The 57,025-nt window shown below is 67.6% G+C and carries 47 protein-coding genes and 2 tRNA genes (1 of these 49 cut by a window edge); 24 read left to right on the forward strand and 25 right to left on the reverse strand.

Going from position 1 to position 57,025, the window contains the following annotated elements:
* Positions 1-114: 114 nt before the first annotated feature.
* Both AC6LJ9_RS06430 and AC6LJ9_RS06435 read right to left on the reverse strand, forming a co-directional pair.
* Positions 115-1,638, reverse strand: a complete 1,524-nt coding sequence (locus tag AC6LJ9_RS06430; protein WP_498146910.1) for a fumarate hydratase — start codon at positions 1,636-1,638, stop codon at positions 115-117.
* Between the two features lie 160 nt (positions 1,639-1,798).
* Positions 1,799-2,566 carry a crotonase/enoyl-CoA hydratase family protein gene (locus AC6LJ9_RS06435; RefSeq protein WP_498146911.1) on the reverse strand — a complete coding sequence of 256 codons (768 nt, stop codon included), beginning with the start codon at positions 2,564-2,566 and terminating at the stop codon, positions 1,799-1,801.
* Positions 2,567-2,839: 273 nt separating this feature from the next.
* On the opposite strand from AC6LJ9_RS06435, the gene glyQ reads away from it, so the two are divergent.
* From glyQ to def, 8 genes are read left to right on the forward strand one after another with little or no spacing between them, the layout of a single operon-like run.
* On the forward strand, positions 2,840-3,751 hold the full coding sequence (glyQ, locus tag AC6LJ9_RS06440; RefSeq protein ID WP_103272554.1) for a glycine--tRNA ligase subunit alpha: 912 nt from the start codon (positions 2,840-2,842) through the stop codon (positions 3,749-3,751).
* Positions 3,752-5,890 carry a glycine--tRNA ligase subunit beta gene (gene glyS / locus AC6LJ9_RS06445; protein ID WP_498146912.1) on the forward strand — a complete coding sequence of 713 codons (2,139 nt, stop codon included), beginning with the start codon at positions 3,752-3,754 and terminating at the stop codon, positions 5,888-5,890.
* Positions 5,887-6,432 carry a D-glycero-beta-D-manno-heptose 1,7-bisphosphate 7-phosphatase gene (gene gmhB / locus AC6LJ9_RS06450; protein WP_212312243.1) on the forward strand — a complete coding sequence of 182 codons (546 nt, stop codon included), beginning with the start codon at positions 5,887-5,889 and terminating at the stop codon, positions 6,430-6,432. Before glyS ends, gmhB begins: the two co-directional genes overlap by 4 nt.
* Positions 6,433-6,436: 4 nt before the next feature.
* Positions 6,437-7,159 (forward strand): lysophospholipid acyltransferase family protein, encoded by a 723-nt coding sequence (locus AC6LJ9_RS06455; protein WP_212312244.1) that lies wholly within the window; start codon positions 6,437-6,439, stop codon positions 7,157-7,159.
* The gene (locus AC6LJ9_RS06460; RefSeq protein WP_498146913.1) at positions 7,152-8,135 is read left to right on the forward strand and encodes a M48 family metallopeptidase; all 984 of its coding nucleotides are present in this window, start codon (positions 7,152-7,154) and stop codon (positions 8,133-8,135) included. Before AC6LJ9_RS06455 ends, AC6LJ9_RS06460 begins: the two co-directional genes overlap by 8 nt.
* Before the next feature lie 20 nt (positions 8,136-8,155).
* Positions 8,156-9,298 (forward strand): 2-aminoethylphosphonate--pyruvate transaminase, encoded by a 1,143-nt coding sequence (locus AC6LJ9_RS06465; protein WP_498146914.1) that lies wholly within the window; start codon positions 8,156-8,158, stop codon positions 9,296-9,298.
* An 11-nt stretch (positions 9,299-9,309) separates the two neighbouring features.
* Entirely contained in the window at positions 9,310-9,705 is a 396-nt protein-coding gene (gloA, locus tag AC6LJ9_RS06470) for a lactoylglutathione lyase (RefSeq protein WP_103272548.1), read from the forward strand.
* 5 nt (positions 9,706-9,710) lie between these two features.
* Positions 9,711-10,244, forward strand: a complete 534-nt coding sequence (def, locus tag AC6LJ9_RS06475; RefSeq protein WP_498146915.1) for a peptide deformylase — start codon at positions 9,711-9,713, stop codon at positions 10,242-10,244.
* Positions 10,245-10,265: 21 nt separating this feature from the next.
* Here def and AC6LJ9_RS06480 read toward each other — a convergent pair whose 3' ends face one another.
* Positions 10,266-12,509: an acyl-CoA dehydrogenase gene (locus AC6LJ9_RS06480; RefSeq protein ID WP_498146916.1), complete on the reverse strand. Its 2,244-nt coding sequence runs from the start codon at positions 12,507-12,509 to the stop codon at positions 10,266-10,268.
* 203 nt (positions 12,510-12,712) lie between these two features.
* Between AC6LJ9_RS06480 and AC6LJ9_RS06485 the strand changes: the two genes are divergently transcribed.
* A complete protein-coding gene (locus AC6LJ9_RS06485) occupies positions 12,713-13,942 on the forward strand; it encodes a nucleoside recognition domain-containing protein (RefSeq protein WP_498146917.1) in 1,230 nt (409 codons plus the stop codon).
* A gap of 106 nt (positions 13,943-14,048) precedes the next feature.
* Here the strand turns inward: AC6LJ9_RS06485 and pyk are convergent, their stop codons facing one another.
* Entirely contained in the window at positions 14,049-15,491 is a 1,443-nt protein-coding gene (gene pyk, locus AC6LJ9_RS06490) for a pyruvate kinase (RefSeq protein WP_212312255.1), read from the reverse strand.
* 104 nt (positions 15,492-15,595) lie between these two features.
* Between pyk and AC6LJ9_RS06495 the strand changes: the two genes are divergently transcribed.
* Positions 15,596-16,738, forward strand: a complete 1,143-nt coding sequence (locus tag AC6LJ9_RS06495; protein ID WP_498146918.1) for a glycerate kinase — start codon at positions 15,596-15,598, stop codon at positions 16,736-16,738.
* 73 nt (positions 16,739-16,811) lie between these two features.
* Here the strand turns inward: AC6LJ9_RS06495 and rsmA are convergent, their stop codons facing one another.
* The 3 genes from rsmA to AC6LJ9_RS06510 are packed head-to-tail and all read right to left on the reverse strand — an operon-like array spanning position 16,812 to position 21,554.
* On the reverse strand, positions 16,812-17,603 hold the full coding sequence (gene rsmA, locus AC6LJ9_RS06500) for a 16S rRNA (adenine(1518)-N(6)/adenine(1519)-N(6))-dimethyltransferase RsmA (protein WP_498146919.1): 792 nt from the start codon (positions 17,601-17,603) through the stop codon (positions 16,812-16,814).
* Positions 17,604-17,610: 7 nt separating this feature from the next.
* A complete protein-coding gene (locus AC6LJ9_RS06505; protein ID WP_498146920.1) occupies positions 17,611-19,185 on the reverse strand; it encodes a peptidylprolyl isomerase in 1,575 nt (524 codons plus the stop codon).
* Complete coding sequence (locus tag AC6LJ9_RS06510; RefSeq protein WP_498146921.1) at positions 19,182-21,554, reverse strand: LPS-assembly protein LptD; 2,373 nt, start codon at positions 21,552-21,554, stop codon at positions 19,182-19,184. Before AC6LJ9_RS06510 ends, AC6LJ9_RS06505 begins: the two co-directional genes overlap by 4 nt.
* A 168-nt stretch (positions 21,555-21,722) precedes the next feature.
* Here AC6LJ9_RS06510 and AC6LJ9_RS06515 point away from each other — a divergent pair, with 168 nt between their 5' ends.
* The 3 genes from AC6LJ9_RS06515 (at position 21,723) to AC6LJ9_RS06525 (ending at position 24,294) form a co-directional block, all read left to right on the forward strand.
* Entirely contained in the window at positions 21,723-22,763 is a 1,041-nt protein-coding gene (locus AC6LJ9_RS06515) for an aminoglycoside phosphotransferase family protein (protein WP_249204740.1), read from the forward strand.
* The gene (gene murU, locus AC6LJ9_RS06520; RefSeq protein WP_498146922.1) at positions 22,763-23,449 is read left to right on the forward strand and encodes an N-acetylmuramate alpha-1-phosphate uridylyltransferase MurU; all 687 of its coding nucleotides are present in this window, start codon (positions 22,763-22,765) and stop codon (positions 23,447-23,449) included. Before AC6LJ9_RS06515 ends, murU begins: the two co-directional genes overlap by 1 nt.
* 146 nt (positions 23,450-23,595) lie before the next feature.
* Complete coding sequence (locus AC6LJ9_RS06525) at positions 23,596-24,294, forward strand: DUF6776 family protein (RefSeq protein WP_212312264.1); 699 nt, start codon at positions 23,596-23,598, stop codon at positions 24,292-24,294.
* 72 nt (positions 24,295-24,366) lie between these two features.
* Here AC6LJ9_RS06525 and AC6LJ9_RS06530 read toward each other — a convergent pair whose 3' ends face one another.
* From AC6LJ9_RS06530 to AC6LJ9_RS06540, 3 genes are all read right to left on the reverse strand, one after another.
* Complete coding sequence (locus AC6LJ9_RS06530; RefSeq protein ID WP_103272536.1) at positions 24,367-24,690, reverse strand: 4a-hydroxytetrahydrobiopterin dehydratase; 324 nt, start codon at positions 24,688-24,690, stop codon at positions 24,367-24,369.
* 79 nt (positions 24,691-24,769) lie between these two features.
* Positions 24,770-25,417, reverse strand: coding sequence for a YiaD family glycine zipper/OmpA-like lipoprotein (locus AC6LJ9_RS06535; protein ID WP_498146923.1), 648 nt, complete (start codon positions 25,415-25,417; stop codon positions 24,770-24,772).
* A gap of 149 nt (positions 25,418-25,566) precedes the next feature.
* Positions 25,567-26,253, reverse strand: coding sequence for an HAD family hydrolase (locus AC6LJ9_RS06540; protein WP_498146924.1), 687 nt, complete (start codon positions 26,251-26,253; stop codon positions 25,567-25,569).
* 214 nt (positions 26,254-26,467) lie between these two features.
* On the opposite strand from AC6LJ9_RS06540, the gene AC6LJ9_RS06545 reads away from it, so the two are divergent.
* Positions 26,468-27,496, forward strand: a complete 1,029-nt coding sequence (locus AC6LJ9_RS06545; protein WP_498146925.1) for an isocitrate/isopropylmalate dehydrogenase family protein — start codon at positions 26,468-26,470, stop codon at positions 27,494-27,496.
* A gap of 7 nt (positions 27,497-27,503) precedes the next feature.
* Here AC6LJ9_RS06545 and AC6LJ9_RS06550 read toward each other — a convergent pair whose 3' ends face one another.
* Both AC6LJ9_RS06550 and ppk2 read right to left on the reverse strand, forming a co-directional pair.
* Positions 27,504-28,529 carry a transporter gene (locus AC6LJ9_RS06550; RefSeq protein ID WP_212312270.1) on the reverse strand — a complete coding sequence of 342 codons (1,026 nt, stop codon included), beginning with the start codon at positions 28,527-28,529 and terminating at the stop codon, positions 27,504-27,506.
* Between the two features lie 102 nt (positions 28,530-28,631).
* Positions 28,632-29,555: a polyphosphate kinase 2 gene (gene ppk2, locus AC6LJ9_RS06555; RefSeq protein ID WP_212312271.1), complete on the reverse strand. Its 924-nt coding sequence runs from the start codon at positions 29,553-29,555 to the stop codon at positions 28,632-28,634.
* Positions 29,556-29,812: 257 nt separating this feature from the next.
* Here ppk2 and AC6LJ9_RS06560 point away from each other — a divergent pair, with 257 nt between their 5' ends.
* A complete protein-coding gene (locus AC6LJ9_RS06560; RefSeq protein WP_498146926.1) occupies positions 29,813-31,840 on the forward strand; it encodes an alkaline phosphatase D family protein in 2,028 nt (675 codons plus the stop codon).
* Positions 31,841-31,895: 55 nt separating this feature from the next.
* Here the strand turns inward: AC6LJ9_RS06560 and AC6LJ9_RS06565 are convergent, their stop codons facing one another.
* The 3 genes from AC6LJ9_RS06565 to AC6LJ9_RS06575 form a co-directional block, all read right to left on the reverse strand.
* Positions 31,896-35,441, reverse strand: a complete 3,546-nt coding sequence (locus tag AC6LJ9_RS06565) for a UvrD-helicase domain-containing protein (protein ID WP_498146927.1) — start codon at positions 35,439-35,441, stop codon at positions 31,896-31,898.
* A 357-nt stretch (positions 35,442-35,798) separates the two neighbouring features.
* Positions 35,799-35,874, reverse strand: a tRNA-Lys gene (locus AC6LJ9_RS06570).
* A 131-nt stretch (positions 35,875-36,005) separates the two neighbouring features.
* A complete protein-coding gene (locus AC6LJ9_RS06575; protein WP_498146928.1) occupies positions 36,006-36,752 on the reverse strand; it encodes a 3-oxoacyl-ACP reductase family protein in 747 nt (248 codons plus the stop codon).
* 116 nt (positions 36,753-36,868) lie between these two features.
* Between AC6LJ9_RS06575 and AC6LJ9_RS06580 the strand changes: the two genes are divergently transcribed.
* The gene (locus AC6LJ9_RS06580; RefSeq protein ID WP_212312274.1) at positions 36,869-37,498 is read left to right on the forward strand and encodes a TetR/AcrR family transcriptional regulator; all 630 of its coding nucleotides are present in this window, start codon (positions 36,869-36,871) and stop codon (positions 37,496-37,498) included.
* An 11-nt stretch (positions 37,499-37,509) separates the two neighbouring features.
* On the forward strand, positions 37,510-39,102 hold the full coding sequence (locus tag AC6LJ9_RS06585; protein WP_498146929.1) for a sensor domain-containing diguanylate cyclase: 1,593 nt from the start codon (positions 37,510-37,512) through the stop codon (positions 39,100-39,102).
* 19 nt (positions 39,103-39,121) lie between these two features.
* Here the strand turns inward: AC6LJ9_RS06585 and AC6LJ9_RS06590 are convergent, their stop codons facing one another.
* Entirely contained in the window at positions 39,122-41,260 is a 2,139-nt protein-coding gene (locus AC6LJ9_RS06590) for an AsmA family protein (RefSeq protein WP_498146930.1), read from the reverse strand.
* A gap of 328 nt (positions 41,261-41,588) precedes the next feature.
* Between AC6LJ9_RS06590 and AC6LJ9_RS06595 the strand changes: the two genes are divergently transcribed.
* Positions 41,589-43,493 carry an LTA synthase family protein gene (locus AC6LJ9_RS06595; protein WP_498146931.1) on the forward strand — a complete coding sequence of 635 codons (1,905 nt, stop codon included), beginning with the start codon at positions 41,589-41,591 and terminating at the stop codon, positions 43,491-43,493.
* Here AC6LJ9_RS06595 and AC6LJ9_RS06600 read toward each other — a convergent pair whose 3' ends face one another.
* Entirely contained in the window at positions 43,494-44,108 is a 615-nt protein-coding gene (locus AC6LJ9_RS06600; protein ID WP_498146932.1) for a DNA-3-methyladenine glycosylase I, read from the reverse strand.
* A 293-nt stretch (positions 44,109-44,401) separates the two neighbouring features.
* Here AC6LJ9_RS06600 and AC6LJ9_RS06605 point away from each other — a divergent pair, with 293 nt between their 5' ends.
* Positions 44,402-44,869, forward strand: coding sequence for a YkgJ family cysteine cluster protein (locus AC6LJ9_RS06605; RefSeq protein WP_392410728.1), 468 nt, complete (start codon positions 44,402-44,404; stop codon positions 44,867-44,869).
* 9 nt (positions 44,870-44,878) lie between these two features.
* Here the strand turns inward: AC6LJ9_RS06605 and AC6LJ9_RS06610 are convergent, their stop codons facing one another.
* A complete protein-coding gene (locus AC6LJ9_RS06610) occupies positions 44,879-45,070 on the reverse strand; it encodes a hypothetical protein (RefSeq protein ID WP_498146933.1) in 192 nt (63 codons plus the stop codon).
* Positions 45,071-45,240: 170 nt separating this feature from the next.
* Positions 45,241-46,020, reverse strand: coding sequence for a helix-turn-helix transcriptional regulator (locus tag AC6LJ9_RS06615; RefSeq protein WP_212312282.1), 780 nt, complete (start codon positions 46,018-46,020; stop codon positions 45,241-45,243).
* Between the two features lie 370 nt (positions 46,021-46,390).
* Between AC6LJ9_RS06615 and AC6LJ9_RS06620 the strand changes: the two genes are divergently transcribed.
* The 5 genes from AC6LJ9_RS06620 to AC6LJ9_RS06640 all read left to right on the forward strand — a co-directional run bounded on the left by AC6LJ9_RS06620 (position 46,391) and on the right by AC6LJ9_RS06640 (position 50,738).
* The gene (locus AC6LJ9_RS06620) at positions 46,391-46,831 is read left to right on the forward strand and encodes a Fur family transcriptional regulator (protein WP_212312283.1); all 441 of its coding nucleotides are present in this window, start codon (positions 46,391-46,393) and stop codon (positions 46,829-46,831) included.
* Positions 46,828-47,247 carry a hypothetical protein gene (locus tag AC6LJ9_RS06625; RefSeq protein WP_212312284.1) on the forward strand — a complete coding sequence of 140 codons (420 nt, stop codon included), beginning with the start codon at positions 46,828-46,830 and terminating at the stop codon, positions 47,245-47,247. Before AC6LJ9_RS06620 ends, AC6LJ9_RS06625 begins: the two co-directional genes overlap by 4 nt.
* Positions 47,248-47,602: 355 nt before the next feature.
* A complete protein-coding gene (locus tag AC6LJ9_RS06630) occupies positions 47,603-48,580 on the forward strand; it encodes a LysR family transcriptional regulator (protein WP_498146934.1) in 978 nt (325 codons plus the stop codon).
* 94 nt (positions 48,581-48,674) lie between these two features.
* Complete coding sequence (locus AC6LJ9_RS06635) at positions 48,675-50,288, forward strand: methyl-accepting chemotaxis protein (RefSeq protein ID WP_498146935.1); 1,614 nt, start codon at positions 48,675-48,677, stop codon at positions 50,286-50,288.
* A gap of 159 nt (positions 50,289-50,447) precedes the next feature.
* Positions 50,448-50,738, forward strand: a complete 291-nt coding sequence (locus AC6LJ9_RS06640; RefSeq protein WP_103272521.1) for an MSHA biogenesis protein MshH — start codon at positions 50,448-50,450, stop codon at positions 50,736-50,738.
* Between the two features lie 175 nt (positions 50,739-50,913).
* On the opposite strand, the gene AC6LJ9_RS06645 is transcribed toward AC6LJ9_RS06640, so the two are convergent.
* The 6 genes from AC6LJ9_RS06645 to mnmC all read right to left on the reverse strand — a co-directional run.
* Positions 50,914-50,989: transfer RNA gene (locus AC6LJ9_RS06645), tRNA-Lys, on the reverse strand.
* Positions 50,990-51,198: 209 nt separating this feature from the next.
* The gene (locus tag AC6LJ9_RS06650) at positions 51,199-51,996 is read right to left on the reverse strand and encodes a MetQ/NlpA family ABC transporter substrate-binding protein (RefSeq protein WP_212312291.1); all 798 of its coding nucleotides are present in this window, start codon (positions 51,994-51,996) and stop codon (positions 51,199-51,201) included.
* Positions 51,997-52,037: 41 nt separating this feature from the next.
* On the reverse strand, positions 52,038-52,691 hold the full coding sequence (locus AC6LJ9_RS06655) for a methionine ABC transporter permease (RefSeq protein ID WP_103272519.1): 654 nt from the start codon (positions 52,689-52,691) through the stop codon (positions 52,038-52,040).
* Positions 52,648-53,736 (reverse strand): methionine ABC transporter ATP-binding protein, encoded by a 1,089-nt coding sequence (locus AC6LJ9_RS06660; RefSeq protein ID WP_498146936.1) that lies wholly within the window; start codon positions 53,734-53,736, stop codon positions 52,648-52,650. The genes AC6LJ9_RS06655 and AC6LJ9_RS06660 overlap by 44 nt, the downstream gene beginning before the upstream one ends.
* 234 nt (positions 53,737-53,970) lie before the next feature.
* Positions 53,971-56,196: a glycoside hydrolase family 31 protein gene (locus AC6LJ9_RS06665; RefSeq protein ID WP_212312293.1), complete on the reverse strand. Its 2,226-nt coding sequence runs from the start codon at positions 56,194-56,196 to the stop codon at positions 53,971-53,973.
* A 281-nt stretch (positions 56,197-56,477) separates the two neighbouring features.
* A protein-coding gene (gene mnmC, locus AC6LJ9_RS06670; protein WP_498146937.1) for a bifunctional tRNA (5-methylaminomethyl-2-thiouridine)(34)-methyltransferase MnmC2/FAD-dependent 5-carboxymethylaminomethyl-2-thiouridine(34) oxidoreductase MnmC1 crosses the window boundary here: on the reverse strand, positions 56,478-57,025 show its 3' end. 1,333 nt of this gene lie beyond the right edge of the window; 548 of the gene's 1,881 nt are visible here — the last part of the coding sequence; its start codon lies beyond the right edge, outside the window; the stop codon is at positions 56,478-56,480.

Genomic DNA, 57,025 nt, shown 5'->3' on the forward strand with positions numbered 1-57,025 from the left:
GGCCAGTTCATTCCCTGGCCGGGGCCTTGTCGTTCCGGAGCCGCCCGCGCCTCGTCAGGCGCGCCGCGAGCGAGGGCGAACCCTCACGCTTGCGGCTTCACGCGAAACCGCCGGTCAAGCCACCGCGACCGGGATCTTGCCGATCTTGGCCTGCCATTCCTTCGGTCCGGTGTTGTGGACCGAGATGCCCTGGGCGTCCACCGCCACGGTCACCGGCATGTCCTTCACGTCGAACTCGTAGATGGCTTCCATGCCCAGGTCCTCGAAGGCCAGCACGCGGGCTTCGCGGATCGCCTTGGACACCAGATAGGCCGCGCCGCCCACCGCCATGAGGTAGGCCGAGCCGTGCTTGCGGATCGCCTCGATGGCGACCGGGCCGCGCTCGGACTTGCCGATCATGGAGATCAGGCCGGTCTGCGCCAGCATCATCTCGGTGAACTTGTCCATGCGGGTGGCGGTGGTGGGACCGGCCGGGCCGACCACTTCGTCGCGCACCGGATCGACCGGGCCCACGTAGTAGATGACGCGGTTGGTGAAGTCCACCGGCAGCGGCTCGCCCTTGGCCAGCATGTCCTGGATGCGCTTGTGCGCGGCGTCGCGGCCGGTGAGCATCTTGCCTGACAGCAGCAGGGTCTGGCCCGGCTTCCAGCTGGCGACTTCTTCCCTGGTCAGCGAGTTCAGGTCCACCTGCTTGGACTTGTTGTAGTCCGGCGCCCAGTGCACTTCCGGCCACTCGGACAGCGAGGGCGGATCCAGGCGCGCCGGGCCCGAGCCGTCCAGCACGAAGTGGGCGTGGCGGGTGGCGGCGCAGTTCGGGATCATGGCCACGGGCTTGGAGGCGGCGTGGGTCGGGAAGGTGTTGATCTTGACGTCCAGCACCGTGGTCAGGCCGCCCAGGCCCTGGGCGCCGATGCCCAGCGCGTTGACCTTCTCGTACAGCTCGATGCGCAGCTCTTCCAGCTTGTTCTGCGGGCCGCGCGCCAGCAGCTCGTACATGTCGATGTCTTCCATCAGCGACTGCTTGGCCATCAGCATGGCTTTTTCAGCGGTGCCGCCGACGCCGATACCCAGCATGCCGGGCGGGCACCAGCCCGCGCCCATGGTCGGCACGGTCTTGAGCACCCAGTCCACCAGCGAGTCGCTGGGGTTGAGCATGACGAACTTGGTCTTGTTCTCGGAACCGCCGCCCTTCGACGCGATCTGCACGTCGACCTTGTCACCAGGGACCAGGTCGACGTGCAGGATACAGGGCGTGTTATCGCGGGTGTTCTTGCGGGCGAACAGCGGATCGTCCAGCACCGAGGCGCGCAGCGGATTGTCCGGGTTCAGGTAGCCGCGGCGCACGCCTTCGTCACAGAGCTCCTGCAGGCTGCGCTTGGTGTCGAAGCGCACGTCCATGCCGACCTTCAGGAACACGTTGACGATGCCGGTGTCCTGGCACAGCGGACGCTTGCCTTCGGCGCACATGCGCGAGTTGGTCAGGATCTGCGCCATCGCGTCGCGCGCGGCGGGGCTTTCCTCGCGCTCGTAGGCGCGGGCCAGGTGGCGGATGTAGTCCACCGGATGGTAGTAGCTGATGAACTGGATCCCGTCGGCGATCGACTGGACCAGGTCTTCTTCCTTGATGATGATGGACATGGCGAATTTGCTGTCTAGAGGGAAAACGTGAAAACGCGGCCGGGGCGACCGGCTGCACGGAAAGGGAAAAGCACTATTTTTGCCGCTGGGCCGCCCCGAGGCAAAAAGCCCCCTCGGGGGGCAGCAAGCTCGCGTAGCGAGTGCGGCGTGGGGGCATGTCCTATTTACCTTGCCAAACCGGCTTGCGCTTCTCGGCGAAGGCGGTGGCGCCTTCCTTGGCGTCGGCCGAGGTGAAGATATGCGCGGTCAGCGGACGCTGGCGGTCGAACATCTCGTCCTGCGACCAGTCGCCCGATTGGGACACGATGCTCTTGGCGGTCTGCACCGACAGCGGGCCGTTCTCGACGATGGCGCGGGCCAGCTCCAGCGCGCCGGCCAGGGCGCCGCCAGGCTCGGTCAGGCGGTTGACCAGGCCGAAGGCATGGGCGCGCTCGGCGGGCAGCATGTCGCCGGTCAGGATCACTTCCATGGCGATGTGGTAGGGCAGGCGGCGCGGCAGGCGCAGCATGCCGCCAGCGCCAGCCACCAGGCCGCGCTTGACCTCGGGCAGGCCGAACTTGGCGTTGTTGGCGGCCACGATCAGGTCGGACGCCAGCGCCATTTCGCAGCCGCCAGCCAGGGCGTAGCCTTCCACGGCCGCGATCAGCGGCTTCTTGGGCGGGCGCTCGGTCAGGCCGGCGAAGCCGCGGCCCTCGACGTAGGGACGCTGGCCGGACTTGGCGAAGGCCTTGAGGTCCATGCCCGACGAGAAGGTGCCGCCGCCGCCCGTCAGGATGCCGATGCGCACGTCGTCGCGGCTGTCGAGCTGATCCAGCGCCGCCGCCATGGCCTGCGCCGTTTCCAGGTTGATGGCGTTCTTGGCCTCGGGACGATTGATCGTGATGATCTGGATGCCGTCGGTGACTTCCACCGTGATCAGGTCGGACATGGGACAACTCCTTTTTTCGGGTCTACCGGAATCGAGTTCCAGTTTTATATAAGACTTGGGTACAACCTGGAATCATACGACCATTGGTTTGCCGGCGCAGGCGCGCCCGGCCGGGATGTCCGCCAGGCGCGCGCCGGCCCCGGCGGTCAGCCGGCGACGCCTGATCCGGCCCCATTCCCGCCCGTACGCCCGGCCCCGCCCCGGGCCAGTTAAAATGCCCGGTTTGCCACGCCATGGGCAGTCCCTGCCCCGCGGCCGATTTCCAAGAATCCTATGCTCACTTTTCAGCAAATCATCCTTACGCTCCAGGAATACTGGGACAAGCAGGGTTGCGCCCTGCTGCAACCCTACGACATGGAAGTCGGCGCCGGCACCTCGCACACCGCCACCTTCCTGCGCGCCATCGGCCCGGAACCCTGGCGCGCCGCCTATGTGCAACCCTCGCGCCGCCCCAAGGACGGCCGCTACGGCGAGAACCCCAACCGCCTGCAGCACTACTACCAATACCAGGTGGTGCTCAAGCCCGCCCCCCCGGAAATCCTGGACCTGTACATCGGCTCGCTGAAGGCGCTGGGCATCGACCCGGCCGAGCACGACATCCGCTTCGTCGAGGACGACTGGGAAAACCCCACGCTGGGCGCCTGGGGCCTGGGCTGGGAAGTCTGGCTCAACGGCATGGAAGTGACCCAGTTCACCTATTTCCAGCAGGTGGGCGGCCTGGATTGCACGCCGACCACGGGCGAGATCACCTACGGCCTGGAACGCCTGGCCATGTACCTGCAGGACGTGCAAAGCGTGTACGACCTGGTCTGGACCGAAGGCGCCAACGGCCGCCGCGTGCTGTACCGCGACGTGTTCCACCAGAATGAAGTGGAGCAGTCCACCTACAACTTCGAGCATTCCTCGGCCCAGATGCTGTTCGCGCATTTCAACGACTACGAAGCCGAGGCCAAGCGCCTGATGGACGTGCCGCTGGCCCTGCCGGCCTATGAAGCCACGCTGAAGGCCGCGCACACCTTCAACATGCTGGACGCGCGCGGCGCGATCAGCGTGACCGAACGCGCCGCCTATATCGGCCGCATCCGCAACCTGTCGCGCGCCGTCGCCCAGGCCTACTACGACTCCCGCGAGCGGCTGGGCTTTCCCATGCTGGACCGCGACCAGGCCGCCGGGGAGACTGCATAAATGACGACGAACATCCGCCCCCTGCTGGTCGAGCTGCTGACCGAAGAACTCCCCCCCAAGGCCCTGCAGAAGCTGGGCCAGGCTTACGCCGAAGGCGTGCGCGCCACGCTGGCGCGCCACGGCCTGCTGGCCGAAGGCTGCTCGGCAGAGGCCTATGCCACGCCGCGCCGCCTGGCGGTGCGCCTGTCGGCCGTGCTGGCCCAGGCCCCTGACCAGGCCTACGCCGAGAAGCTGATGCCGGTGAAGATCGGCCTGACCGAGGACGGCCAGGCCACGCCCGCGCTGCAAAAGAAGCTGGCCGCCAAGGGCCTGGAAAATATTGACCTGGCCACGCTGGAACGCGAATCCGACGGCAAGCAGGACTACCTGGTCGCCCGCGGCACCGCCCCCGGCGCCGCGCTGGCCACGGGCCTGCAGGAAGGCATCGCCGCCGCCATCGACGGCCTGCCCATTCCCAAGGTCATGCGCTACCAGCTGGCCGACGGCGTGACCACCGTCAAGTTCGTGCGTCCGGCCCACGGCCTGATCGCGCTGCACGGCGCCGACGTGGTGCCCGTGACCGCGCTGGGCCTGGCCGCCGGCCGCGAAACGCTGGGCCACCGCTTCATGAGCAACGGCCCGGTGGCGATAGCCGACGCCGACGCCTATGCCGCCACGCTGGCCGACAAGGGCCGCGTCATGGCCTCGTTCGAAGGCCGCCGCGCCGACATCGAGCGCCAACTGCTGGACCACGCCGGCCGCCTGTCGGCCACGCTGGGCGACGACCCGGAAGTCGCCGCGCTGCTGGACGAAGTCACCGCGCTGGTCGAGCATCCCACCGTCTACGTGGGTGAGTTCGAGGAGCAATTCCTGCAAGTGCCGCAGGAATGCCTGATCCTGACGATGCGCCTGAACCAGAAGTACTTCCCGCTGTTCGACCCGGCCAGCGGCCGCCTGACGCACCGTTTCCTGATCGTGAGCAACATGCACACGGCCAATCCGGTGAACATCGTCGAAGGCAACCAGCGCGTGGTGCGCCCGCGCCTGGCCGACGCGCAGTTCTTCTTCAACACCGACCGCAAGACGCCGCTGGCCGCGCGCGTCGAGCAGCTGGGCGCTATCGTCTACCACAACAAGCTGGGCACCCAGCTCGAGCGCGTCGAGCGCGTGCGCGCCATCGCCCGGGGCGTGGCGCAGCAGCTGGGCGGCGACGTCTCGGCCGCCGACCGCGCCGCCCTGCTGGCCAAAGCCGACCTGGGCTCGAACATGGTGGGCGAGTTCCCCGAGCTGCAAGGCATCATGGGCGCGTACTACGCGGCCGGCGATGGCGAACCGGCCAGCGTGGTCGAGGCGCTGCGCACCCAGTACCGCAACCGCTGCGACGCCCCGGTCAACGCCGACACGCTGACCGCCGCCACGCTGTTCATCGCCGAGCGCGCCGAAACCCTGGTCGGCATCTGGGCCATCGGCCTGGCGCCCACCGGCGAGCGCGATCCCTTCGGCCTGCGCCGCGCCGCGCTGGGCCTGATCAGCGCCTTCGAGCAGCTGGCCGCCGGCGGCTGGCTGAAGATCAACCAGGACGGCCCGCTGTCGCTGGACGGCCTGCTCGACCTGGCCGCCGGCACCTTCCCGGCCGGCAAGATCCCCGCCGACACGCTGGCCGAGGTGCGCGCCTTCATCTATGAGCGCTACCGCAACCAGCTGATCGCCGATTCCGACCGCAACGCGGTCGAAGCCGTGATCGCGCTGACGCCGCCGCTGCACCAGGTGGGCGAGCGCGTGCGCGCCGTGGCCGCCTTCGCGCAGATGCCCGAGGCCGCCAGCCTGGCCGCCGCCAACAAGCGCATCGGCAACCTGCTCAAGAAGGCCGAGGGCGAGATCGGCCAGGTGAACGACGCCGCGCTGGTCGAGCCCGCTGAAAAGGCGCTGGCCGCCTCGGTCGCGACGCTGCGCCCGCAAGCCGAGGCGCAGTTCGCGACCGGCGACTTCGCCGCCAGCCTGCGCACGCTGGCCCAGGCGCGCGAGCCGGTGGACGCCTTCTTCGCCGACGTCATGGTCATGGCCGAGGACCCGGCCGTGCGCGCCAACCGGCTGGCCCTGCTGGGCCAGCTGCATGGCCTGATGAACCAGGTCGCCGACATTTCCAGGCTGGCACAGTGAAACTGATCATCCTCGACCGCGACGGCGTCATCAACCAGGACAGCGACGCCTTCGTCAAAAGTCCCGACGAATGGATCGCCCTGCCCGGCAGCCTGCAGGCCATCGCCCGCCTGACCCAGGCCGGCTGGAAGGTGGTGGTCGCCACCAACCAGTCGGGCCTGGCGCGCGGCCTGTTCGACATGGACACGCTCAACGCCATCCACGCCAAGATGCGGCGCGAGCTGGCCGCCGCCGGCGGCAGCATCGACGCCGTCTTCCTGTGCCCTCACGGGCCGGACGACAACTGCGTCTGCCGCAAGCCGCTGCCCGGCATGTTCGAGCAGATCGGCGCGCGCTACGACGTCGACCTGAACGCGGTGCCGGCGGTGGGCGATTCGCTGCGCGACCTGCAGGCGTCCTCGGCCGCCGGCTGCGCGCCCTGGCTGGTGCTGACCGGCAACGGCGCGAAGACGCAGGCCAAGGGCGGCCTGCCGCCCGGCACGCGCATCTGCGACGACCTGACGGCCGTGGTCGACCTGCTGTTGCAAGACAAAGAGGCCTGACCCGATGGCCCGGCTCCGTTCACTGCTTTACGCCATTTTCCTGATCGTCACGGTCATTCCCTACGCCTTCGCCTGCGTGCTGTGGGCGCCGCTGCCGCTGCACCTGCGCTACAAGCTCACCGTGGGCTGGCCGCGCCTGGCCATCTGGGGCGCGCGCGTGATATGCGGCATCCGCTGGCAGGTGAAGGGCTGGGAAAACCTGCCCGAGGGCCCGGCCGTGATCCTGTCCAAGCACCAGTCCGCCTGGGAAACGCTGTTCTTTCCCGCATACATGCCGCGCGAAGTCTGCTTCGTCTACAAGAAGGAACTGCACATGGTGCCGTTCTTCGGCTGGGGCCTGGCGCTGCTGCGCATGATCGCCATTGACCGCAGCAAGGGCCGCGACGCCTTCGAACAGGTCGTCGCCCAGGGTCGCAAGCGCATGGACGAGGGCCGCTGGCCGCTGCTTTTCCCGGAAGGCACGCGCGTGCCGCCGGGCCAGGCCGGCCGCTTCAAGATGGGCGGCGCGCTGCTGGCCTCGCGCACCGGCGCCAAGGTCATCCCGGTGGCGCACAACGCCGGCGAATGCTGGCGCCGCAACGCCTTCGTGAAGCGTCCGGGACTGGTTACGCTGTCCATCGGACCCGCGATAGAATCCCAGGGACTCACCCCCGAGGAACTGAACCAGAAGGTCCAGGGCTGGATCGAAGGGGAAATGCGGCGTCTCAACCCTGAAAGGTATGTCTAGCAGCGCTCAGCTCGAACTCCTGTTCGACTCGCGGGAAACCGGCGCGCCGGAAGGCGTGCCGCCGGCGGACGCCGCGCCGCGCGCGACGCCCGGACCGCGCCCCGCGCCAGACGCGCCGTCCCCGGCGCGCCTTGCAGATCCGTCCCCCGCCCACTCGGGCGAACCGCTGCTGACGCTGTCCCCGAATGCCTCGGCCCGCGTGCCGACGCCCTGCCCCGATCCGCTGCCGCCCGGCGCCCGCTGGCGCGAGGTGAACACCGACGAACAGCCCATCGGCTTCGTGCTGCTGCGCTCGCGCCGCCGCAGCATCGGCTTCGTCATCACCGACGACGGCCTGCGCGTCACCGCGCCCAACTGGGTCACGCTGGGCCAGATCGACGACGCGGTGCGCGAGAAAGCCCGCTGGATCCTGAACAAGCTGCGCGAATGGCACGCCCGCAAGCAGCAGTTGGCCATGGCGCACACGCGCTGGCAGGCCGGCGGCGAGCTGCCCTACCTGGGCCGGCGCATCGTCATCGGCGTGGGCGGCGACAGCCGCCAGGCCGCGCTCTCGGGCGACGCCGACGCCCCGCGGGACGGCGACACGCTGTGGCTGGCCCTGCCCGCCAACGCCGACCAGGGCCGCATCCGCGACGCCGCCCAGGCCTGGCTGCAACAGCGCGCCGGCGCCTGGTTCGGCGCGCGCCTCGCGCATTTCCTGCAGATCAGCGGCCTGAAGATCCGCCGCTGGCGGCTGTCTTCCGCCGCGACCCGCTGGGGCTCGTGCACCAGCGACGGCAACATCATGCTGAACTGGCGCCTGATCCACTTCGCGCCAGCCATCATCGACTACGTGATCGCGCACGAGCTGGCCCACCTGCGCGAAATGAACCACAGCCAGGACTTCTGGCGCGAAGTGGGCCAGATCCTGCCCGATTTCGAGGACGCCAAGAACATCCTGCGGCGCCACGATCCGGCATCCCTGCCTCAATTCTGAGGCGCCTTGGAGACACGACGATGCTGCTGCTGATTCCCGGCCCGGTGACCACCGACGCGCGGGTGAGGGCCGCCGCGGCGCAGGACTATGCGCCCTGGGACAACGATTTCCGCGAACTCTACCGCCAGGTCTGCGCCGGCGTGCTGCGCGCCGCCTGCGCGCGGCCCGAAGAACATGCCGCGCTGGCCCTGCCCGGCTGCGGCCACTTCGCCGTCGAGGCCGCGATCCGCACGCTGATGCCGCCGGGCGGACGCCTGCTGGTGCCGTCCACCGGCGCCTATGCCAGCCGCCTGCAGCGGCTCGCCGCCGAGGCCGGCCGCGTGGCCGTGCCGCTGTACGTGGGCGTGCGCGACCGCATCGATCCGCAGGCCGTGGCCCAGGCCCTGGAACAGGACCCCACGATCAGCCACGTGGCCCTGGTCTACAGCGAAACCAGCAGCGGCATCTGCCACGATGCGCCCGCCATCGCCCGCGTCGCGCAGGCGCTGGGACGGCGCGTCATCATCGACGCCGTTTCGGCCTTCGGCGCGCTGCCGCTGGATCTGTCGGACCTGCCGGCCGTGGACGCGGTGGCGCTGACCGCCAACAAGTGCCTGGAGGGCCTGCCCGGCGCCGCCTTCGTGGTGGCGCGGCGCGACAGCCTGGAAGCCGCGCAGGGCCGCGCCGGCAGCTGGTCGCTGGACCTGGCCGACATCTATCAGCAAAGCCTGCAGCCCAACGCCGGGCCGCGCTTCACCCCGCCCGCGCCCACGCTGGCCGCCTTCGCCGTCGCGCTGGCGCGCTATCATGAGGAAGGCCGCGAGGCCCGCCTGGCGCGCTACACGGCCAATATGCGCGCGCTGTACGAGGGCGTGGGCGAGATCGGCCTGACGCCCTGGCTGCCGCCTGCGCTGCAGGGCCCCATCGTCGTCAATGTGCTGGCCCCGGACACGCCGGCCTGGGACCTGCAGGCCTTCGTCGACGCGCTCAAGCGCCGCGGCTACGTGCTCAGCAACTTCAAGAACACAGAACAGCCTTCGTTCCGTGTCGGATGCATCGGCGCCTTCTCGGCCGACCAGATGCGGCAAGCCGTCCAGGCCATGGGCGAGGCGCTGTCCGAACTCGGCATCCGCGGGACCGCCGCCGGCCAGAAGCCGGCGCTCCCTTCCACCCTGACCGCATAGGAAACACCAACATGCGCCTGCTACACACCATGCTGCGAGTCGGCAACCTCGACAAGTCCATCGACTTCTACACCAACGTGCTCGGCATGCGCGTCCTGCGCCGCAACGACTACCCGGACGGCAAGTTCACGCTGGCCTTCGTCGGCTACCAGGACGAAGCCGAAGGCGCCGTCATCGAGCTGACCCACAACTGGGACACCGACAAGTACGACCTGGGCAGCGGCTACGGCCACATCGCCCTGGAAGTCGACAATGCCTACGAAGCCTGTGACAAGGTCAAGGAACGCGGCGGCAAGGTCACCCGCGAAGCCGGCCCGATGAAGCACGGCACGACGGTCATCGCCTTCGTCGAAGACCCCGACGGCTACAAAATTGAATTCATCCAGAAAAAAGGCCGAGTGGACTGACACCCATGATCCACACCATCCTGAAGATGGGCGACCCTCGGCTGCTGCGCGTGGCCGCGCCCGTGGCGCATTTCGGCACGCCCGAGCTGCGCGCGCTGGTCGCGGACATGTTCGAGACCATGGCCGCCGCCCAGGGCGTGGGACTGGCCGCGCCGCAGATTGGCGTGGACCTGCAGCTGGTGATCTTCGGCTTCGACCGCAACGAGCGCTATCCCGACGCGCCGGCGGTGCCGCAGACCATCCTGTGCAATCCGGTCATCACGCCGCTGTCCGACGAGATGGAAGACGGCTGGGAAGGCTGCCTGTCGGTGCCCGGCCTGCGCGGCCTGGTGCCGCGCTACCGCCATATCCGCTACACCGGCCTGGATCCGCAGGGCCAGCCGATCGAGCGCGAGGCCGAGGGCTTTCACGCCCGCGTGGTGCAGCATGAATGCGACCACCTGATCGGGCGCCTGTATCCTTCCCGCATCCAGGACTTCAGCAAGTTCGGCTACACCGAGATCCTGTTCCCCGGCATGGACCCGAACAAGGACGATTGAGGACGCCGCGACAAGGCGGCCTCAATCGCCGCTGGGCTGCGCATTGTCGCGTCCCGCGCCGGGCGACAATTCCTCCGGCGCGAAATCATCCACTTGCAGCACCTCGGCCGCCGATGCCTCGGCGGCCTCCAGCTGCGCCGCCTGCGCATCGGTGATGGCGCCCTGCCGATGGGCTTCGCGCCAGTCGCGCAGGCCTGACTGGCGCAGCCGGTCGCGCAGCGGCTGCACCGCTTCCGCCAACGCGAACGCGCGCGTCAGCTGACCCAGCGGATCCGGCCCAGGCTCGCGCTGCAATTCCGCCGCCAGGCGGTCATGCGTGGGCGAGGGCTTGAGCAACAGCTCGGCGCATTCGCGCGTCAAGGCGTCGTCCGGCCCCTTGGCAAGCCGCAGCGGCAGGATGGCAGCGCGCAGGCCCCAGGCCAGCACCCGGCCCGGCAGGTTGGACAGCACCTGATCCATTGCCGTCTCGATACGCGCCGCGCCCTGCTCCATGCACCAGCGCACCAGCGGCAGGTCGTCGTGCTTGCGGCCTTCGTCTTCCCAGCGCTTGAGCACGGCCGACAACAGATACAGCTCGGACAGGATGTCGCCCAGCCGGGCGGAGATCAGCTCGCGGCGCTTGAGCGCGCCGCCCAGGCTGGCCAGCGCGGCGTCGGCCAGCAGCGCGAACCCCGCGGCGTAGCGGCCCAGCCTGCGGTAGTGGCGGGCCGTGGGCCCCGCCGTGGGCGTGGGCGCCAGCATGCCGCCGGTCCAGGCCCGCCCGATGGCGCGCAAGGTCGTCATGCCCGCGTGCCGCAGATGACGCCAGAACACGTCGTGGAAGACCTCCATGCCGCGCTCTTCGTCCGGATTGCCCAACGCCAGCATCTCGGGCATCAGGTAGGGATGCGCGCGGATGGCGCCCTGGCCGAAGATGATCAGGTTGCGCGTCAGGATGTTGGCGCCCTCGACCGTGATGGCGATGGGCACGGCGCGGTATAGCGAACCCAGGTAGTTGCGCGGCCCGTCGATCACGCCCCGGCCCGCGTGCACGTCCATGGCGTCGTTGACCGACTGGCGCATGCGCTCGGTCGCGTGATACTTCATGATGCCGGACACCACGGCCGGCTTGACGCCCTGGTTCAGCGCCGCGCAGGTCAGGCGGCGCGCGGCCTCGACCAGGTAAGCGTTGCCGGCCAGGTTGGCCAGCTTTTCCTGCACGCCCTCGAAGCGTCCCACCGGCAGGCCGAACTGCTCGCGCACGCGCGCGTACATGCCGGTGGCGTGAGCCCCCAGCGCGGCCGCCGCCGCCGACAGCGATGGCAGCGAAATGCCGCGCCCGGCCGCCAGCGCGCTCATCAGCATCTGCCAGCCGTGGCCGGCGCGCTCCTCGCCGCCGATCAGCGCGTCCAGCGGCACGAACACGTCGCGGCCGCGATTGGGGCCGTTCTGAAAGGCCTGCATGGCGGGCAGATGGCGCCGGCCGATTTCCACGCCCGGCGCATCAACCGGCACCAGCGCCACCGAGATGCCGATGTCGCGCGGCTCGCCCAGGATGCCGTCGGGATCGGACAGCTTGAAGGCCAGCCCCAGCACCGTGGCCACCGGCCCCAGCGTGATGTAGCGCTTGTGCCAGTTCAGCCGGATGCCGATCAGCTCGCGCCCGTCCACCACCTGGCGGCAGACCACGCCGGTGTCGGTCATGGACGCGGCGTCCGAGCCGGCCTCGGGGCTGGTCAGGCCGAAGCAGGGAATCTCGCGCCCGTCGGCCAGGCGCGGCAGCCAGTAGTCGCGCTGCGCCGGCGTGCCGAACTGCATCAGCAGCTCGCCCGGTCCGAGCGAGTTGGGCACCATCGCGGTGACGCCGGCCGTGACCGAGCAGGCGGAGATGCGGCGCACCACCTCGGAATGCGCGTAGGGCGAGAAGCCCAGGCCGCCGTAGCGGCGCGGGATGATCATGCCGAAGAAGCGCTGCGACTTCAGGAAGGCCCAGACCTCGGGCGGCAGGTCGCGGCGGTTCCAGCTGATGTCCCATTCGTCCAGCATGGCGCACAGCTGCGCCACGGGGCCGTCGATGAACTTCTGCTCTTCCGGCGTCAGCGTGGCGGCCGGCACGTCCAGCAGCTTGCGCCAGTCTGGATTGCCGCTGAAGAGATCGGCCTCCCACCAGGTGTCGCCGGCCTCGATGGCCTCGCGCTCGGTCGCGGACATGGGCGGCAGCGCGCGCCGCGCCCAACGGTAGGCAGGTTCGGAAACGCGGCGCCGGCGCCAGGCGTTGAAATCCATGGGATCCCCTTTTGCTGTCGTCGTCCCGGGGCCGCTGGCCCAGGGGCGCATCGGGTCAAAGTACCAGAATTGCGGGCGCGCGACCACGCGTGGGCCGTCCGACTCTGCGACAATGCCCGGGCGCCCAGTCGAGCCGCGCCCTGCGCCCAGGCGTGCAGGGCCGACGCCGCGCGGCCCATTTTTTGTACCATCAGGCCCAAGACATGCTGAACAAACTCTGGCTGAGTTTCTTTCTCGCCGCCGCGGCGGCCGCGTTCTACCGCTGGCTCGCCATCGGCGACGCCGAGGTCTTCCGCGCCATGATCGCCAGCCTGTTCGACATGGCCCGAGTCTCGGTGGAGGTGATGGTGCTGCTGTTCGGCACGCTGACGCTATGGCTGGGTTTCCTGCGCATCGCCGAAGGCGCGGGCCTGGTGGAACGGCTGGCGCGGCTGCTCGGCCCGCTGTTCGCGCGCCTGATGCCCGAGGTGCCGCGCAACCATCCCGCCATCGGCCTGATCACGCTGAACTTCGCCGCCAACGGCCTGGGGCTGGACAACGCGGCCACGCCGATCGGCCTGCGCGCCATGCGCGAGCTGCAGTCGCTCAATCCCAAGCCCGACACCGCCAGCAACGCGCAGATCCTGTTCCTGGTGCTCAATGCCTCGTCGCTGACGCTCTTGCCGGTGTCGCTGTTCATGTTCCGCGCGCAGCAGGGCGCGGCCGATCCGACGCTGGTGTTCCTGCCCATCCTGCTGGCCACCTGCGCCTCCACGCTGGCCGGCTTCCTGGCGGTGGCGTTCTGCCAGCGCCTGAAACTGACGGATCCGGTGGTGCTGGCCTGGCTGGGCGGCGGCGCGCTGGCGCTGGGCGGCTTCATGGCGCTGCTGGCCAGCATGACGGCCACCGCCATCGCCGCGCTGTCCTCGTTGCTGGGCAACCTGACGCTGTTCTGCATCCTGCTGCTGTTCCTGCTGGCCGGCGCCTGGAAGAAGGTGCCGGTATACGAGGCCTTCGTCGAGGGCGCCAAGGAAGGCTTCGACATCGCCAAGAACCTGCTGCCCTACCTGGTGGCCATGCTGTGCGCGGTGGGCATGCTGCGGGCCTCGGGCGCGCTCGACTTCCTGCTCGACGGCATCCGCTGGCTGGCCGCCCAGGCGGGCTGGGACGCGCGCTTCGTGGACGCCCTGCCCTCCGCCCTGGTCAAGCCCTTTTCCGGCAGCGCGGCGCGCGCGCTGATGCTGGAGACCATGACGCACTTCGGCGTCGATAGTTTCCCCGCGCTGCTGGCCACCGTGGTGCAGGGCAGCACCGAGACCACCTTCTACGTGCTGGCGGTGTACTTCGGCTCGGTGGGCATCCTGCGCGCGCGCCACGCCGTGGCCTGCGCGCTGGTGGCCGACGCGGCCGGCGTGCTGGCCGCGATCGGCGTGTGCTACTGGTTCTTCGGTTGAACGACGCGCCGGCAGGGCGGCGATGGCACTGTCGAGCCAGGCGCGGCCTGGCCCTGCTTGACCGAGACTGACGCGGCCCGGCCTGGCGGGGCCAGACCCACCCGCATCAATCCACCAGCAGGATCTTCATGCCGTTGGTGCCGCCGCTGTCGCGGTAGAAATCGCCCTTGGTCAGAATGACCCAATCGCCGCTCTGCACCAGATTGCGCTTGCGCAGTTCGTCGATGGCCGCATTGCTCAGGTCGGCGGGCTCGTACTCGGACGGCGCGAACGGAATCGTGTAGACCCCGCGGAACATCGTCACGCGGTTCTGCGTGACGCTGTGCGGGCTGTAGCAATAGATCGGCACGCCTGAACGGATGCGCGACATGATCAGCGGCGTGTGGCCGCTTTCGGTCAACGCGATAATGGCCTTGACGCCGGGAAAGTGGTTGGCCGCGTACATGGCGGCCAGCGCGATGGTCTCGTCGCAGCGCGTGAAGGTCTCGCCCAGGCGATGGTGCGACTGGGTCGAGGTCGGGTGCTTTTCCGCGCCCAGGCAGACGCGCGCCATGGCCTGCACCGTCTCGACCGGATACTGGCCCGAGGCGCTCTCGGCCGACAGCATCACGGCGTCGGTGTAGTCGAGCACGGCGTTGGCCACGTCCGAGACTTCGGCGCGCGTGGGCATGGGACTGGAGATCATGGACTCCATCATCTGCGTGGCGGTGATCACGACCTTGTTCAGCGTGCGCGCGTGCTGGATGATGCGCTTCTGGATGCCCACCAGCTCGGCGTCGCCCACTTCCACGCCCAGGTCGCCACGCGCCACCATGACGCCGTCGCTGGCGCGGATCAGCGCGTCCAGCGCTTCGTCGTCGGCCACGGCCTCGGCGCGCTCGATCTTGGCGATGATCCAGGCATCGCTGCCGGCCGCGTGCAGCAGGGTCCGCGCCTCGTCAATGTCGCTGCCATAGCGCGGAAACGAGACCGCCACGTAGTCCAGTTCCATCTCGGCGGCGAGCTTGATATCCACGCGATCCTTGTCGGTCAGACTGGGCGCCGACAGGCCGCCGCCGCGACGGTTGATGCCCTTGTTGTTGGACAGCGGGCCGCCCACCGTAACGGTGGTGTGGACCTCATCGCCCTCGACGCTGTCCACCACCAGCACCACGCGGCCGTCGTCGAGCAGCAGCTCGTCGCCCACGCGGCAGTCCTGCACCAGTTCCGGGTAGTCGATGCCGACGATGCTGGCCGTGCCCGCTTCCTTGGGATGGACGCGCGACAGCGTGAAGGGCTGGCCCACCTGCAGCTGCACCAGCTTGTCGGTGAAGCGCGCGATGCGGATCTTCGGTCCTTGCAGATCGCCCATGATCGCGACGTAGCGGCCCTGCCGCGCCGCGATCTCGCGCACCAGACGCGCGCGTTCGCGGTGATCGTCGGCGCTGCCGTGCGAGAAGTTCAGTCGAGCCACGTCCAGCCCGGCCCGAATCAGGGCCTCGATGCGCTCGGGCGTCGACGTCGACGGACCCAGGGTGGCGACAATTTTGGTGCGGCGCAGTACGGGCATGGGAATCCTATCTCGCAAGAAACAACGGAAACGCTATGGTACGACGCGATGCGACAGCGCGGGTATCATGAACGCCACCTATCCTGACCAGGCCTGTCCGCATCGTGAAAATCGTCATCGCCCCCGACTCGTTCAAGGAAAGCATTTCCGCGCCGGCCGCGGCCGAGGCCATCGCGCGCGGCGTGAAAGCCGCCTTTCCTGGCGCGCAGACCGTATGCGTGCCCATGGCCGATGGCGGCGAGGGCACGGTCGAGGCGGTGCTCGCCGCCGCCTCGGGCGAGGCGCGCATGCAGACCGTGAACGATGCGCTGGGCCACAAGGTCGACGCGGCCTGGGGCATGCTGGCCGACGGCACGGCCGTCATCGAAATGGCCGCCGCTTCCGGCCTGGAACTGATCGCGCCGACTCGCCGCGACCCGATGCGCGCCAGCAGCCACGGCGTGGGCGAGCTGATCCTGGCCGCGCTCGACGCTGGAGCGCGCCATATCATCCTGGGGCTGGGCGGCTCCGCCACCAACGACGCCGGCGCCGGCATGCTGACCGCGCTGGGCGCGCGGCTGCTGGATGCCGAAGGACACAGCCTGCCGCCCGGCGGCGGCGCGCTGGCGCGGATCGCCGCCATAGATATCCGCGGACTCGACCCCAGGCTGTCCGGCGCGCGCATCGACGTGGCCAGCGACGTGGACAATCCGCTCTGCGGCCCGCAAGGCGCATCACACGTGTTCGGTCCGCAAAAAGGCGCGACGCCCGAACAGGTGCGGGAGCTGGACCAGGCGCTGGAACGCTTTGCCGACATCTGCGCGCGCAGCCTGGGGGTCGACCATCGCGATGCGCCCGGCGCGGGCGCCGCCGGCGGCCTGGGTTTCGCGGCCAAGGCATTCCTGGACGCACGCTTTCGCCCCGGCGTGGAGATCGTGGCCGAGCTGGGCGGACTGGCGCAAGCCGTGGAAGGCGCCACGCTGGTGTTCACCGGCGAAGGCCGGATGGATGCGCAGACGCTGCGGGGCAAGACGCCGGCCGGCGTCGCCCGGATCGCCCGGCAGGCAGGCGTGCCCGTGGTGGCATTGGCCGGCTCGCTGGGCGAAGGCTACGAGGCCCTGCACGCCTGCGGCATCAGCGCGGCGTTCAGTCTCGCGCCCGGCCCCATCACGCTGCAGCAGGCCCTCAACGACGCCGAACGCCTGCTGCACGATCGCGCGCGCGACGTGATGCAGCTATGGATGGCCGCGCAAAAGCGCATGCTGTAGCACACGGCGCCAGCCTGCCGCGCCAGCGGCAGGCGAGCCTTCGGGAAGTGGCCGCGAAGAAACGGCCTGGCGCTCAGCCGGCCTGCAGCACGCCCGCCGCGACCAGCGCATCGGACAGGCGGATGTACCGGTCCACCGACACGTCCTCGGCGCGCGCCGTGGGCGCGATGTCCAGCGCTTCCCAGGGCACCTGCGGCGCCCAGTCCGCCAGCACGCGGCGCAGCATCTTGCGGCGCTGGGAAAACGCCCGCGCCACCACCGTCTCGAACGCCTTGGCGCTGACGGGACGCAAGCGATCCCCGGGCAGGGGCATCATGCGCACGACCGCCGACACCACCTTGGGCGGCGGGTCGAAGGCCTCGGGCGGTACGTCGAACAGCTTGTGCATGCGGTAGCGCGATTGCAGCATCACCGACAGGCGGCTGTAGTCGCTGGAGCCGGGCTCGGCCACCATGCGGTCGATCACTTCCCGCTGCAGCATGAAATGCTGGTCGCGGATATGGTCGGCCGAGGCCATGAGGTGGAACAGCAGCGGGCTGGAGATGTTGTACGGCAGATTGCCGACCACGCGCAGTCCAGGGCCGAACTGCGCGAAATCCACGGTCAGCGCGTCGGCCTCGACCACCGTCAGGCGGTCGGCCTCGAACTGCTTGCGCAGCCGCGCGGCCAGATCGCGATCGATCTCGACCACGGTGAGACGATCCAGCCGCTCCAGCAGCGGCCGGGTGAGCGCGGACAGGCCGGGCCCGATTTCAACCACCGCATCGCCACGGGCGGGCGCGACCGCCCGGACGATGGACTCGACGACGCTGTCGTCGGTCAGGAAGTTCTGGCCAAAGCGCTTGCGCGCCTGGTGTTGAGACATGAGCGGCCTAGCGGTTGTTCTGTTGGATGCGTTGTTGCTTTTCCAGGCGGTTATCCACGTAGGCCTGGGCGCGCAACTGGTCCAGCCAATCCTCGAAGGCGGGCTGGGCGCGACGCTCGAACAGGATCTGGCGGGCCTTCATGCGCGCCATTTCGTCGGTCGCGTCATGCTGGCGTCGCTCTTCGACCTGGATCAGGTGCCAGCCGAACGGCGATTGCACCGGCTGGCTGAGCTCGCCGGGCTGCAGCGCGTTCATCGCAGCCTCGAAAGGCGGCACGGTTTCGCCGGGATTCAGCCAACCCAGCTCGCCGCCCTGCGGCGCGGTCGAGTCCTGCGAATATTGACGCGCCATGTCCTCGAACTTGGCATCGCCCGCCACCAGGCGCTGGCGCACCTGCTCCAGGCGCTGACGCGCCAGCTGGTCGCTCATGACCGTGGACGTCTTGATCAGGATGTGGCGCGCGCGGGTCTGCGTGACCTGCATGGACGCCGGCTGCTGCGCGTGCTGCGGCTGGGGCTTGGGCTGCGGCGCCTGGGCCGGCGCGGGCGCGCGGGCGGTGCGGGCCGGGGCCGGCTGCGCCGTGCCGCGGTCCAGCACCTTGATGATGTGGAAACCGTTGCCGCTCTGGATCAGGGCGCTGACCTGGCCCTTCTGCAGATTGCCGACCGCCTTGACGAACAGGTCGGGCCAGCCGTCCAGCGGACGCACGCCCATGACGCCGCCCTGCAGCGCCTCGGGACCGTCGGAGGACGCGGCCGCGAGGCTGGCGAAATCGTCGCCGCGCTTGGCGCGGGCCAGCAGGCCCTCGGCCTTCTTGCGCAACGCGGTCAGCTGCTCAGGCGACGAGCCTTCAGGCACGCGCACCAGGATCTGCGCGAGCGCGTACAGCATCGGCCCGCTGGGCGCCGCCGCCTGCTCGGGCGCGGGTTCCGGCTGCGCCTGCGGCTGAGGCTGAGGCTCGGCCTGCGTCTGCGCGGCGAACGCCGGGTTGCGGCGTTGATCGCGCAGGAAGGCATCGACTTCCGCGTCCGAAATCACGATGGTGGAATCGACGGCACGCTGGCGCAGGCGGTCCATGCGGATCTCGTCGCGCAGGGACTTGCGGTAGCTGTCCCAGGACACGCCCGATTTTTCGATTTCCTTGCGCAGCTGGTCCACGCCGATCTTGTTGCGCGCCGCGATGGCCTGGGTGGCCTGATCCACCTGCGCGTCATCCACGCGGATGCCCATGCGATCGGCCTCGTGGCGCTGCACGCGTTCCATGATGAGGCGCTGCAGCACCTGGTGCTGCAAGGTCTGGCCGTCAGGCACCTGGATGCCGCGCGCCTTCAGGTCGCCGGCGATGCGCAGCGACGCATCATGCAGTTCGCGCAGCGTGATCACGTCCTTGTCGACCACGGCGGCAATGCCGTCGACGAACTGCTCGGACTGCGCGGGCGCCGCGCTTTTTTGCGCGGCGGCGGGCTTGCCGCCGCCCTTGCCGGCGGGCTCCGCCGCATGAGCGGCCGGCAAGCCGGCGCAAAGGGCCAACAGCAGAGCGCTGCCGGACAGGCGGCGCAAGGAGTGCAACCTACGCATCATTCATACCTTTCAAATGTGGTCCCGTTCGGCACAGGCGGGGTAACGCGGCTGTAGCCGGGGATACTTCTGTTCAGCAGGGTCATCGGGTCGGTTCCGAGGGAACCCAGGCCGGTCAGCTCCAGCTGGAAGAACACGGCGGAGTTGGCGTCCTTGGCCGACACCGCGTAACGCTGGTAGACCACGCGGCCCACCCAGCAGCAATCACCCTTGTATTCCAGGCCGGCGATGGCCTGGGTGACGCGGGGGGAGTCGTTCAGGTTCGCCACGGTCGAACTCGGCCCGGAGCGCAGGGAATAATCGACGCGGCCCACGCCATACCAGCGCTTCGTGAACGGCCACTGCACAGCCAGGCTGACCTGGTTCTGGCCCTGCGGCTGGTAATAGACCCCGGGCTGCGGGTCGCGCTGGTAACGATAGGACAGCGCGACCGTCGTCAGCCTCTGAGGCGACCAGCGCGCGCTCACCAAGGCGCGCGACCAGCGGTTGTCATAGGGATTGTATTGAGCGGCCACGTCGGTGTTCAACGTGTCGGTCAGGGCAGCGCTGGCGGCCACCAGGAAGTCCGACCGCACGTTGTTGCGCGGCGTCTCGTTGGGCAGCGTGACTTTCTGGTTCTCGAAGTAGATGCGTTGAGCCGCCGACAGGGACAGGCGCTCGAACCCGGTGTTCGCATCCAGCCAGCGCGTCGTCAATGCCGCCGTCACCTGATCGGCGTTCGCGATGCGATCCCAGCCGCCGGTGTACGTGTTCTCTTCGAACGCCTGCGAGAAGCTGAAATCGGCCAGCGATGTGTCGAACACCGGCAAGCGGCTTTGATCCCGATACGGCACCCTGAGATAGTACAGCCGCGGCTCCAGCGTCTGGATGGACGATTTGCCGAACAAAGTGGTTTCACGGTCGAACACCAGACCGGCATCCACCGAGAAGATCGGCACCGTACGCGACGCGCCGCGCGGGAAATTCGACGACCCGGGCATGCCGGGCCAGTCGGTGCGATACCAGTTCGTCTGGTACTGCGTGAAATTCACGCCAGCCTTGGGCACGATGAACCAGCCCGGCCGGACGATCGGATAGGAAATCGTGGGATAGGACTGCAGGCGATCTCCATCCGGGCCATAGCGCACCGAGCTGACCAGGGGCTGGCGGAAACGCACGGCGGTGGACGTCCAGTCGACGTCAAAACCGCCCCAGTCGTAGCGTGCGCCGCGCAGATAGAGTTCAGGCACCTTGTCGTAGGGCGGGATCAGCGGCGCATCCGGATCCTGCAAGGTCTGATACTTGTAGACCTGGACGTAGGTGCTCCAGTAATTCGAACTCCAGCCTACCCGGCCGCGCTGCGGCAGATAGGTCGTGGAAGCCTGGTTCAAGCCCAGTTGGGAAATATCGCGGAAGTAGTTGTTGTCCGATACCTTGGCGTAATCCCAATCGGTATAGAAGCCATTGCCCAATACCTGCTGGTGCGTCCAACGGAACATCCAGCGATCCCGGTCGCGGATCTGGTCGTTCGGCAGATAGGTACCGACCAGCGTGCCGTTATAGGCCCACCCCATATAGCGGAACTCGCCGCCCAGCTGCGTGCCACGCTTGGAAAAATACCGCGGCTGCAAGGTCAGGTCGTAGTTCGGCGCCAGGTTGAAGTAATACGGAATCGAGATGTCCAGGCCACCCTGGCTGGTCGTCCCGTATGTCGGCACCAGGAAGCCCGACTTGCGTTCCTTCTTGACCGGGAAGGTCATGTAGGGCGACGCCAGGATCGGCACGTCCTTGAAATACAGCACGCCGTTGCGCGCCACGCCTTCGTTCTCGTCGAAGTCGACGTCGACCGTGGTGGCCTTGATGTACCACGACGGCTTCTCGCAGTTGCAGCCGCTGTAGGTCACGGTGTGCAGCCGCATCTGCGACTTGCTGAAGATGTCCGCGTGCTCGGCGACGGCGAAGCCGCCGGTGGCGCCCATCCAGAAATTCGGCTTCTCGATCTCGCCCGTGTACTTGTCGACGTTGAACTTGGCCCGCGGACCGGTCACCAGGGTGCCGTCGCGCATCATGCGCGCGCTGCCCTCGACGTCGACCTCGCCGCTGTCCTTGCGATAGTTGATGCGGTCGCCCTTGATGACGCCGTCGATGCGGCGCACCTGCGCATTGCCGGTCAGGGTCAGGTCGGAATCTGGATCGCCGTCGATTGAATCGGCTTCGAGATATGCGGGAATATTGCCGTCCGGCAGCCTGTGCAGCCGCAGGCCGGGGGACGTGCGCAGCACGGGCGCCGAAGCGGCGGGCGTTTCTGACGCGGCCGTCCCTTGGCTGCCCTGGGCCTGAGCGGCCCCGGCAACGCTGACAGCAGATAGGATCAACCACCGAACCTTGCGCACGAGTGAAAAAAGCCCTTATCGACGATGGAAGAAGCCGGCACTGGCGCTCGCAGGGAGCCAAAGCCAACGGAAATGACCCGGTATTATAGAGAAGCCGCGCCATGCGCCCAGACTTATGTGCGCCGGACGCAAAATTCCGCAATATCGTCCTTTCCACACGGATCTTTCTTGAAAACCCCTCTAGACCCCCGCCTGACGCAGATCCGCAACTGGCTGACCGGCCTGCCCGCCTCCCTGAACCTGGCCGTGGACACCCTGCGCCCGGCTTCCGCCGATGCCAGCTTCCGCCGTTATTTCAGGCTGGACGCGGGCGACCGGACGCTGATCGTCATGGATGCCCCGCCCGAGCACGAAGACTGCCGCCCGTTCCTGCATGTGGGCGGGCTGCTGCGCGGCGTTGGCCTGAACGTGCCTGCCGTGCTGGAGCAGGACCTCGGCCAGGGGCTGCTGCTGCTGTCCGACCTGGGCCAGCAGAACTACGTCGAGCGCATCCGCGCCGGCATCGGCGACCGCGAGCTGCAGACGCTGTACCGCGAAGCCCTGGCCGCCCTGGTCAAGATGCAGCAGGCGCCGGTCACCGGCCTTGCGCCCTACGACACGGCCCGGCTGGCGGAGGAGCTCAAGCTCTTTCCGGAATGGTACGTGAGCCGGCATCACGGCGTGACGCTGGACGACAAGATGAGCAGCGCGCTGGACAAGATCTTCGCCCTGCTGTCCGCCAGCAACGGGGGACAGCCCACAGTCCTGGTCCATCGCGACTACCACTCGCCCAATCTCATGGTCTGCGACCAGCCCCAATATGGCCCCAATCCCGGCATCATCGATTTCCAGGACGCGCTGGCGGGCCCCATCACCTATGACCTGGCCTCGCTGGTGACCGACGCCCGCACCACCTGGGAAGAGCCCCAGCAGCTGGACTGGGCGATCCGCTACTGGGAAATGGCACGCGCCGCCGGCCTGCCGGTGGATGCCGACTTCGCCGAATTCCACCGCGCCTATGAATGGATGGGCCTGCAGCGCAACCTGCGCATCCTGGGCGTGTTCGCGCGCCTGAACCACCGCGACGGCAAGAAGCACTATCTGGACCACATGCCCCGCGTGAACGGCTATGTGCGGCAGGTGGCGCAGCGCTACGGCGTGTTCACCCCCCTGCTGCGCCTGCTGGACACGCTGGACGGCCGCGAAGCCAAAGTCGGGTATACCTTCTGATGCGGGCCATGATCCTGGCCGCCGGCCGCGGCGAGCGCATGCGCCCGCTGACCGACCGGCTGCCCAAGCCCCTGCTGCCGGCCGGCGGCCAGCCCCTGATCGTCTGGCACCTGCGGCGCCTGGCCACCGCCGGCATCCGGGACATCGTCATCAACCACGCCTGGCTGGGCCACGAAATCGAACAGGCCCTGGGCGACGGATCGAACTACGGCGTGCGCATACGCTACTCGCCCGAACAGACTGCGCTGGAAACCGCCGGCGGCATCGCCCAGGCGCTGCCGCTGCTGGGCGACGCGCCCTTCCTGGTGGTCAACGGCGACGTCTGGTGCGACTGGCAGCCGGACGCCGCCCACGCCCTGGCCGCCGACCTGCAGCCGGACAGCGCCTGGCTGCTGCTGGTGGACAATCCCCAGCACCACCCCGGCGGCGATTTCGTGCTGGAACCGGACGGGCGGGTCCATGATGGCGACGGCTCGCGTTTGACCTTCTCCGGCATCGGCGTCTACCATCCTGGCTTGTTCGCCGGCCTGGCCCGCGGCACGGCAGCCCGGATGGCGCCCCTGCTGCGCCAGGCCATGGCGCGCAACGCGGTACGCGGCGCGCGCCACACGGGCAGGTGGACTGACGTCGGCACGCCGGAACGGCTGGCCGAACTGGACGCCGAACTCGGCGGCAAGCCCTGCTGATGTCCACATATTTCACAATATCAAGGTGCGCAACCAGGCTTGTCCGCGCGCCCAACCACCCTCGCTGGCGGGGTATCCTCTGACGCTTTGGCGCGCCTCGGGCGCGCCTGCCGCATACGTCGCAGAGTTTTTCTAGGAATTTGGGGATGTTTGGAAAATCGCAACGGGCCGTATTCAAGCCCTCCGTCTATCAGCCGGGCCAACGCACGCGGCGCATGCCGCGCTGGCTGGTGCTGCTTCTGGTGGGCATCGGCCTGGGCGCCGGCGGCGTGCTTTTCCTGCAGACCAACTACGGCCCGCAGCGCCTGACGGTGGAACAATCAGAACAGCTGCACAGCGAGCTCAGCGCCGCCAACCTGGAACGCCAGCGCCTGCAATCCCAGCTGGAAGAAACCACCCAGCAGCGCGATGCCAACAAGACCGGCCATGAAAAGCTCACGTCCGACCTGGCCGAGGCCCGCAGCAAGATCGACGCGCTGAACAAGGAACTGGTGCTGTTCCAGGACGCCATGCCGGCCGATCCGCGCGGCGGCAACCTGGGCATCCGCTCGGCCACGTTCAAGCGCGCGCCCGGCCTGCTCGACTTCCAGGTGCTGGTGATGCGCGAAGAGCGCCAGGGCGCGCCGTTCAAGGGCACCCTGACCTTCTCCATCGATGGCAGCTACCCCAACGGCCGCGTCGCCACCATCACGCCGGAAGGCCCGACGCTGAACGTGGACCGCTACGACTACGCGCTCGGCCAGCTCAAGCTGCCCGACGGCTTCACGCCCAAGGTCGTGGTGCTGCGCGTGATGGACGGCGCGCAGAAGCAGCAGGCCATGCGCATCTATTACGTACGCAACTGATACGTGCGCAACTGATCGTCCTCGCCGGGCGCGGCTCCCGCGCCCATTCCGGCTCCGCCAGGAGCCGGCCCTTCACGCCGCCTTCGGCGCCGTGGCGCCCAGTTGCTGCGCCGCCTCGTCCATGAACTGCGCCATGCGCACATCCAGCTCGGTGACCCCGCCGGCGTCATGCGTGGTCAGCAGCACATCCACCCGGTTGTAGACGTTGGTCCATTCAGGATGATGGTCCAGCTTTTCCGCGAACATGGCGGCGCGCGCCATGAAGGCGAATGCGGCATTGAAGTTGGCGAAGCGATAGCGCTTCTCGATGGCGTCGCGCTCGGCGACGGCCTGCCAGCCGCTCAACGCGGCCACCGCGATCTGGGCGCCGATGCGCGCGGGCGGAAACATGCTCATGGTGGACTCCTGGCTATCAAATGAATCAAGGCGGCGGCGCCCCGCGCCCGCCGCCTCGCTCGCCGGACCGCGGTCGCGCCTATTGCTTGACGGCGTACAGGTAGATCTCCACCCGCCGGTTCGCCGCGCGCCCCTCGGCGGTGGCATTGTCGCCGATCGGATCGTTCGGCCCGCGGCCCTCGACCGACAGGCGGCCGGCGGCCACGCCCTGGCGCGCCAGGTAGTCGGTCACGCTCTTGGCCCGATTGACCGACAGGGTCTGGTTATGCGCCATCGCCCCGGTGCTGTCGGTATGGCCGACGACCTTGGCGCGCAGTTCCTGGTGCTGGTTGAGCGAGCGCGCCACCGAATCCAGCACGGGCAGCAGCGCCGGCTTGAGCTGGGTCTTGTCGGTATCGAACGAGACATTGCTGGGGATGTTGACCTTGAGGCTGCCGTCGGGCATTTCGACCACGTCGATCCCCAGCGAGGACGCGCCGGACTTCTGCACATCGTCCTTCACGACCTTCCAGTTGTAGCCGACCAGGCCGCCCGCCACGGCGCCGATGCCCGCGCCGATCGCGGCGCCCTTGCCATTGCCGATCAGGGCGCCCAGGCCCGCACCCACCGCCGCGCCCGCGCCCGCGCCTATGGCGGTATTGTTCTGCTGCTGCGTGGCGCAGCCCGCCAGCAGCCCTCCTGAAACAACGACGACAGCGATACGGTTGAACATTGTTCTTGAGTTCATGACAACCTCCACTTACCAGTCGGATCCGCCGGAAGATTCCGGCTGATCCATGCTAGCAAGCGCGCCGGAGCCGCGCGCAACATTTTGTAGAGGCCGCTCTCGTCCTTGCGACCGACGGCGGCCGGCCGATGCCGAGCGCCGGCAGGCTTTCAGGCGCCGAAGCGCGCCAGCCACGGCAGCGCCTCGGCCAGGCCCGGCGATTGGCGTTCCGGCTCGGGCGCGCCGGGCGGCAGCGCCAGGCCGACGCGGTTGTGCCAATAGGTCCGCAGGCCCACGCGGCTGGTGCCGAACAGATCGTAGCCGGAGCCCGCGACGAAGGCGGCGCGCCCGGGCTGCACGTCCAGCCGCGCCAGCGCCAGCTGGTAAGGCCGCGGGTCCGGCTTGTAGTAGCCCGCCTCTTCCGACGTCACGACCACGTCCCAGTCCACGCCCAGCAGCGCGGCGGCGCGATGCCCCAGCGCCCTGGAGCAGTTGGTGACCACGCCCAGCCGGCAATGCGGACGCAGCGCCGCCAGCAGCTCGCGCGCGCCGTCCCAGGCCGGCAGCAGCTCCCAGTTCGCCTCCAGCGCGGCAGGCGCGGAAGCGGGCAGGCCGACCGCCTCGGCGGCCTCGGCCACCAATTGCTCGTAAGACAGGTAGGCGCCGCAACCATAAGTGCGGCGCAGGTACTCCGCGCGCCACGCGCGTCCCTGCGGCTCCGAACCGGCGGCGGCGTTCCAGACCGTCCAGGAATCGAGCAAGGCGGTCAGCAGGTCGAACAGCACCGCCTGGGGAAAACTGTCCTCCGCGTCGGAACGGGGATGATCGGGGCGGACGCCGGCGTTTGTAACAGACATGGAATGGACACTCCGGAAAACTGCGGAAGCAATCACTATAAGAAGCCGCGCCCCCGCTGTGATTTAGTCTCCATGCAACTGACCTTTAGGTCTGACTTAACGGCAGCGCGTCCTCCCGGCCAGCCGCCGGGCCGGCAGGACGCGGCCTCGCCGCCGTGTCGCCATGGTAAAAATGCCCGGACGACTGCTCCGGTCGAACTACCAAGGTGATGCCATGAACCCGACTTCTCCGTCCCGTATCCCCGCAACCCTGATACCCGGAGACGGCATCGGCCCGGAAGTCGTCGAAGCCACCGTGCAGGTGCTGGACGCCCTGGGCAGCCCGTTCGACTGGGATGTGCAGCAGGCCGGCATGGCCGGAGTCGCCAGCGCAGGCGATCCGCTGCCCGCCGCCACGCTGGCCAGCATCCGCGAGCGCCGGCTGGCGCTGAAAGGACCGCTGACCACGCCCGTCGGCACAGGCTTTCGCTCATCCAATGTGCGCCTGCGCGAGGAATTCGAGCTGTTCGGCAACGTCCGCCCGGTCAACACCATCGTGCCCGGCCGCTACGAAGACATCGACCTGGTTCTGATCCGGGAAAACCTGGGCGGCTTCTATGTCGCGCACGAGTTCTACATCCCGCAGGGCAACGACCCGCACGCGGCGGCCGTCTGCACCGGCATGAATACGCGCGAAGGCAGCGAGCGCATTGCCCGCTTCGCGTTCGAGTACGCGGTCCGGCATGGCCGCAAGAAGATCACCGTGGTCCACAAGGCCAACATCCTCAAGGCGCTGACCGGCCTGTTCCTCGAGGCCTGCAAGCATGTCGCCAAGGAGTACGAAGGCCGGGTCGAGGTGGACGACATGATCGTGGACGCCTGCGCCATGCAGCTCGTGCTCAATCCCTGGCGCTTCGACATGCTGTTGTGCACCAACCTGTTCGGCGACATCCTGTCCGACCAGCTGGCCGGCCTGGTCGGCGGCCTGGGCATGGCGCCGGGCTCGAACTTCGGCAGGGATGCCGCCATCTTCGAGGCGGTGCACGGCTCGGCGCCCGACATCGCGGGCAAGGGCGTGGCCAATCCGATTTCGCTGATGCTGGCCGCCGCCATGATGCTGGAGCACGTGGACCGGGCCGGCGACGCCCAGCGGCTGAAGCAGGCCATCTCCGCCACCATCAACACCGACAAGGTGGCCACGCGCGACCTGGGCGGCACGGCCGGCACGCGCCAGTTCGCCGAGGCGGTCTGCCGGCGGCTCTAACGAGCCGTCAGCTCAGGCGCCGGCGGTGCGCCACCCAGGCCACCGCCGCGGTGAACACCGCCACCAGCGCGCAGATGATCCAGAAACCGCCGCGGTCCTCGGCCAGCGGAATGCCGCCCACGTTCATGCCGAACAGGCCGGCCATGATGTTGATGGGCAGCGCCAGGACCGTGACCAGCGTCAGCGTGAACAGCGTGCGGTTGTTCTGCTCCTGCAGGCGCGCCGCGATCTCTTCCTGCAGCAGCCTGATGCGCTCGATCAGGCCCGCCATGTCGCCCAGCACGACGGAGAATTCCTCCGTCGACTCCCGCAGTTCCTGCACGTCGCGCGGCTGCAGCCAGGCCGGCGGACGCGCCAGCAGGCGGAACACCGAACCCGGCTCGGGCGCCAGCGTGCGCTGCAGCCGCACCAGCACCCGGCGCGTTGCCGCCAGGTCCACCCGCGCCGGTCCCGACTGCGCGGCCAGGAAGCGGTCCTCGATCCCGTCCACATCCAGGCTGGCCTTGCGCACGATCTCGGTCATCAGGTCGGCCTGATCCCGCATCAGGTGCGCCAGCAACTCGGCCGGCGAGCGGAAGCGCTCGCCCCGACGCACATGCTCGCGCAGCCGGTCCAGCGAGCGCAGCGGCTTGTGGCGCAGCGTGACGAGCAGCTTGCGCCTCGCGCACACCCACAGCGTGGCCACCTGGGCCGGCGTGCGCTCGAAATCGAAGATCACGTCGTTGAACACGGCAACCAGCGCGCGCTCCTGCTGCTCGATGCGCGTCGAATGGGCCGCCTCGCCCAGCATGGCGATGAAGGCGTCCGGCAGTTCCAGATGCGCCTGCAGCCAACGCACACAACCGGCCTGGGACAGGTTCATGTGCAGCCAGAGGAAATCGCCCTCTTCCGATTCGTTCGCGCTGTCCGCCAGTCGCTGTGCCAGCGCCTGCGAATCGAGTTCGGCGCCGGGGCCGTCCGGCGTGAAGCGGAAGGCGCAGATCAGGCCCGAGATGTCGGATTCATAGCCTGCTGCCGTCGATGTCGTCATCATGATCCGCGCTCATGGCGTAGCGATGGCGGGCCGTTGCGGCCCGCCCTGGGATCGGGATGGTGACGCCGGAATGTGACAGTCGAAAGACAGGCGCCGGCCGGTTCAATAGCGATCCGGCACGAACATGTGCTCGGGCACGGGATGGCGCAGATAGTCCTGGTGATGCACACGCTCTGGCAACTGCACTTCCGTGTGATCCACCGGCAGATAGGGCACCTGGTCCAGCAGGTGGGTGATGCAGTTCAGGCGGGCCTTTTTCTTGTCGTCGGCGCGCACGATCCACCAGGGCGATTCGGGGATGTGGGTGCGCTCCAGCATGACTTCCTTGGCCTGCGTGTACGCCTCCCAGCGGCGGCGGCTCTCCAGGTCCATCGGGCTCAGCTTCCATTGCTTGAGCGGATCGTTGATGCGGCTCTCGAAGCGGGCTTCCTGTTCGTTGTCCGACACCGAGAACCAGTACTTGATGATCTGGATGCCGCTGCGGGCCAGCATCTTCTCGAACTCGGGCGCGGAGCGGAAGAACTCCTCGTACTCGGCGTCGTTGCAAAAACCCATGACCCGCTCCACGCCCGCGCGGTTGTACCAGCTGCGGTCGAACAGCACGATTTCGCCCGCGGCCGGCAGATGCGCCGCATAGCGCTGGAAATACCATTGCGTGCGCTCGCGCGAGGTCGGCGCCGGCAGCGCGGCCACGCGGCATACGCGCGGATTCAGGCGCTGCGTGATGCGCTTGATGACGCCGCCCTTGCCGGCGGCGTCGCGGCCCTCGAACAGCACGACCAGGCGATGGCCGGAGTGCACCACCCAGTCCTGCAGCTTGACCAGTTCGCCCTGCAGGCGCAGCAGTTCGCGGAAATAGCGCTGGCGATTGGCGCGCCAGTCTTCGTCGGAAGTGTCTTCGCCGTCCAGCCGGCGATCGTCCAGTTCCAGCTCCAGCTCTTCATCCAGGCTGTCGATCAGATCCGCCTGCAGGCGCAGCTGCCGTTCCAGCGCGGCCACGCCGTCGCGTTCGAGTGCGTTTTCCATGTAGCCCCCCATGGCGCGCCGGGCGCGCCGTTGTCTTGCAGGCACATGCCTGACCCACCCGATTCTGGACGATGAATATGACAGGCGCTTGTCCCGCGCCGATGTGGCCATTTGTCACGCCCATGCAACCGCCCGCTGCTGGAATACCGGCGCCCGCGGCTGGCCGCGGCACGGCACCGGGGGCCGCGCCGCGCGTGCCGCGCCCTCCGCACCCCGGCGCCGCATCACCGCGCCACCCAGCCAGAGCAGACCCAGACATGGACCGCAGAACATTCATCAAGTGGGGCAGTTTCCTGACCATCTCCACCGCCAGCGTCGGCCTGGCGGGCTGCAACGGCAGCAGCGACGACGATGACGACAGCCCCGGCACGCCGGACAATGGCAACAGCGCGCGCTACCAGTTCCCGCAGGGCGTGGCCTCGGGCGATCCCCGCCCCGGCAGCGTGGTGCTGTGGACCCGCGCGGTGGGCGCCGACAACGCGGCGGTGCCGCTGCGCGTGCAGGTGGCGCGCGACGAGAGCTTCAAGCAACTACTGGTCGACGACGCCATCCGCGCCGAGCCCGACTGGGATCACACGGTGCGCCACAAGGTCGTGGGCCTGGATGCCGGCGCCACCTACTACTACCGCTTCATCGCCGGCGCCAGCGCCAGCCCCGTTGGCCGCACGCGCACCGCGCCCGCCGAGAACGCCGCGGTGGCGCAGCTGAAGTTCGCCTTCATCTCCTGTCAGGACTGGAGCGTGAACCACTGGGCCGGCTTCGACGAACTGCTGACCCAGGACCTGGACTTCATCGTGCACCTGGGCGACTACATCTACGAAACCGTGAAAGCCGGCTTCCAGACCGGCGCCGTGGAAAGCGCGCACGCGCCGCTCAGCCTGCCCGACGGCACCAAGCGCGCCGATGGCGCCATCTACGCCACCACGCTGGCCGACTACCGCAGCCTGTACCGCAACTACCGCAGCGATCCGCGCCTGCAGGCGCTGCACGCGCGCTTTCCCATGATCGCCATCTGGGACGACCACGAATTCTCCGACGACTGCTGGCAGGACCGGCAGGTCTACGCCGCAACCGACGACGCCACCGCCAACACGCCGCGCCGGCGCGGCGCCAACCAGGCCTGGTTCGAGTTCATGCCGGCCGACGTCAGCTTCAACCGCGACAACCCGGCGTTCGACAACATCCAGATCTATCGCGCGTTCCGCTTCGGCACCCTGGCCACCCTGCTGATGACCGACCTGCGCCTGTACCGCGCGGACCATGTCATTCCGGAAAAGCAGGTCGGCAGCGAAATCGGCAGCCGCTATTTCGTGCCCAAGCGCATCCTGTCCCAGGTGGAAGCCGCCAAGGTCAGCGCGGCCGCCGGCCAGCTGACGCCGGTGTCCATGCTGGGCGATACGCAGCGCGACTGGTGGAAGGCCCAGCTGCGCGCCAGCGCGACGACCTGGAACCTGTGGGGCAATGAAGTCTCCCTGCTGCGCATGCAATTCAACGGCGCCCAGGCCGTGGCCGGCCTGCTGGCGCAGGGACTGGCCGCCGCCAACAACGCGCTGACGCCGCTGGTGCCCGCCATGGCGAACGCGCTGGTCCAGGATCTCACAGGCGCCGACCACAGCAGCGGCAAGCCCGTCACGGCCTACCCTGCCCTGTCGGCCCTGCTCGCCGCGCAGGCCGGCATCCCGGCGGGCGCGTTCGCCGCCCAGATCAAGCCGCTGCTGGACGCGCAGCTGCCGCCTTCGGCCCTGCTGGACGAATACCTGCTCAACGCCGATCAGTGGGACGGCTACAACGCCGAACGCAAGCACCTGATGGCCTTCGTGCGCGATACCGGCATCCGCAACCTGGTGGCGCTGACCGGCGACATCCACGCCTTCTTCGCCGGCCCGGTCATGGACGACTACGACGCGGCCATGCCCAAACCCATCATGGTCGACCTGGTCACGGCCGGCATTTCCAGCAACTCGTTCTTCAGCTATTTCAAGAACGTGGTGGACAACGATCCCGCCTTCGCGCAGGCCAAGCCGCTGATCTACAGCGAGAAGAACGGCGCGCTCACCAACAACTTCAACGCCACGCTCAAGCAGTTCAACGGCGGCTGGCTGCGCCATGTGGACACCGACGCGCAGGGCTTCGCCGTGGTGACCCTGACCCCCGCCGAACTGCGCTGCGTGTTCAGCAAGCTCAAGCCGCTCAACGGCAAGCAGGCGCCCGCGCTGCCGGCGGTGGCGTCGCTGACGACGCTGACGGTGGCGGCGGGGATGCCGGAGGTGAGTGTGGCGGTGTAGGTTGGCGGAAAGCTAGAAGGCCGTTGACGATTGCGTCGACGGCCTTCGGTATCATCTACGCTAGGCTTGAGTACGATGCCGGATCAAGGATTTCTCGATAGTGCGATACGTGGCGTGTCTCCAGCAGCTTCATGAAATGCGCGCAAAGCGCAGGATCCGCGGACAGCTCAACCCGGACGCGGGATAGCAACGCAGCCTGTCCTTCACGCAAGCCTTCGATTTTTTTCTGTATCGCATTGTCGATTTCCGGGTCATCGTGACGGTCGCGCCGCTCGAACGACGGCAAGGCGCGATCAACGGCAGGTTTCGCCGGGCGGGCTTCGTCCGTGGACACGAGCAACAGGCTTAGGCGCTCATGCGTCTGCTCATAGATTTTCCGGAAATTGGCATCCTTCAGCTTTTCCTCCAACGCCATGGCAGACCTCGCGCGTTCGAGGCCGGTATCCAGCATTAACCTCTCCGCGTACAGGTCCAACTCCAGCTCGAATGTCGCTCGTTGCAATGCGCTGGCACGGTCAAGCGAATGGTTGATCGCCGCCACACCCTCATTGACTGCCCTGAGCCCCCCCGCTATCCGGCGTCCCAAAGAGGCCCGAACGACGGGATCGGCTTCATGCGTGTCCTTGATGCGGGAAGCTGGACGCGTGGCAGACCCGGCAGGCGGCGCAGGTCTTCCGACGGACGCACGCTGCTCGCCAGGCCCCCTGCTTGGCGCATTGAGTACGTCGCTGAACGTCAGCCGTCTGGATGCCGCTTTCGCCGGGACAGTCGATATGGCGCCAGGCATGTCCTTCGACTCGACAATGGGGACTTCCACATCAGGCTCCGTCCTTCCCGACTTGGGCTTGTAGGCACAGGCGGGATAGTTGGAACAAGAACGGAACTCGCCATACCGGCCTGTGCGCGCGACCAGAACACCCTGTTTGCACCAGGGGCAACGTTCCTCCTGGCTAGGTTCCCCTTTCATATTGGTGATCTTCACGGCACCGTCCGCTTCCAGCTCACGCAGGAAGCTTGAGCACTGGCCTCGCGTGGTGAACATGGCGACACCGCGTCGCGCCCGGGTCAGCGCCACATAGAACAAGCGGCGCTCCTCGCTCAGATAAAAGGTGTCTCCGGCGGGCATGGCCAACGCCAGCACGGGATCATCGGCCCGCGTGTTCGGAAAGCTGCGCCCGCGCAGCACGCTGCGCATCTCCGGCAGGATGACGTAGTCGGCCTCGCTGCCCTTCGACTTGTGAATGGTCAGGAACGATATATTCACCCAGCGCGAAAACCGGCCCATTCGAGACGGCAGGTGATTTCGATCGGCGTTGTAGCGACCGAGGACATACACAGAGACTTTGCCGTCACGCCCAGGAGGAATGGTGCCATTGTTGACGCCTTCGGCCAGATGCTGCACGAACTGGTCTATCGCGTCGGTGAGTTCGTCCTTGTGATCCACCTGGAAGGCCTGGAGCACCGGCCCGACCGCCGGCGTGGCCGACCTGACCAGCTTGCTCAACTGAGCGGGATTCTTGGCGACGAACTGACTGGAGACGTCGCAAAGCGCCTGAGGACAGCGGAAGGTCTGCTCCAGCTTGAGGATCTGCCCATGCTCGAACCATTCCCGAAATGCGGTCATCACGGACACATCCGCGCCGGCGAACCTGTTGATGGACTGCCAGTCGTCACCCACGGCGAAAAAGAAGCGCCCCGGCTTCCGGACCAGGGCGCGGCACAACCGTGCCCGGGCACGGGATACGTCCTGAAACTCATCGGCCATCACCAGTTCGTAAGGCGCCGAGTAACGGCCATTTTCCAGGTGGTCGGCTGCCTGGTTCAGCATGTCTTCAAAGTCGATGCCGCCTTCGGACGCCAGGGCGGCATCCCACTCTCGCAGGATCGGCGCGGCGATGTCCAGGAACATTCGGTGGCGATACTTGAATGTGCCGTCAGGCATCGCGTCCAGACCGCTGTGCAGCGCCGCCATCGGCAGGCAATTGCTCTTGACGTGGCTGATGAAGGTTCTCACCAACTTGATCAGCTCTTTTTGTTCCATGGGCTTTTGACCGTCCCTCGGAATTTCGCGATCCGGATTGGGGTCGAGCACCGTGCCTCGGCGGGTCAGCTCTTGAGCCAAATGATCAAACACCGCGCCAGTACGGATCTGATGCGACGTTGTTTCAATCAGCGATGTGCCGCGCTCCCGGTGCAACTGGCGCTTCCACGCCACTCCAGAAACATAGTCGCCGAAGCTGGGCGGCGCGTTGCCCTGCGCGTCGAGGGCGAAATGCTCGTGATACAGGTCAATGGCCGGGTAGTAGAAATCAGGGCGGTACTGGCGGTATTCGTCGGTCGCCGTCTTGAACCTGTAGCTGTCTTCGTAGCGATAATCCACGCCGTTATAAAAGAGCCAGTTGGAGATGGTGGCCTCTTCCTGGCTGCGGACTCTTTTCCCGTCCGCAGTGAGCGTTCTGCCATTGCCTTGGCCGTCCCATACGTCCGGCGTCCCAATCGATCCGAATGCGGGCAGATCCTTGCCGAAGACGAACCTGAACAGGTCCCATCGCGTCCGGAAAGCAGGATCGCGATCCTTGAGCTGATCAATGATCCCGCCCAGCTTGCGTATACCGCCAAGAGCATCTGTCGCCCAATCCGGGACATCTGGTTTTTCTCCGGTCGCCTTGCCGATGATGCTCAGTCCCAAGGCGTGGAAAGTCGAGGCATTCACCTGAACGCCCTGCATGCCAAGTCGTTCGAAGGCATTGGCGGCGCGCGCGCTGAGCTCCTCCGCGGCTTGCTTGTTGAACGCCAGCATGACGATGCGTTCAGGAGCGACCAAACCCCGATGGATGGCATAGGCGGCTTTCGCGACCATCGTGGATGTCTTACCCGAGCCCGCGGACGCCACCACCTGCACACGATTGTCGAAGCAGACCACGGCGCGCGCCTGCTCGTCAGTCAGGGGCTTGCTCTCTACCCGGGCAAACAGGTCCTTGCACTCCTCCAGCTCGGATTCCGTATGCCGTGCGTTGAGCAATTCCCAATTGGCACGATGGTCGGCCTCCCAATGAGCCAAGGTGCCATTGACCGCGGCGACCTCATTGCCCAGTCTGGCCTGGACCTCCGATCTCTTCAGCCGCGCACGGACTGCAGGGACATCCATTTCTGGCCGCGCATTTTCCAGGGCCGTCTGCATTTCGTGGGTAAACCACCGACGCTCGGCGCGAACGACGTCTTCCTGTACCTGCTTTTGGTCAAGCCACGCCCGCATGGATTGATGGGCGCACTGAATGTATGCGACGTCCTCAAGAATTCGCTGATCGGCCAGCGCGAATTTGAGTGCCTTGCCCAAGGCAATCCCTTGCGCATTTGGCAATCCGTCCACCTTCACCGCCTCAGGACGGCCAGGAAAAAGGGTGAAGTCCGTCCAGAACACGCCCGGGTCAAGGCGATAGGAGGTCTCATCCTCGATCCTGGTCGTATGGATCCGTCCCGCAACGGAAAGCCACAATTCCGGGCCATTGAGGCGCAACTGCCAATTTGATGATCCGGTCAGATACCCGCCCAATCTGGAGGGAGCCCACGCCTCGGTCATTTTCCGCCCTTCTGTGTCCATGTTGCCATGCGAGCCTGGCAGGTTCGCCAGGTCGACCAGAAGGAAATAGTAGCCGGTAGTAATTTTTAGCTATGCATCGGCATTCGGGCGAACGGCCGCAAACGGCACAAGGCGTCATGGCGGGGATGCCAAGCAGCCATCGGCAGCAAGAAAGCTTGCCCGCGGTATCTGCGAGCGTTGCGATATGCCCTTGAGAACAGCCCTAGCTTTGCGAAAGTATGCCTATCGGAATTAGACCGGCCATGCTTGGCGCAGATGACTGGCAGCGGCGGTGCTGCTGAAGATGCGGCTGCTGAAGATATGGATTCGAAATAAAAAAACGGGCACCCCGTGTGGAGTGCCCGTTTTCGAATCTTTTGGTGGGCTGTGAGTGGCTCGAACACTCGACCTACGGATTAAGAGTCCGCTGCTCTACCAACTGAGCTAACAGCCCGACGCAAACTCACTCATCAATCACCCAGGCCCCTTGCGGTTTCTGCTGCGATTCGCTGTGTGAGCAGCGAAGAAGAAAGATTATAGAGAGCTTTTTTGAATCGTGCAAGTCGCTCTCAGGAAAATTTCCTCTCAGGCCGCGAATCCCCCGTCCACCGCGAGGCTCGCGCCCGTGACATAGCGCCCATCAGGGCCGGCCAGGAAGGCCACCATGCCGGCGATGTCCCGCGTTTCGCCATAGTGCGGCAAGGACAGCACCGCCACCATGTCGCCGGCGCGCTCGCCGTCGGCCGGGTTCATGTCGGTGTCGATCGGCCCCGGATGCACCACATTGACGGTAATGCCGCGCGGTCCCAGGTCGCGCGCCAGCCCGCGCGTCAGGCCTAGCAAGGCGGACTTGCTGGCAGCATAGATCGTGACGCCGGCGCGGCCGGCGCGCTCGGCCAGGCAACTGCCGATGTTGATGATGCGGCCGCCGTCCGGCATGGACGACTGCAGCGCCTGGACGGCGACGAAGGGCGCGCGGACGTTGACGTCCATGGTGCGCTCGTAGTCGTCCAGGCTGGCCTGCGCCAGGTCGCCGGCGATGAATACGCCGGCGTTGTTGACCAGCACATCGACCGGCCCCAGTTCGTTCAGCGCGCGTTCGGCGGCGCGGCGCAGCTGGTCCGCGTCGGCCGCATCCGCCTGGATGGCCAGCGCCCTGCCGCCGCCGGCCTTGATTTCGGCGACGAGTTCATCGGCCTTGCCGGCCGACGACGCGCTGACATAGGTGAAGGCCACATCCGCGCCGTCGGCCGCCAGCCGACGGACGATGGCGGCGCCGATGCCGCGGCTGCCGCCAGTCACGAACGCCACTTTGCCCTGGAGATTTCGCATGGGGATACCCTAATTTGTAGTGATCAATACAAATATCATCGCCGCACTGGCTCGCAATCGTCAATCATTTTCTTATCGATCAACACAAAATACTGTGCCAGCTTAAAATTGCACGCATGGCAGAACGAGGACGTCCCCGCAACTTCGACCGCGACCAGGCCTTGCGCAAGGCCATGGAGGTCTTCTGGTCGAAAGGATATGAAGGCGCATCGCTGACCGACCTCACGGCGGCGATGGGCATCAACTCGCCCAGTCTCTATGGCGCGTTCGGCTCCAAGGAAGCGCTGTTCCGCGAGGCCGTCGAGCTGTACCGCCAGACCGACGGCGGCGCCGCGCGCCAGGCGCTGCAGGACGCGCCCAGCGCCCGCGACGCCATGCAGGGCATGCTGCTGGCGGCGGCCGAGCGCTTCACCACGCCCGGCCTGCCTCCCGGTTGCCTGATCGTGCTGGGCGCGCCGGCGGGCACGGTCAGCCCGCCCGGCATCGGCGAGTTCCTGTGTGAAAGCAGGCGCGAGATGCAGGCCCGCATCCTGGCGCGGCTGAACCAGGGCGCGGCCCGCGGCGAACTGCCCGACGGCGCGGACCTGAAAGGCCTGGCTGCGTTCTACACCACGGTGCTGCACGGCATGTCCATCCAGGCGCGCGACGGCGCCAGCCGCAAGACGCTGCAGGCCGTGGCGCGGCAGGCCATGTGCTCCTGGGATGCGCTGGCCGGCGTCCCGCCTCCGGACCACGCCCGCTGTTGAAGGACGGCGCCATGATCCGCATCGACCTGCGGCGCCTCATCCTCTGGATCAGCCTGCTGTCGATCATGCTGGTGCTGGCGGGCGGCCTGCACGCCAGCTATCTCGTGCAGCGCGACCTGCTGCTGCACAACGCGCAGGAAGACAACCGCGCCTACGCATCCAAGCTGGCCGCGACCACCGAGTATTTCCTGAACGACCTGCGCCGCTATCTGGCGTTCAGCGCCGAGATGCTGGCGGACATGCAGGCGCATCCGGAACTGATGGCCGAGGAAACCCGACGCCAGGAAACGCAGCTCGGTCACTTCAACTCCAGTTTCATCGTATCGCCGCAGGGCAAGGTGCTGTCGGCCTCGGCTTCCGTGCCGGACCTGCTGGGCCGGCAGATGTACAGCCCGGCCGCGCAGGACGCGATACAGACCCAGCGCCCCACCATCAGTGAACCCTTCCAGGGCCGCAGCGGCCGCTGGCTCATCCTTTACACGCATCCGATCTTCTCGCCCGACAAGCGCTACATCGGCTATATCGCCGGTACGCTGTATCTGCACCAGGACAACGTGCTGGACCGCCTGCTGGGCCAGCACTTCCACCGCGACGACTCGAACCTGCGCGTCGTGGACCGCAACGGCACGCTGATCTATGGCCGCGACCGCAGCTTGCTGGGCAAGCCGGTGGCCGAACTGCAGGCGTTGGCGCCCGCGCTGCGCGGCGAGACAGGAGAATTGCGCTTCGTCGACGCCCTGGGCCGCGACATGCTGGCCGGCTATGCGCCGGTGCCGAGCACGGGCTGGAGCCTCATCGCGCAGCGGCCGGTGGCGGGCACGCTGCAGCCCCTGAGCGACCTGCTGCTCGCCACCGCCCGCAACACCCTGCCCCTGCTGCTGCTCTCCATCGCGTCGCTCTGGCTGCTGTCCAGGCTGATCGCCAAGCCGCTGGGCGAGCTTGCCGGCTTCGCCAAGCGCATGCAGGATCTGGATTCCGCCGACGGCATACGCGGCGTGCGCTCCTGGTACTTCGAGGCGACCCAGCTCAAGCGCGCGCTGCTGATGGGCCTGGCGTCCATGCACCACAAGATGCGCGACCTGCGCCGCAAGAGCGCCACCGACACGCTGACCGGCCTGCTCAACCGCCGCGGCCTGGAAGAAGCCATGGCCATGCTGCAGGCCGAGGACACGCCGGTCGCCATCGTGGTCATCGACATCGATCACTTCAAGAACATCAATGACCGCTATGGTCACGCCGCTGGCGACCGGGCGCTACAGAGGCTGGCCAGGCAGATGGCGGACAGCGCCCGCGCCGGCGATACGCTGGCCCGCGCGGGCGGAGAAGAATTCGTGATGCTGCTGCCCGGCGCGCCCATGGCCGCCGCGGTGGCAACGGCGCACCGTCTGCGCCTGAAGGTCGCGGCCTCGCCCGGCCCGGACCTGTCGGCCCATCCGATCACGCTGTCGGCCGGCGTGGCGCACTATCCCACGCACGGCGCCACACTGGAGGCGGTGTACCAGCGCGCGGACCAGGCGCTCTATTACGCCAAGAACCATGGCCGCAACGCCGTGGCCGCCGCCGACGACCTCGTGCGCGGCGGCCTGCGCAACACCTTGCCCTGAAGACGGATTCCCGCCGCCGCTACTTGCCCTTGCCGGCCGCCGGCGCGCCCTTCGCCTGCTTGAGCAGCGCGCCGCAGGAATTGCCCTCGTCGGCGCTGGGACCGATCAGGGCCAGCAGGCCCGCGGCCGGCGTCAGCAGCACGCCCAGCGCCACCATGCCGGCGCCGCGCGCCGCCAGCGGCAATGCCTTCACGCCCACGTCCGGCTTGCCGAACGTACCCTGGACGTACAGCGGGGATCGCAGGGAAAAGAGACGGAAGCCCTTGCTGTCGGGCGTGATGTCCAGGTTCAGTTTCTCGTTCTTGAAGTCGGCGGTTCCCGTGATGCCGATCAGCGCGTTCTCGGTATCGAACACGAACACGCGCGGCGTCATCGTGCCGCTCTTCATCTGCAGGTCGGCCACGCCGCAATTGATCTTCACCTCGTCGTCGCCGAACAGCTTGGAGACGACGTAGTTGCCCACGTTCAGGCCGGCGATCTCCATCAGGCTGCGGCTGATCACGCCGTCGTTGACCAGCATCTTCACGTCGCCGGTCGCGGAGCCCAGCAGGGCCGCCACGGAATTGCCGGAGCCCGTCAGCGCCAGGTCGCCATGAAGCTCGCCCAGCGTCTTCTGCATGGACGGCGAAGCCGGGAAGAGCTGTTTCAGGCGCAGGCGCCGCGCATGCGCCTCGATCCGCCCGGACAGCGGCGCTCCGGAGCCGTCCAGGCGCGCCGTCGCGGCCATGCTGCCGCCCGCCATGCCGAACTTCAATGGATCCAGCGTCAGCACGCCGTCCTGCAGGATCACGTGGACGCTGAGATCGGACAGGGGCAGCTTGCTGTCGTGGATGATGCTGGCCGCTTCCAGCGCCACATCGGCATCCATGTCGCGCCAGCGGTCGGTGCGGAACGCCTGCGTCGGCAGGACCTTGCCGCCGGGCGGCCGGGCCGGCGCGCTCTTGTCCTTGTCCTGGGCCGGCGCCGCCTTGCCCGAGGGCACGCCGATCAGCGGCCCCAGGTCGGCCATGCGCAGCAGCTTGGACGAGAGCTTGCCGGTCAGCTTGGGGCGCGGCGCGCCCAGCGCGAAGGACACGTCGCCATGCAGGTCGCTGTTGCCGACCTTGCCGTTGAAGTCCTTGTAGTCGAACACCGTGCCGCCCTGGCGGCGCAGCCGCGCCACCAGGTGGCCGTCGGTGGAGTAAGGCGGCGTGTCGGGCAGCGTGACGCCGGTCAGCGGATAGAGCTGCGCCATCGATCCGCCCGACAGCTTGAGCCGCAGGTCCAGCGCGGCCAGGCTGGCCGGATCGCGCAGCGTGCCCACCACCGCCGCGCGCGTGCCGCCCACGCTCAGGTCCGCCTGCACCGGGAACGGCTGGCTCGCATCCTGCATGGCCAGCATGCCGCCGACCTTGCCCTCGCCCTTGACCGGCAGGTCCTTGTACTTGCCCGAGACCTTCCAGCCGAACACATAGTCGCGCGGCGCGGGCGCGGACTCGCCGGACGGCGCTCGCGCGGCGGGACTGCCGGCGGCGTCTGGAGATCCGGGGGCGGACGCGCCGTCAGCCGGCGCCTGCGGCGCGAAATCCGCGCCGGCCACATCGGCGAAAGGAACGGGCTTGCCCAGCGGATCGACCTGCAGCGTCAGATCCGCCTTGAGGATCTCGTCGCGCAGGCCGACCTGGCCCTTGTCGAAACCGATCTCGTTGATGTCCAGCGCCCACGGCGACGGCTCGCCGGTGTCGGGCATGGTGAACTGCCAGTTGGCCCGGCCATCGGCCAGACGCTCCAGGTCGGCGGCAGGCTCGGTGAGTTGTATGCGCCGGATGACCACGCGCTGGCTCAGCAGCGGCAGCGGCGACAGGCTGAACTCGCCGCGCTTGAGCGTGGCGAAGGCCGGCGCCTTGGCCCAGGGCGCGTTGCCGACGGAGATGTCCTGCGCGCTCACGTGCGGCCACGGCACCCAGCCGCGCCATCCGCTCTCATCCGGCTCGCGCGCCCAGCGCACGCTCAGGTCGCCGTTGATGGCGAAGGGCCGCCCGATGGCGGCGCTGACGCGCTCGTTGATCATCGGCCTGGCGCGGTTCCAGTCGAACAGCGCCACGACGGCCACCAGGGCCGCGATCGCCACGCCGATCACGGCGAAAACCCCGATCGCTACTTTTCTTGTGCGTGTCATGGTTATTATCCTTGGCGTCGCGGCGATGACATGCCGTCGCCGCTCCTGTGCCCGTTCAGTCCCCTATAGGGTAGCCCGACCCGCCGGACGGGTTAAGCTTGCCGGCCCGAGAATGTGTATGGATTTTTCCGCCATTGCACGCGCCAGGGGCTCCCCGGGACAGGCTCGGCGGCCCGGCTGGCGCCGCCGCGCTTGCGGCGGCGCCTGATTCGGGAAGACGGCGCGCGCCGGAAGGCGCATGGAGCGCGTGGTTACAAAAAGACAGGACTACGCGACCCGGATGGACCCGTTCCGCGGGGAACGGATGGCAGAACTACCTGGAGGCCCGATGCGGCATTCAACCTTGATTTTCGTGGCAGCGGCGTTCGCGCTGCTGACTTTCAGCCGCCTGGCCCTGGCCGCGTGGCAATGGCAGCGCGTGCGCAATGCCGGCGGACTGCTGCCGCTGATGCTGGGCGGCCTGCGCATCGACGCGCACCAGATCGCCGTCATGGCGGCCCTGCCCGCCGTGCTGTCGCCCTGGTTCGGGCATTTTTCGTTCGCCGCCGACGCGGCGGCCGTGTGGTATCTGGCCAGCTTCATCCTGCTGGCCTTCCTGGAAATCGCCTCGCCCGCCTTCATCCTGGAATACGACTCCCGCCCCAACCGCCTGTTCGTCGAATACCTGAAGCACCCGCGAGAGGTCTCCGGCATGCTCTGGCGCGGCTACAAGGCCGCGCTGGTCGGCGGCCTGGTCCTGGTGGCGCTGATCGGCTGGGGCGCGCTGCGCCTGTTCTGGCCGGCCGCGCCCGATGCGCCGCTCAGCTGGTGGCAGATGCCGCTGGCCAGCGTGGCGATCCTGGCCGTGGTGATTCTGACCATCCGCGGCACGCTGGGCCACCGCCCCATGAATCCGTCGTCGGTGGCCTACAGCTCCGACGGCATGCTCAACACGTTGGCGCTGAACTCGCTCTACAACGTCTTCTATGCCGTCTACAGCATGAAGAACGAGAAATCCGCGTCGGCCGTCTACGGCAACATGGACGAAGCCGAGATGCATGAGCGCGTGCTCAGGCAGGCGGGCCTGCCCGTCCCGGCCGCCAACGCCGACTATCCCAGCCTGCACGCGCAGCCCGCCACCCGCAAGACGAAGCGTCCGCTCAACCTGGTGATCATCCTGGAGGAAAGCCTGGGCGCCCAGTACAGCGCGGCGCTGGGCGGCACCAACCTGACGCCGGAACTCGATGCCCTGGCCCGCGAATCCTGGGCCTTCACCCGCGCCTACGCGACCGGCACGCGCTCGGTGCGCGGGCTGGAAGCGGTCGTCACCGGCTTCCTGCCCACGCCGGCGCAGGCCGTGCTGAAGCTGCCGCGCTCGCAGCGCGGCTTCTTCTCGCTGGCCGACCTGCTGGGCCGGCACGGCTACCACTCGCGCTTCATCTATGGCGGCGAATCGCACTTCGACAACATGAAGGGCTTTTTCCTGGGCAATGGTTTCAAGCAGGTCGTGGACCGAGCGGATTTCGTGGATCCGGCCTTCGTCGGCACCTGGGGCGCGTCGGACGAAGACATGTTCAACCAGCTGGACCGGCTGCTGCGCGAGGACGGCGACCAGCCCACCTTCACACTGGCCTTCAGCGTCTCCAACCATTCGCCCTGGGAGTACCCGGCAGGCCGCATCCAGGTCGACGGCAATCCGGCCACCGTGGAGAACACGGTGCGCTATGCCGACTGGGCGCTGGGACGCTTCTTCGAGCGCGCCAAGGCCTCGCCCTATTGGGAAAACACGGTATTCCTGGTCGCGGCCGACCATGACTCGCGCGTGTTCGGCGCCAGCCTGGTGCCGGTGCGGCACTTCCATATCCCCGCCGTGATCCTGGGCGCCGGCATCGAGCCGCGGCGCGACGAGCGCCTGATCAGCCAGATCGACCTGGCGCCGACCCTGCTGTCGCTGATCGGCGTGGACACCGAGCACCCCATGATCGGCCACGACCTCACCCGCAGCACGCCGGGCCGCGCCATCATGCAGTACGACAACACTTATGGGTACCTGAAGGAAGACCGGCTGCTGGTGATGGCGCCCAGCAAGACGCCGGTGCAATACCGCTACACTGCCCCCGAGGACTACGCGCCCGAGGCGCTGGATCCCGAGCTGGCGCGCGAGGCGCTGGCGCACGCGCTGTGGCCGAGCTGGGCCTACCGCGAAGGCCGCTATGCCCTGCCCGGCCAGGCCGGGCCGGCGAACCCGGCCTGATCAGCCGGTCTGCCCCGGACGCGCGAATTCCCGCCGCGCGCGTTCCGAGGCGGCATGGCAATGGCAGCCGGGGTCATGGTCGTTGACCATGCCCACGGACTGCATGAAGGCATAGACCGTGGTCGGCCCCACGAACTTCCAGCCCAGCTTCTTGAGCGCCTTGGAAAGGGCCTGGGACTGCTCGGACACCGACGCGCCGCGATTGGACGGCGCCTTGCGCGGCGCTTCGTAGCGCCACAGGAACGCCGCCAGGGAGCCCTCGCGCTCGATCATTTCCAGCGCCCGACCCGCGTTGTTGATCACGGCTTCTATCTTGCCCCGGTGGCGCACGATGCCTGCATCGGCCAGCAGGACCTGGATCTCTTTTTCACCGTAGCGGGCCACGCGCGCCGGATCGAAACCGGAAAAGCCGCGGCGAAAGGCCTCGCGCTTGTTCAGGATGGTCCGCCAGCTCAGGCCCGACTGGAAACCCTCCAGGCTCAGCTGTTCGAACAGGGCGCGGTCGTCGACCACGGGACGGCCCCATTCCAGGTCGTGATAGGCGGTGTAGTCGGCGGAGCCGTCGAGCCAGCCGCAGCGGGCCAGCCCATCGGGAAAATCGGTCTTGAGGCTCATTGGTGGCGCTCCTGGCGCATTCGCAGAGCAAGATGCTAACCCAGGCCGGCGCCCGTTCCCGCGCGCGCGGCGCTGCATTTATCCCATGGCCGCCCGGTGCCGCAGGCGCGCTTTTGCCGGCATCGCCCGGTGACAAAAAAATCGTGGCTCGCGCGACGGAAATCCCGCTACTATCCACTTCCCTGATCCCGCGCGGGCGATCCCGCGCCTCCCGGATCGACCTGCCGGGCTTGCGCGACGCAAGCCCGTTTTGCGTCCACGCCGGGACCGGACAGGCTTACGGACTTTCCGCCATGTCCTTGCTAGAAACCTCGCCCATCACTTTCGTTTCGCCCGCCGTCCTGGCCGGCGACGACCCCGCCGCCAATCCCTGCCTGGACTGTGGCGCGTGCTGTTCGCACTTCCGGGTCTCGTTCTATTGCGGCGAGCTGGCGGGCGAGAATGGCGGCCAGGTGCCCGTTGAACTGGTAACCCAGCTCAGCCCGCTGCGCGCCTGCATGAAAGGCACGGAAATGGGCGGCGGACGCTGCATCTCGCTGCGCGGGGAACTGGGCAAGCCCGGCATCCACTGCGCCATCTACGAAAACCGCCCCACGCCCTGCCGCGAGTTCGATATCTGGCTGCCAGATGGCACGCCCAACCCGGACTGCCAGCGCCTGCGCCTGGCCCTGGGCCTGCCGGCGGTGCCGCCGCGTCCCGACGCGGAAAACGATCCGCTCGGCCCGCAGCCGCAGCACCCCGACCAGCCCGCCGCCGCCTGAGACGCCGCCCTACGACTTGTCGGCCACCGCGCCATCGAGCTGCCAGGCGCTGCGCGTCGACGCGAGGATCTTGCGCAGGATGGCGGGAAAGGCAGGCACGCCGACAGGCGGACGAACGCCGACATGCGCGGCGGGCACGGCGCGCGCGATGACGCCGCCACTGCCAGCCCTGGAAAGAATCTGGATCGTCTGAACAGACATGAGTACACCCCTGAAGCATCGCGGGCGGACGGCCATACCTGCCTGTCCTACCCTGACGCCATCGTAGACAGCGGGCATTTCAGAAGATCGGCGATTCTGTCGAAAAAGGGTAAAGAACGGTAAATGCGGACGCCGGCCACGGCCCCCCCGGGGCGCGCTCGGCCGGCGAGCTAGTCGCGGCCGGCCACGTAACGCGACGGCGTGACGCCGAACGCCGCGCGGAAGCTGCCGATGAAGGCGCTGGTGCTCTCATAGCCCACGGCCAGCGCAGCCTCGGTGACGGATCCGCCACGGCCCAGCATCTCCAGCGCGCGCAGCAGGCGCGCCCGCTGCCGCCACTGGCCGAGCGTCACGCCGGTTTCCTGACGGAAGCGGCGCATCAGCGTGCGCGACGACATGTTCAGGCGCTGCGCCCAGTCGTCGATGCCGGAAGGATCGTCCGGCGTGCTCAGCAGCGTGTTGGCCAAGTCCTGCAGGCGCGGATCCTCGGGCATGGGCAAGGGCATGGGATCGTGCTCGCGCAGGCGGACTTCCTCGAGCAGCACCTCGAACAACTGCGCCAGGTACGCTTCCGACAGCATGCCGGGCGGACCGCTGGCGATGCGCTCGATCACGGCCTCGATCAGCCGCGATGATGGCCAGGAACGGCAGACGGAGGGCAACTGCGCGCAAGCGTCGGGCCGCACGAACAGGAAAGAACCATGGGCATCGCCGAACCAGCGAGCGCCGTGCATCACGCCCGGCGGAATCCAGCCCAGACTGCCCGGCATCACCGTCCAGACCTCGTTGCCCGCCTGGACCAGCACCAGGCCCTCGTGCACCAGCGCCAGCATGCCCTCGTCGTGCCGGTGTTGCGGCACGTATATGCCCTTGGTCTCGCGCCGGCCGCGCACGCTATGCGGGGTCAGCAGGAGATTGGCGGAAAAAAGCGCGGATTCCTCGCGGTACATGATCGGAAAAACTTGGGAGGGGACATGAAGCCCCGGTCTGCGGATGATATGGAAATGTACATCATTCTCATCTTCTCGGCATGTCGCGCGAGCAGCCGTGCGCCCGCGCGTGGACGGCACCGGGCGGGCGCGGCCAAGGGCCTTGCGCATGCGCAAACGCAGCCTTGCCCTGGCGGTCCACCGCGCTTGACCTGAAGTTCACTTGAGGTCCGATACTGTCCCCCGATTCACGCGCCGCCTTGCCGCATGGGCTCGCAATCCAGATTGGCAGGTTTGCGCTACTGATTGACGGGATCCCGTTAGCGGGGAAATTTGAAAATAGACATCATTCTCATCAGGCCGGCACTACCCCCCTGACAGGAGAACCCACATGGACCACACCCGATTGCGCGACGCAGGTATCAAGGCCACCTATCCGCGCCTGAAGATCCTGGACATCTTCCATCAGCACGCGGGCGAGCACATGAGCGCGGCGGACCTCTACCGCAGCCTGATCGCCGACCGCAGCAACATCGGCCTGGCCACGGTGTACCGGGTGATCACGCAGCTCGAGGAAGCCGGGCTGCTCAAGCGCACGCAGCTCGATGCGCACACCACCGTGTACGAAATGAACGACAAGGGCCACCACGACCACATGGTCTGCACGCATTGCGGCCGGATCCTGGAATCCAGCGATCCCGCGATGGCGCGGCTGGTCGGAGACATCGCCAGGCGCAGCGGCTTCGCCCTGGAGTCCTACAGCCTGGTGCTCTACGGCGGTTGCGGATGCCGCAAGGGCGCCGCCGCCCACCCTCATGGAGAATTCGAATGAATCGAGATCAGTTTTTCTTTCACGACCTGTCCCACTTCCCCATCGTGACCGCCAAGCACGGCGGCGCCCCGGATGGCTATTCCGCCAGCTGGATACGCGAGATGGAGATGCTGGTGAACAACCCCCTGCCCTTCGTCATGGTGGTGCCCGACATGCGGCAGGAAGCCGGGCATGAAGACCGCAAGGCGATGGTGGAATGGCAGACGACGAACATGCCACGACTGCGCGCGCGCTGCCGCGCCTTCATCGCGGTGGAGCGGGACGCCGAGGCGCTGGAGAAGATCCGCAAGCGCGCCGAGAAGATGGCGCGTGCCTTCGACATGCCGTTCCTGGCGGTCGCCAGCGCCACCGAAGCCATGCAGTGCGCGCGCGAAGTGCTGGGCCAGGCAGGCCCGGGCGGCTTCAACCTGAGCTGAAGCATTCGGCTCAACCCAACCCCCCTGGCCGGGCCACAGGCCCGGTATTTGCAACGCGTCCCTCGGGGCGCGTTTTTTTTCGCCTGTCCTGCGCGGGCGACCCGCGAACTCGCCCGGGAATTGCCAAAATTAGAATGACATATTGATAAATTTGCGATTGTGGCAAAAGGTAGAGCTGGAATAAATTTCACGCTTGGCTCATCCGCCCGTCCCGCCGCCCCCAAACCATGCGCGGCTCGCCGGAATCCGCGCGCCCGCGGCCCGGCCCCGGCGCCGCCTTCGCCCGTCCCCTCAAACGCTCTGTCGCGGCCGCCGGCCGCCTGGACTCCGCATTGAGATTTACGGCATCCATTCAATGAAGCGACTTCAATTCGACAGCACCGCGCTTCGTTATTTCCTGACCGTCGTCGACACAGGGTCCGTCAATGGCGCCGCCGCGCGGCTCAACGTGGTCGGCTCGGCGGTCAGCCGGCAGATCGCCGGCCTGGAGCAGCGGCTGCACAACCAGTTGTTCGAGCGGCATCCCAAAGGCATGCGCGTCACCGAAGCCGGCCGCATCCTGGCCGACCACGCCCGCCGGGTGGAAGCCGATGCGGCGCGCACCTACGCGGAAATCGACGGACGCAACAGCCACCACCGCCAGACGGTGCGGATCGCGGGTGCGCCGGGCTTCGCCACCAGCGCGCTGCCACGCAAGTTCGCCGCGTTCCAGGCGGAACATCCGGCCGTGCGGTTCAGCCTGACCATCGTCGACGCGAGCCTGGTGCCCGACCGCTTGCGCAGCGCCCAGGCCGACATCGGCATCACCTATGGCCAGACCACGGAAAAAGATATCGCCGTCATCTACTCGCATCCCGCCGAAATCGTTGCCGCGCTGCGGCCCGGGCATCCCCTGGCCGAGCACGAATCCTTGCATATCAAGCAATTGCAGCCCTACCCGCTGGCCCTGCCCGATGGCGGCAGCGCCTTGCGGCAGGTGCTGGAAGTGACGGCCAGCCTGTACAACGTGACGCTGTCGCCGGCCTTCACCTCCAATCATCCGGCCGCGTTGCACGACTACGCCATGCAGGGCGACGCGGTGGCGCTGTGCACGCGGCCCGCCGTGGCCGACCAGGTCATGACCGGTCGGCTGATCGCCCGCCCGCTCGACGACACGCTGCTCAATGCCGGGCAGTTGCAATTCCAGACCCACGCGTCGCGGCCGCTGTCGGACGCGGCCCACCGGTTCCTGCGCTTCGTGCGCGGCGATGCCCGACAGCTGTTCCTGGCCCCCGCGCCTGGTCCGGACCCATCCATGGCATTGCCGAAAGCGGAACGCCTCGGTGAAAAATGATCAATTGTTAGAAATGTAATTTAAATTTACAGTCGCCCCGGGTTTTCCAGTAGGCGCCCGTTTCCCGGCGCCACCCTTACACAGGAGCCGAAGCGTGCCCAGAAACCTGAAGATCCGAACCGGCCTGTTCGCTGTCCTGGCCTTGTTCGTGCTGGCCCTGGTGGCCGCCACCAGCATGGGCTGGATATTCGCCCGCGCCGCCGATGATGCGGTGGACGATCTGAACCGGGTGTCCACCGAACAGACCCGCCCCTTGTACGAAACCCAGGGCCTGCTGCTGCGCGCGCGCGTCACCCTGGTCGCCGCCCTGCTGGATGTGCAGGCCGGCCGTGGCGCCCAGGCCCAGGCCAGCGTTGATCAAGCCGGCAAGTACCTGCAGGACGCGCGCCAGCGCTACGCCGTCTACCAACGCGTGCCCAAGCACACCGAGGCCGGCCGGAAACTGGCCGCGGATATGGACAGCGTGTTCGGCGCCTACATCGACAGCATCGGCGCGCTGGGCGAGGCGTTGCGGCAGCAGTCGGCGGACGCCTATGTCGCGGCGGTCTCGGGCACCCGGGCGGCCGACGCCCGCTTCGAGGAACGGGTCAGGGCATTCCTGGACCATACGGAACGACGCGGCGCCGAAATCAACGCGGCGTCGGACCGGCGCTACGAACAGGCCGAAGTGGCCGCCATCGTCATGCTGGCGCTGGCCCTCGCGCTCTCGCTGGGATGCTGGCGCTTCATCAACCGGCGGGTGCTGGCGCCGCTGCAGGACGCCGCCGTGCATTTCGACCGCATCGCCTCGGGCGACCTGACGCAGCGCGTGACGGCGGTCGCCGACAACGAGATCGGCTTGCTGTTCAGCGCCCTCAAGCGCATGCAGGACAGTCTCACCCGCACCGTCAGCGAAGTACGCCGCAGCGTGAACGAGATCAATACGGGCGCGGCCGAAATCGCCTCGGGCAACGCCAACCTGTCCACGCGCACCGAGGAACAGGCTGCGTCGCTGGAAGAAACGGCGGCCAGCATGGAAGAGCTGGCGACGGCGGTCAAGCAGAACACCGAGCATGCGCAGCAGGCCAACACGCTGGCGGCGGAGAGCCGCGGCGTCGCGCAGCGCGGCGGCCAGGCCGTCGGGCAGGTGGTCGAGACCATGGCGCGCATCTCCGACAGCTCGCGCCGCATTGCCGAAATCGTGTCCGTGATCGACGGCATCGCCTTCCAGACCAATATCCTGGCCTTGAACGCGGCGGTGGAAGCCGCGCGCGCCGGTGAACAGGGCAAGGGTTTCGCGGTCGTGGCGGGTGAAGTCCGCACGCTGGCACAGCGCAGCGCCCAGGCGGCGCGCGAGGTGAAGGACCTGATCGAGCAGTCGACGGCCAACGTGGACAGCGGCGCGGACCAGGTCCGGGTCGCGGGCGACACCATGCGGGACATCGTGGAGTCGGTCGAGCGCGTCACCCGCATCATGGCCGAGATCACCGAAGCCTCGTCGGAGCAGTCGGTCGGCATCGACCAGATCAACCGGGCGGTGACGCAGATGGACGACGTGACACAGCAGAACGCCGCGCTGGTGGAACAGGCGGCCGCCGCGGCGTCGTCGCTCGAACAGCAGGCCCAGCGCCTGGCGACGACGGCCGCATTCTTCAAGGTTCCCGCCGAAACGGTGATCGAGGCCGGCGAGGCCATGCCGGCCTCGGCGCTGCGGGCCGTCTGCGCCTGAGGATCGCCGCAAACCGGGACGAACCAGCCGCCGCGTGGCGGGCCGGGGGCGGGCCATGCTCGTCTTCCCGGCCTTAAGAGTCGCCGGCCCGCGCCGTTGTTGATAGGTGCCCTGGCCGCAGGGCGCGTCCGACAACCCATTTCACGAGCCGTTCAACGCATGAGCCGCGCCCTCGCCTGTGCCTTCTGCCTATCGACGCTTGCGCAAGGCGCTCCACTGCTGGAGAAAAACGGCACCGCGATCTGCAGGACCTGCGCCGAAGGCTTCTTTTCCCAGTTCGCCGAACACGCCTGGACCATGGCCGCCACGCTGGAAGAACAGCTGGACGTGCTGCTGGCCGAGAGCCAGCGCGCGCTCGAGCACAGCGCCGCGCTGTCCGAACGCGCGCGCAGTTGCGGACTGAGCCTGCATGACCTGACGGCGGCGATGCGGCCTCGGCTGTTGTCCTGAAGCGGTTGACCTGGGTCCGCTATGCGGGGGGTTGTTACCCCGGGTTTGCCCCCCGGTGTTGCCCCCGACCAGCGCGCCCCAAATGAAAAACGCCGCTCACAGAGAGCGGCGTCATCGTCGTACTTCACCAGCGCATCGCCCGGAAAGAGAGTCCGCCACACGCTGAAATTCGGGGTGGTGGGTTGTGCGAGACTCGAACTCGCGACCAACGGATTAAAAGTCCGCTGCTCTACCGACTGAGCTAACAACCCGACCGAAGCCAGAAATTATGGCCGATTTACCCGATCTTGTCAAAGAATCCTGTGACCGTAAGATCAGCGCAACATGCCTGGCCAGCGCCAGGATGCGCTCTCCCGCCCAGTCATGAAAAACGCCCCCAGGACCAGGCTTGGCGCCTGTGCCTTGGGGGCGCAGTCGAATCGGCGGCCAGGCAATCCCGGCCGCGAGACCCGTTCTTGACTTACCAGGCCGCCACCACGGCGCCCTTGTACTTGGTCTCGATGAACTGCTTCACCGCGGCGCTGTGATAGACCGACACCAGCTTGGCGAACTCGGGACGGTCCTTGTCCTTCTCGCGCACCACCAGCACGTTGGCGTAGGGCGAATCCGGCGACTCCTGGGCGATCGCGTCCTTGGCCGGGTTCAGGCCGGCTTCGAGCGCAAAGTTGGTGTTGACGGCCGAGGCGTCGGTGTCGTCCAGCGAGCGCGGCAGCTGGGCGGCGTCCAGTTCGATGAAGCGCAGCTTCCTGGGATTCTCGACCACGTCGATCGGCGTCGCCTTCAGGCCGGCTTCCGGACGCAGCTTGATCAGGCCGCTGGCCTGCAACAGCAGCAGCGCGCGACCGCCGTTGGTCGGATCGTTGGGCAGGCCGATGCGCGCGCCTTCCTTCAGCTCGGACAGCGACTTGATCTTCTTGCTGTAGATGCCGATCGGGAAGATCACGGTCTTGGCGATGCTGACCAGCTTGTAGCCGCGGTCGGCGTTGGCGTTGTCCAGGTAGGGCTGGTGCTGGTAGCTGTTCAGGTCCAGGTCGCCCGAGGACAGCGCCACGTTGGGCTGCACGTAGTCGGAGAACTCGATGATCTGGATGTTCAGGCCCTGCTTGGCGGCTTCCTGCTTCACCACTTCGAAGATCTGCGCATGCGGGCCGGCGGTCACGCCGACTTTCAGCGGCTTGTCCTGCGCCAGCGCGGGCTGGGCAAAAACGGCTGCGCCCAGGGCGAACGCGGCCAACGACTTCAAAACCTTGATGCTCATGTTGCGAATATCCCGAATGTCGGAAGTAGGAAAGAATGGGCTCAGCGGTGCGACAGCCGGCGCACGAGGCGATCGCCGAAGCTCTGGATGGCCTGCACCAGCACGATCAACACCACCACCACCGCCGCCATGACCTCGGTCTGGAAACGCTGGTAGCCGTAGCGGATGGCCAGGTCGCCCAGGCCACCGCCGCCGATCGCGCCCGCCATGGCGGAATAACCGATCAGGCTGACGATGGTGACGATGGTGGCGGCGATCAGGCCGGGCAGCGCCTCGGGCAGCAGCACCTTGACGATGATCTGCATGGGCGAAGCGCCCATGGCGCGCGCCGCGGTGACCAGGCCCGGATCGACTTCGCGCATGGCGTTCTCGGCGATGCGGGCCATGAAGGGAATGGCCGCGACCGACAGCGGCACGATGGCGGCCGTGGTGCCGATCGAGGTCTGCGCCACCAAGCGCGTGAACGGAATGATGGCGACCATCAGGATCACGAAGGGCACCGAGCGCGTGGCGTTGATGATGGCGCCCAGCACGTGGTTGACCGGCTGGTTTTCCAGCATGGCGCCGCGCGCCGTGACGGTCAGCGTCACGCCCAGCGGAATGCCGATCAACACCGCGATGGCGCTGGCCACGCCCACCATCAGCAGGGTGTCAAGCAGCGACGTAATAAGCAGGTCGATCAGTTGCGGGCTCATGAGCAATTTCTTCAACGGTAATGTCACGGGCGGCCAGCGCCGCGATGGCGTCCTTGACCGCGGCGGGCGCGCCCAGGACCAGCACGAACATCGTGCCCACGGCCACGCCCTGGATATCTTCTACACGGGCCTGCACCAGCCCCACGTCCAGCGAGAACTGGCGGGACAGATCGGACAGGAAGGCGCCCGAGGCGTCGTTGCCGGTCAGCGACAGGCGCAGCAGGCGCACGGCTTGGCCCGGCTGGGCGGCGGCCAGCGTCTCGATGCGCTGCTTGGCGGCTGCCAGCGTGGCCTCGGTCAGGTCGGAAGCGGTGGCCGCCGACACCATGGCGCGGGTGACTTCGTGGCGCGGCTGCGCGAACACTTCGCGCGTGCTGCCCATCTCCACCACTTCGCCTTGCGACAGCACGGCCACGCGGTCGCAGACCTCGCGCACCACTTCCATCTGGTGCGTGATCATGACCACGGTCACGCCGGTCTTGCGATTGATGTCGCGTAGCAGCGCCAGGATGTTGTGCGTGGTTTCGGGATCCAGCGCCGAGGTGGCCTCGTCGCTGAGCAGCACGTCCGGATCATTGGCCAGCGCGCGCGCGATGCCCACGCGCTGCTTCTGGCCGCCGCTGATCTGGCTGGGATAGCGGTCGCGCAGGTGCTCCAGGCCGACCAGTGCCAGCAGGCGCTCCACGCGCGCCGGGATCTCGCTCTTGGGCACGCCGGCGATTTCCAGCGGCAGCGCGACGTTGCCGTACACGGTGCGGCGCGACAGCAGGTTGAATCCCTGGAACACCATGCCGATGCGGCGACGCTGCGCGCGCAGTTGCGCTTCGCCCAGGCCGGTCAGCGGCTGGCCGCCGATGGCGATCGAGCCTTCGTTGGGCCGCTCCAGCAGGTTGATGCACTGGACCAGCGTGCTCTTGCCAGCGCCGCTGGGACCAATGATGCCGAAGACCTCGCCCTGCTCGATGTGCAGGTTGATGCCGCGCAGCGCCTGGAACAGGCCATGCGGCGTGGCGTAGGTCTTGGAAAGGTTCTCGATGTGAATCATGGCAGGCGATTCTGTATCTTTTCTCTTCTAAAGAGAACGACCGTATTTTTCATTTTTTATAACTACAAGAAATATAGAGTTTGCCAGCCGCGCCGGCAAACATCGGCGCGGCATCCGCGCATCAAGGGCAAAGGGCAGTCGGGAAGGAAAGCCTTCCTGACTGCCCTTGTTCATCGCGGCTTCCGTTACGCGGAAAACCGGGGGGCGGACCTGTCCGGCCGCTGCCCCTGTCGCTCAGCGCGCCCGCGAGATACGGACCTCGGCGCCGCGGCGCTTGACCTCCAGCCCCTCGGACGGCGATATGCGCAAGCCTTCCAGGCCCTTGATGTAGCTCGAGCCCTGCATCTGCATGACACGGATCTTGTTGCGCATGACAACGGGGTTGTGCACCGGCATGCCGAACATCCAGACCTCGTCCAGGATGCGGGCCGAGTTGAACTCGCCCGTATGCTGGGCCGCGGGGCCGAGACAGAGCATGTGGCCTTCGCGGCCGAACACCGGGAACTGGCCCAGCTCGCACTCCAGCGTCCAGGTGGTGCCGCCTTCGTAGCGATGGCCCGTGTTCAGGTCCCACCAGGCGTCGCCCTTGGGCAGGTACACCCGCACGCTCTTGCCGGGCTCGGTGATCGGCGCCACCAGCAGGGCCGGGCCCAGCAGGTATTGCAGGTCCCAATCGTGGGCATGCTCGTCGTTGGGGAAGGACAGCGCCATCGAGCGCTGCACCGGCAGGCCCGTGCGCGCGGAATCCTCGATCGCGCCCAGCACATAGGGCACCAGGCGATAACGCCACTGCATCCAGGTGCGGACATGCGCCAGGACCTCGTCGCCGAAATCCCAGGGCATCAGGCCGTTCACGCCCTGGAACGAGAAGTTCGCGGAGAACACGCCCATGGCCAGCCAGCGCAGGTACAGCTCGGGTGTCATGCCCGCCAGGTCGCGCGAGGCCGAACCGATGCCGTGCACCTGCACGGGCACGCCGCTGGCGCCGATCGACAAGGCGGTGCGCAGCGTGTGGCGCAGGCCGTCCCAGCTGTTTTCAGCCTGCGGCCCCGTCTGCCAGGGCAGGCGCTGCGCCGCGGGGAACAGGTCGGAACTGGGCACCACGCCTTCGGGCGGCACCTTCAGGCCAGCCACGGCGTCGAACAGTGCGCGCCGCACCAGCAAGGGATACATGCTGCGCAGCGCAGCGCCGGTCTCGCCGTTGCGCGCGTTCACGCCGTCGGGAATGGCGATCTGCGCGTCGCAGGCGGGCGCGTCGAGCCCGTCCTCGATCAGCTGGCGATGGCGTTCGACCCAGAGGTTGTAGATGTCGCGGTAGGTCAGGTCCAGCAGGCCGTAAGGCTGGCCGGACGTCGCGGGAATGCCGTCGAACACCTGCGCCGAGCCATCGTCCTTGGACAGCAGCCAGCCGCGGTCTTCCAGTTCCTCGAACAGCGGGCTGCTCTTGAGCACGCCCGGAAAACCGGAGGCCGCCACGTGCACGTTGTGCTTGTGGAACAGGGCCAGCATCTGCTTGGCGTCCGGGAAGCGCTGGGCGTCCCATTCGAACACGGTCTTGTCGGACAGGAAGCCCCAGGCCGCAGGCTGGGCCAGCGTCACGGCGTCGACCGGAATCTGGTTCTCGCGCATGCGCGCCAGCAAGGCCACCGTCTGCGTGGGCATCTCGCCGCTGGCCTGCTGCAGCCAGGCGCCCATCGCCCAGAGCACCGGCTGGCCGGCGCGGCCGGTCAGCGCGGTGTACTGGTTCAGGATCTCGCCCGGCTCGCCGGCGAACAGGAACAGGTCCAGCACGGCGTCGTCGACGGTCAGCACATAGGCCGAATCCGCCGGCGCGGCGCCCACCGCGTGCTCGACGCGGCGCATGGTGTTCACATAAACGCCCCAGCCTTGCGGGCTCCAGGCCAGAGGCAGCGCGCGGTGCTCGGGATCGTCGGACACGACGGATTCCTCGCGCCGGTTCAGGTCGCCCGGGGTTTCGCCCAGGCCGTAGACGCGCTCGTTGGCGCCCAGCGTGAAGCCGGCGGTCCAGGCGGCCGCCTCGGCGTCGTCCAGCGCGTTGTGGCCGAATGCGGGCGTATGCGCGGAAACCTCGGACGCGAAGACTTGGTCCTCGCCGCGGTACAGCGCCACGCGCACCGGATTGGAGCGGACCTCGAGTGTCACGTCTCCTTGCGCGATACGCCAGCCGTCGCCGTCGTCGCGCGGACTGATCGTAGACTCGCCCACGGCCTCTTGGCGCGCGAGCAGCATTTCCGCGACGGCGCGCGCACGCGCGCCCGGCTTGTCATCATTGAGCAGACTCGCCTCGCCGAAACGCAGGCGGAAAACCCCAGGCGCATGCGCCTCGACTACCAGATGCAGCCCGTCGCCCGCGTCGAAATCGATGCGGCTGGGGCGAGACGTCAACAGCTCGACGGTATCGAGCTGGGTAGTATGGGCAAAGTCGAACTTGGGCGGCACAGAGCATCCCCCGGCTTAAGCCAAAAACCATCAAAAGCCGTTATTTTGACGGATTTGGGCTTTGAAATAAACTCGGTCCCTCTTTTGGGCGACCAATTCATACAAAAAAGGGGCCGCAAAAGCCTGCCATCGGTCCCTGACCCAGCCTGTCGCGACACCTCGCAAATGCTCCCCAACCCTATAAAACCGGGCCTATCTGGCGGTAAATTCACCCAATTTCTGCGACTGCACGCCAATAACGGCCTGTTACAACAGGGTTCACCCCTCTTTTTCAACGCCCCTCAACGGGGCGTCACCAATCCGGCCAGATCCCGCTCCAGGGGCGAAGGTTCGCCCATCAGGCGAGCGCCGATCATGTCTCCCATGAGCGCCGACCAGGAAAGCCCGCGCGAGGCATAGCCCGCGGCCATCCATAGTCCCGGGGCATGGGCCAATTCCCCCACGGCGGGCAGGCGGCCGGGCAGAACCGCCCGCCACCCCGCCCAACCGGGCAGGCTGCCGGGCGTCAGCGCATTCCAGGCCGGACCGACGGCGCCCAGCAAGCCGGCGGCCTTGCCCAACGCGACCTGCTGCCCCTCAGCGCTGATCAGCGCCTGTTCCGCGCCATGGACATAGGTGCTGCCGGCCACGCAGCCCTCGCCGGTATCGGGCAACAGATAGCCTTCGCCGCCAATGATGCAACGCGGCCCGCCGCCCAGCGCCGCGGCGGGCAACAGCGTGACTTCGCCGGCCAGCGCGTGCATCTGCGCCACGCGCGGCAGCCAGGGCTCCAGCAGTCCGCTGGCATCCAGCACGCCGCGGGCGCCGGCCGCGTTGGCCAGGATCATCG

The sequence above is a fragment of the Achromobacter sp. 1011811831 genome, assembly GCF_059760905.1.

What these genes read in the sequence shown, in the direction of transcription:
- AC6LJ9_RS06530 (WP_103272536.1), bottom strand. Translation starts at nt 24,690, where the DNA reads ATGAGCATGTTTCCGCCCGCGCGCATCGGCGCCCAGATCGCGGTGGCC.
- AC6LJ9_RS06575 (WP_498146928.1), bottom strand. Translation starts at nt 36,752, where the DNA reads ATGCGAAATCTCCAGGGCAAAGTGGCGTTCGTGACTGGCGGCAGCCGC.
- AC6LJ9_RS06580 (WP_212312274.1), top strand. Translation starts at nt 36,869, where the DNA reads ATGGCAGAACGAGGACGTCCCCGCAACTTCGACCGCGACCAGGCCTTG.
- gloA (WP_103272548.1), top strand. Translation starts at nt 9,310, where the DNA reads ATGCGCCTGCTACACACCATGCTGCGAGTCGGCAACCTCGACAAGTCC.
- AC6LJ9_RS06535 (WP_498146923.1), bottom strand. Translation starts at nt 25,417, where the DNA reads ATGAACTCAAGAACAATGTTCAACCGTATCGCTGTCGTCGTTGTTTCA.
- AC6LJ9_RS06565 (WP_498146927.1), bottom strand. Translation starts at nt 35,441, where the DNA reads ATGGACACAGAAGGGCGGAAAATGACCGAGGCGTGGGCTCCCTCCAGA.
- AC6LJ9_RS06660 (WP_498146936.1), bottom strand. Translation starts at nt 53,736, where the DNA reads ATGATTCACATCGAGAACCTTTCCAAGACCTACGCCACGCCGCATGGC.
- glyQ (WP_103272554.1), top strand. Translation starts at nt 2,840, where the DNA reads ATGCTCACTTTTCAGCAAATCATCCTTACGCTCCAGGAATACTGGGAC.
- AC6LJ9_RS06655 (WP_103272519.1), bottom strand. Translation starts at nt 52,691, where the DNA reads ATGAGCCCGCAACTGATCGACCTGCTTATTACGTCGCTGCTTGACACC.
- AC6LJ9_RS06485 (WP_498146917.1), top strand. Translation starts at nt 12,713, where the DNA reads ATGCTGAACAAACTCTGGCTGAGTTTCTTTCTCGCCGCCGCGGCGGCC.
- AC6LJ9_RS06620 (WP_212312283.1), top strand. Translation starts at nt 46,391, where the DNA reads ATGGACCACACCCGATTGCGCGACGCAGGTATCAAGGCCACCTATCCG.
- AC6LJ9_RS06505 (WP_498146920.1), bottom strand. Translation starts at nt 19,185, where the DNA reads ATGATGCGTAGGTTGCACTCCTTGCGCCGCCTGTCCGGCAGCGCTCTG.
- AC6LJ9_RS06430 (WP_498146910.1), bottom strand. Translation starts at nt 1,638, where the DNA reads ATGTCCATCATCATCAAGGAAGAAGACCTGGTCCAGTCGATCGCCGAC.
- AC6LJ9_RS06585 (WP_498146929.1), top strand. Translation starts at nt 37,510, where the DNA reads ATGATCCGCATCGACCTGCGGCGCCTCATCCTCTGGATCAGCCTGCTG.
- AC6LJ9_RS06610 (WP_498146933.1), bottom strand. Translation starts at nt 45,070, where the DNA reads ATGTCTGTTCAGACGATCCAGATTCTTTCCAGGGCTGGCAGTGGCGGC.
- rsmA (WP_498146919.1), bottom strand. Translation starts at nt 17,603, where the DNA reads ATGTCTCAACACCAGGCGCGCAAGCGCTTTGGCCAGAACTTCCTGACC.
- AC6LJ9_RS06560 (WP_498146926.1), top strand. Translation starts at nt 29,813, where the DNA reads ATGGACCGCAGAACATTCATCAAGTGGGGCAGTTTCCTGACCATCTCC.
- ppk2 (WP_212312271.1), bottom strand. Translation starts at nt 29,555, where the DNA reads ATGGAAAACGCACTCGAACGCGACGGCGTGGCCGCGCTGGAACGGCAG.
- AC6LJ9_RS06525 (WP_212312264.1), top strand. Translation starts at nt 23,596, where the DNA reads ATGTTTGGAAAATCGCAACGGGCCGTATTCAAGCCCTCCGTCTATCAG.
- glyS (WP_498146912.1), top strand. Translation starts at nt 3,752, where the DNA reads ATGACGACGAACATCCGCCCCCTGCTGGTCGAGCTGCTGACCGAAGAA.
- AC6LJ9_RS06480 (WP_498146916.1), bottom strand. Translation starts at nt 12,509, where the DNA reads ATGGATTTCAACGCCTGGCGCCGGCGCCGCGTTTCCGAACCTGCCTAC.
- def (WP_498146915.1), top strand. Translation starts at nt 9,711, where the DNA reads ATGATCCACACCATCCTGAAGATGGGCGACCCTCGGCTGCTGCGCGTG.
- AC6LJ9_RS06590 (WP_498146930.1), bottom strand. Translation starts at nt 41,260, where the DNA reads ATGACACGCACAAGAAAAGTAGCGATCGGGGTTTTCGCCGTGATCGGC.
- AC6LJ9_RS06460 (WP_498146913.1), top strand. Translation starts at nt 7,152, where the DNA reads ATGTCTAGCAGCGCTCAGCTCGAACTCCTGTTCGACTCGCGGGAAACC.
- AC6LJ9_RS06600 (WP_498146932.1), bottom strand. Translation starts at nt 44,108, where the DNA reads ATGAGCCTCAAGACCGATTTTCCCGATGGGCTGGCCCGCTGCGGCTGG.
- AC6LJ9_RS06550 (WP_212312270.1), bottom strand. Translation starts at nt 28,529, where the DNA reads ATGATGACGACATCGACGGCAGCAGGCTATGAATCCGACATCTCGGGC.
- AC6LJ9_RS06625 (WP_212312284.1), top strand. Translation starts at nt 46,828, where the DNA reads ATGAATCGAGATCAGTTTTTCTTTCACGACCTGTCCCACTTCCCCATC.
- AC6LJ9_RS06465 (WP_498146914.1), top strand. Translation starts at nt 8,156, where the DNA reads ATGCTGCTGCTGATTCCCGGCCCGGTGACCACCGACGCGCGGGTGAGG.
- AC6LJ9_RS06455 (WP_212312244.1), top strand. Translation starts at nt 6,437, where the DNA reads ATGGCCCGGCTCCGTTCACTGCTTTACGCCATTTTCCTGATCGTCACG.
- AC6LJ9_RS06540 (WP_498146924.1), bottom strand. Translation starts at nt 26,253, where the DNA reads ATGTCTGTTACAAACGCCGGCGTCCGCCCCGATCATCCCCGTTCCGAC.
- AC6LJ9_RS06435 (WP_498146911.1), bottom strand. Translation starts at nt 2,566, where the DNA reads ATGTCCGACCTGATCACGGTGGAAGTCACCGACGGCATCCAGATCATC.
- AC6LJ9_RS06630 (WP_498146934.1), top strand. Translation starts at nt 47,603, where the DNA reads ATGAAGCGACTTCAATTCGACAGCACCGCGCTTCGTTATTTCCTGACC.
- AC6LJ9_RS06650 (WP_212312291.1), bottom strand. Translation starts at nt 51,996, where the DNA reads ATGAGCATCAAGGTTTTGAAGTCGTTGGCCGCGTTCGCCCTGGGCGCA.
- AC6LJ9_RS06595 (WP_498146931.1), top strand. Translation starts at nt 41,589, where the DNA reads ATGCGGCATTCAACCTTGATTTTCGTGGCAGCGGCGTTCGCGCTGCTG.
- pyk (WP_212312255.1), bottom strand. Translation starts at nt 15,491, where the DNA reads ATGCCCGTACTGCGCCGCACCAAAATTGTCGCCACCCTGGGTCCGTCG.
- murU (WP_498146922.1), top strand. Translation starts at nt 22,763, where the DNA reads ATGCGGGCCATGATCCTGGCCGCCGGCCGCGGCGAGCGCATGCGCCCG.
- AC6LJ9_RS06545 (WP_498146925.1), top strand. Translation starts at nt 26,468, where the DNA reads ATGAACCCGACTTCTCCGTCCCGTATCCCCGCAACCCTGATACCCGGA.
- AC6LJ9_RS06605 (WP_392410728.1), top strand. Translation starts at nt 44,402, where the DNA reads ATGTCCTTGCTAGAAACCTCGCCCATCACTTTCGTTTCGCCCGCCGTC.
- AC6LJ9_RS06640 (WP_103272521.1), top strand. Translation starts at nt 50,448, where the DNA reads ATGAGCCGCGCCCTCGCCTGTGCCTTCTGCCTATCGACGCTTGCGCAA.
- AC6LJ9_RS06615 (WP_212312282.1), bottom strand. Translation starts at nt 46,020, where the DNA reads ATGTACCGCGAGGAATCCGCGCTTTTTTCCGCCAATCTCCTGCTGACC.